Origin of the sequence: Comamonas guangdongensis (assembly GCF_041079535.1) — a bacterium.
Taxonomy (GTDB): Bacteria; Pseudomonadota; Gammaproteobacteria; order Burkholderiales; family Burkholderiaceae_C; genus Comamonas; species Comamonas guangdongensis.
The window spans coordinates 283,919-331,020 of record NZ_JBFYGN010000001.1 but is presented as its reverse complement, the minus strand read 5'-3'; the positions used below and the strand labels follow the sequence as shown (position 1 = coordinate 331,020).

39 protein-coding genes and 1 tRNA gene (1 of these 40 cut by a window edge) are annotated in these 47,102 nt (G+C 64.0%); 17 read left to right on the top strand and 23 right to left on the bottom strand.

What is annotated here, in order from left to right; all coding sequences use genetic code 11:
* Nucleotides 1-306: 306 nt before the first annotated feature.
* The 6 genes from AB6724_RS01475 to cysS all read right to left on the bottom strand — a co-directional run bounded on the left by AB6724_RS01475 (nucleotide 307) and on the right by cysS (nucleotide 6,310).
* Nucleotides 307-399, bottom strand: a tRNA-Ser gene (locus tag AB6724_RS01475).
* Between the two features lie 54 nt (nucleotides 400-453).
* A complete protein-coding gene (locus tag AB6724_RS01470) occupies nucleotides 454-1,719 on the bottom strand; it encodes an aspartate kinase (RefSeq protein WP_369336724.1) in 1,266 nt (421 codons plus the stop codon).
* Nucleotides 1,720-1,812: 93 nt separating this feature from the next.
* Nucleotides 1,813-2,829: a tRNA lysidine(34) synthetase TilS gene (gene tilS / locus AB6724_RS01465; RefSeq protein WP_369336723.1), complete on the bottom strand. Its 1,017-nt coding sequence runs from the start codon at nucleotides 2,827-2,829 to the stop codon at nucleotides 1,813-1,815.
* Nucleotides 2,830-2,992: 163 nt separating this feature from the next.
* A complete protein-coding gene (locus AB6724_RS01460; protein WP_369336722.1) occupies nucleotides 2,993-3,970 on the bottom strand; it encodes an acetyl-CoA carboxylase carboxyltransferase subunit alpha in 978 nt (325 codons plus the stop codon).
* Nucleotides 3,971-4,030: 60 nt separating this feature from the next.
* The gene (locus AB6724_RS01455) at nucleotides 4,031-4,873 is read right to left on the bottom strand and encodes a DNA-3-methyladenine glycosylase family protein (RefSeq protein ID WP_369336721.1); all 843 of its coding nucleotides are present in this window, start codon (nucleotides 4,871-4,873) and stop codon (nucleotides 4,031-4,033) included.
* A 51-nt stretch (nucleotides 4,874-4,924) separates the two neighbouring features.
* Complete coding sequence (gene cysS, locus AB6724_RS01450) at nucleotides 4,925-6,310, bottom strand: cysteine--tRNA ligase (RefSeq protein ID WP_369336720.1); 1,386 nt, start codon at nucleotides 6,308-6,310, stop codon at nucleotides 4,925-4,927.
* Between the two features lie 221 nt (nucleotides 6,311-6,531).
* Between cysS and AB6724_RS01445 the strand changes: the two genes are divergently transcribed.
* The 5 genes from AB6724_RS01445 to AB6724_RS01425 all read left to right on the top strand — a co-directional run bounded on the left by AB6724_RS01445 (nucleotide 6,532) and on the right by AB6724_RS01425 (nucleotide 10,920).
* Nucleotides 6,532-7,119, top strand: a complete 588-nt coding sequence (locus tag AB6724_RS01445; RefSeq protein WP_369336719.1) for a tetratricopeptide repeat protein — start codon at nucleotides 6,532-6,534, stop codon at nucleotides 7,117-7,119.
* Nucleotides 7,120-7,239: 120 nt separating this feature from the next.
* Nucleotides 7,240-7,824: a peptidylprolyl isomerase gene (locus AB6724_RS01440; RefSeq protein WP_369336718.1), complete on the top strand. Its 585-nt coding sequence runs from the start codon at nucleotides 7,240-7,242 to the stop codon at nucleotides 7,822-7,824.
* A 58-nt stretch (nucleotides 7,825-7,882) separates the two neighbouring features.
* Nucleotides 7,883-8,410, top strand: coding sequence for a peptidylprolyl isomerase (locus tag AB6724_RS01435; RefSeq protein WP_369336717.1), 528 nt, complete (start codon nucleotides 7,883-7,885; stop codon nucleotides 8,408-8,410).
* A 135-nt stretch (nucleotides 8,411-8,545) separates the two neighbouring features.
* On the top strand, nucleotides 8,546-9,352 hold the full coding sequence (locus tag AB6724_RS01430) for a UDP-2,3-diacylglucosamine diphosphatase (protein WP_369336716.1): 807 nt from the start codon (nucleotides 8,546-8,548) through the stop codon (nucleotides 9,350-9,352).
* A gap of 332 nt (nucleotides 9,353-9,684) precedes the next feature.
* Nucleotides 9,685-10,920 (top strand): sensor domain-containing phosphodiesterase, encoded by a 1,236-nt coding sequence (locus AB6724_RS01425; RefSeq protein WP_369336715.1) that lies wholly within the window; start codon nucleotides 9,685-9,687, stop codon nucleotides 10,918-10,920.
* Nucleotides 10,921-11,010: 90 nt separating this feature from the next.
* On the opposite strand, the gene AB6724_RS01420 is transcribed toward AB6724_RS01425, so the two are convergent.
* The gene (locus AB6724_RS01420) at nucleotides 11,011-12,657 is read right to left on the bottom strand and encodes an acyl-CoA synthetase (protein WP_369336714.1); all 1,647 of its coding nucleotides are present in this window, start codon (nucleotides 12,655-12,657) and stop codon (nucleotides 11,011-11,013) included.
* Nucleotides 12,658-13,249: 592 nt separating this feature from the next.
* On the opposite strand from AB6724_RS01420, the gene dnaG reads away from it, so the two are divergent.
* The 6 genes from dnaG (at nucleotide 13,250) to AB6724_RS01390 (ending at nucleotide 21,213) form a co-directional block, all read left to right on the top strand.
* A complete protein-coding gene (dnaG, locus tag AB6724_RS01415) occupies nucleotides 13,250-15,235 on the top strand; it encodes a DNA primase (protein ID WP_369336713.1) in 1,986 nt (661 codons plus the stop codon).
* A gap of 276 nt (nucleotides 15,236-15,511) precedes the next feature.
* The gene (gene rpoD, locus AB6724_RS01410) at nucleotides 15,512-17,953 is read left to right on the top strand and encodes an RNA polymerase sigma factor RpoD (protein WP_369336712.1); all 2,442 of its coding nucleotides are present in this window, start codon (nucleotides 15,512-15,514) and stop codon (nucleotides 17,951-17,953) included.
* A 144-nt stretch (nucleotides 17,954-18,097) separates the two neighbouring features.
* Nucleotides 18,098-19,105 (top strand): Bug family tripartite tricarboxylate transporter substrate binding protein, encoded by a 1,008-nt coding sequence (locus AB6724_RS01405; RefSeq protein ID WP_369336711.1) that lies wholly within the window; start codon nucleotides 18,098-18,100, stop codon nucleotides 19,103-19,105.
* A 22-nt stretch (nucleotides 19,106-19,127) separates the two neighbouring features.
* Complete coding sequence (locus tag AB6724_RS01400; RefSeq protein WP_369336710.1) at nucleotides 19,128-20,060, top strand: ketopantoate reductase family protein; 933 nt, start codon at nucleotides 19,128-19,130, stop codon at nucleotides 20,058-20,060.
* 367 nt (nucleotides 20,061-20,427) lie between these two features.
* Nucleotides 20,428-20,733: a winged helix-turn-helix transcriptional regulator gene (locus AB6724_RS01395; protein WP_234641001.1), complete on the top strand. Its 306-nt coding sequence runs from the start codon at nucleotides 20,428-20,430 to the stop codon at nucleotides 20,731-20,733.
* A 126-nt stretch (nucleotides 20,734-20,859) separates the two neighbouring features.
* Complete coding sequence (locus AB6724_RS01390; RefSeq protein ID WP_369336709.1) at nucleotides 20,860-21,213, top strand: FKBP-type peptidyl-prolyl cis-trans isomerase; 354 nt, start codon at nucleotides 20,860-20,862, stop codon at nucleotides 21,211-21,213.
* Between the two features lie 58 nt (nucleotides 21,214-21,271).
* Here the strand turns inward: AB6724_RS01390 and AB6724_RS01385 are convergent, their stop codons facing one another.
* The 4 genes from AB6724_RS01385 to ppsA form a co-directional block, all read right to left on the bottom strand.
* A complete protein-coding gene (locus AB6724_RS01385) occupies nucleotides 21,272-21,748 on the bottom strand; it encodes a hypothetical protein (RefSeq protein WP_369336708.1) in 477 nt (158 codons plus the stop codon).
* 220 nt (nucleotides 21,749-21,968) lie between these two features.
* A complete protein-coding gene (locus AB6724_RS01380) occupies nucleotides 21,969-24,065 on the bottom strand; it encodes a VC_2705 family sodium/solute symporter (protein WP_369336707.1) in 2,097 nt (698 codons plus the stop codon).
* A complete protein-coding gene (locus tag AB6724_RS01375; protein WP_369336706.1) occupies nucleotides 24,058-24,432 on the bottom strand; it encodes a DUF4212 domain-containing protein in 375 nt (124 codons plus the stop codon). The genes AB6724_RS01380 and AB6724_RS01375 overlap by 8 nt, the downstream gene beginning before the upstream one ends.
* A 14-nt stretch (nucleotides 24,433-24,446) precedes the next feature.
* Nucleotides 24,447-26,837 (bottom strand): phosphoenolpyruvate synthase, encoded by a 2,391-nt coding sequence (ppsA, locus tag AB6724_RS01370; protein ID WP_369336705.1) that lies wholly within the window; start codon nucleotides 26,835-26,837, stop codon nucleotides 24,447-24,449.
* Nucleotides 26,838-27,086: 249 nt separating this feature from the next.
* Between ppsA and ppsR the strand changes: the two genes are divergently transcribed.
* Complete coding sequence (ppsR, locus tag AB6724_RS01365; protein ID WP_369336704.1) at nucleotides 27,087-27,908, top strand: posphoenolpyruvate synthetase regulatory kinase/phosphorylase PpsR; 822 nt, start codon at nucleotides 27,087-27,089, stop codon at nucleotides 27,906-27,908.
* A gap of 136 nt (nucleotides 27,909-28,044) precedes the next feature.
* Here the strand turns inward: ppsR and AB6724_RS01360 are convergent, their stop codons facing one another.
* The gene (locus tag AB6724_RS01360) at nucleotides 28,045-28,974 is read right to left on the bottom strand and encodes a LysR family transcriptional regulator (protein WP_369336703.1); all 930 of its coding nucleotides are present in this window, start codon (nucleotides 28,972-28,974) and stop codon (nucleotides 28,045-28,047) included.
* Nucleotides 28,975-29,160: 186 nt separating this feature from the next.
* On the opposite strand from AB6724_RS01360, the gene AB6724_RS01355 reads away from it, so the two are divergent.
* Complete coding sequence (locus AB6724_RS01355) at nucleotides 29,161-29,412, top strand: DUF2798 domain-containing protein (protein WP_369336702.1); 252 nt, start codon at nucleotides 29,161-29,163, stop codon at nucleotides 29,410-29,412.
* Nucleotides 29,413-29,500: 88 nt separating this feature from the next.
* On the opposite strand, the gene AB6724_RS01350 is transcribed toward AB6724_RS01355, so the two are convergent.
* The 6 genes from AB6724_RS01350 to AB6724_RS01325 all read right to left on the bottom strand — a co-directional run bounded on the left by AB6724_RS01350 (nucleotide 29,501) and on the right by AB6724_RS01325 (nucleotide 36,157).
* The gene (locus AB6724_RS01350) at nucleotides 29,501-30,325 is read right to left on the bottom strand and encodes a heme ABC transporter ATP-binding protein (RefSeq protein WP_369336701.1); all 825 of its coding nucleotides are present in this window, start codon (nucleotides 30,323-30,325) and stop codon (nucleotides 29,501-29,503) included.
* Nucleotides 30,322-31,431, bottom strand: a complete 1,110-nt coding sequence (locus AB6724_RS01345) for a FecCD family ABC transporter permease (protein ID WP_369336731.1) — start codon at nucleotides 31,429-31,431, stop codon at nucleotides 30,322-30,324. The genes AB6724_RS01350 and AB6724_RS01345 overlap by 4 nt, the downstream gene beginning before the upstream one ends.
* Before the next feature lie 14 nt (nucleotides 31,432-31,445).
* Nucleotides 31,446-32,348 (bottom strand): heme/hemin ABC transporter substrate-binding protein, encoded by a 903-nt coding sequence (locus tag AB6724_RS01340; RefSeq protein WP_369336700.1) that lies wholly within the window; start codon nucleotides 32,346-32,348, stop codon nucleotides 31,446-31,448.
* Nucleotides 32,345-33,457 (bottom strand): hemin-degrading factor, encoded by a 1,113-nt coding sequence (locus AB6724_RS01335; RefSeq protein WP_369336699.1) that lies wholly within the window; start codon nucleotides 33,455-33,457, stop codon nucleotides 32,345-32,347. Before AB6724_RS01335 ends, AB6724_RS01340 begins: the two co-directional genes overlap by 4 nt.
* A complete protein-coding gene (locus AB6724_RS01330) occupies nucleotides 33,454-33,837 on the bottom strand; it encodes a hypothetical protein (protein ID WP_369336698.1) in 384 nt (127 codons plus the stop codon). The genes AB6724_RS01335 and AB6724_RS01330 overlap by 4 nt, the downstream gene beginning before the upstream one ends.
* Nucleotides 33,838-33,907: 70 nt before the next feature.
* Nucleotides 33,908-36,157 (bottom strand): TonB-dependent hemoglobin/transferrin/lactoferrin family receptor, encoded by a 2,250-nt coding sequence (locus AB6724_RS01325; protein WP_369336697.1) that lies wholly within the window; start codon nucleotides 36,155-36,157, stop codon nucleotides 33,908-33,910.
* 420 nt (nucleotides 36,158-36,577) lie between these two features.
* Here AB6724_RS01325 and AB6724_RS01320 point away from each other — a divergent pair, with 420 nt between their 5' ends.
* Nucleotides 36,578-37,891 (top strand): NRAMP family divalent metal transporter, encoded by a 1,314-nt coding sequence (locus tag AB6724_RS01320; protein ID WP_369336696.1) that lies wholly within the window; start codon nucleotides 36,578-36,580, stop codon nucleotides 37,889-37,891.
* Nucleotides 37,892-37,975: 84 nt separating this feature from the next.
* On the opposite strand, the gene ahpF is transcribed toward AB6724_RS01320, so the two are convergent.
* Both ahpF and ahpC read right to left on the bottom strand, forming a co-directional pair.
* Nucleotides 37,976-39,532 carry an alkyl hydroperoxide reductase subunit F gene (ahpF, locus tag AB6724_RS01315; protein ID WP_369336695.1) on the bottom strand — a complete coding sequence of 519 codons (1,557 nt, stop codon included), beginning with the start codon at nucleotides 39,530-39,532 and terminating at the stop codon, nucleotides 37,976-37,978.
* A 227-nt stretch (nucleotides 39,533-39,759) separates the two neighbouring features.
* Entirely contained in the window at nucleotides 39,760-40,341 is a 582-nt protein-coding gene (gene ahpC, locus AB6724_RS01310; RefSeq protein ID WP_369336694.1) for an alkyl hydroperoxide reductase subunit C, read from the bottom strand.
* 378 nt (nucleotides 40,342-40,719) lie between these two features.
* On the opposite strand from ahpC, the gene bfr reads away from it, so the two are divergent.
* Nucleotides 40,720-41,196 carry a bacterioferritin gene (gene bfr, locus AB6724_RS01305; RefSeq protein WP_369336693.1) on the top strand — a complete coding sequence of 159 codons (477 nt, stop codon included), beginning with the start codon at nucleotides 40,720-40,722 and terminating at the stop codon, nucleotides 41,194-41,196.
* Nucleotides 41,197-41,259: 63 nt separating this feature from the next.
* Here bfr and AB6724_RS01300 read toward each other — a convergent pair whose 3' ends face one another.
* The 3 genes from AB6724_RS01300 to AB6724_RS01290 form a co-directional block, all read right to left on the bottom strand.
* Nucleotides 41,260-42,216, bottom strand: a complete 957-nt coding sequence (locus tag AB6724_RS01300; RefSeq protein WP_369336692.1) for an alpha-E domain-containing protein — start codon at nucleotides 42,214-42,216, stop codon at nucleotides 41,260-41,262.
* On the bottom strand, nucleotides 42,216-43,679 hold the full coding sequence (locus AB6724_RS01295) for a circularly permuted type 2 ATP-grasp protein (protein ID WP_369336691.1): 1,464 nt from the start codon (nucleotides 43,677-43,679) through the stop codon (nucleotides 42,216-42,218). Before AB6724_RS01295 ends, AB6724_RS01300 begins: the two co-directional genes overlap by 1 nt.
* A gap of 161 nt (nucleotides 43,680-43,840) precedes the next feature.
* On the bottom strand, nucleotides 43,841-46,330 hold the full coding sequence (locus tag AB6724_RS01290) for a DNA internalization-related competence protein ComEC/Rec2 (RefSeq protein ID WP_369336690.1): 2,490 nt from the start codon (nucleotides 46,328-46,330) through the stop codon (nucleotides 43,841-43,843).
* Nucleotides 46,331-46,520: 190 nt separating this feature from the next.
* Here AB6724_RS01290 and AB6724_RS01285 point away from each other — a divergent pair, with 190 nt between their 5' ends.
* Nucleotides 46,521-46,982 (top strand): RidA family protein, encoded by a 462-nt coding sequence (locus AB6724_RS01285; RefSeq protein ID WP_369336689.1) that lies wholly within the window; start codon nucleotides 46,521-46,523, stop codon nucleotides 46,980-46,982.
* Nucleotides 46,983-47,003: 21 nt separating this feature from the next.
* Nucleotides 47,004-47,102, top strand: the 5' portion of a protein-coding gene (pdxY, locus tag AB6724_RS01280) for a pyridoxal kinase PdxY (protein ID WP_369336688.1). It continues 783 nt past the right edge of the window; the window shows 99 of its 882 coding nt (coding positions 1-99); it begins with the start codon at nucleotides 47,004-47,006; the stop codon falls past the right edge of the window.

Sequence of the window (47,102 nt, the reverse complement as noted above, 5' to 3'; positions counted from 1 at the left end):
GACGGAATCAAGAAGAAATCAATTCTTCCTCATTACTGTTTTTGTGAGCGTTTAGTAACTCCGAAGAGTTTTGTTCCGAAGAACTGGCTGCTCGCCACCAAACGCCCACGCTTATCGGCTGTATTTTTTTAAGGATCCCGACTCAAAACCGGTCAACACCAGTCTTGAATTTCGTTGCTTGCTGCGATCAGCGAATCTATGTATTGTAGCACGGTTTTTTGCGCACTCATCAAAGTTTTGCAACTTTTTGTTTGAACCCAAAGGACTCAAACAAAAAGAAAAAGCCAGAAGGCTTTTTCTTTGATTTGGCGGAAACGGAGGGATTCGAACCCTCGATGAGGCTCTACACCCCATACTCCCTTAGCAGGGGAGCACCTTCGGCCACTCGGTCACGTTTCCGGAATGACGCTATTGTAAACAGCTTTTTTGCGCGTTTTGGAAAAGTCGCGAAAATTATTCGCTCTTGTCCAAACCGAAGGCCGTGTGCAGAGCGCGCACCGCCAGCTCAAGGTACTTCTCGTCGATCACCACCGAAGTCTTGATCTCGGACGTGGAGATCATCTGGATGTTCACGCCTTCCTTGCTCAGGGCACGAAACATGGTGGAGGCCACGCCCACATGGCTGCGCATGCCGATGCCGACAATGCTGACCTTGGCGATGTTGGGATTGCCCACCACTTCAGAGGCGCCCAGGGAAGGAGCAACCTTGTCGCGCAGCAACTCGACCGCGCGCTGGTAGTCGCCCTGGCTCACGGTGAAGCTGAAGTCGGTCTTTCCGTCCTTGGAGATGTTCTGGATGATCACATCGACTTCGATGTTGGCATCGGCCACGGGACCGAGAATGCCGGCAGCGATGCCGGGAGTGTCGGGCACGCCGAGCACAGAGATCTTGGCTTCGCCGCGGTTGAAAGCGATGCCGGATACGACGGCCTTTTCCATTTTTTCGTCTTCCTCAAAAGTAATCAGCGTGCCGGACTTGGCTTCTTCTTCCAGATCGATGTCCCAGGGCGTGAAGCTGGAGAGCACGCGCATGGGCACCTTGTACTTGCCAGCGAATTCCACCGAGCGGATCTGCAGCACCTTGGAGCCCAGGCTTGCCATCTCCAGCATCTCTTCGAAGCTCACGGTATTCAGGCGCTTGGCGGCCGGCACCACACGCGGGTCGGTGGTGTAGACGCCATCCACATCGGTATAGATCAGGCATTCGGCAGCCTTGAGCGCAGCCGCCACAGCCACGGCCGAGGTATCGGAGCCGCCACGACCCAGCGTGGTGATATTGCCTTCGGGGTCGATCCCCTGAAAGCCCGTCACGATCACCACCCGGCCGGCATCGAGATCGGCGCGCACACGCTTGTCGTCAATGGACTCGATGCGCGCCTTGGTGTAGCTGCTGTCGGTGCGCACGGGCACCTGCCAGCCCGCATAGCTGACGGACTCCATGCCTTCGGCCTGCAGCGCGATGGCCAGCAACGCAGACGATGCCTGCTCGCCGGTGGAGGCCAGCATGTCGAGCTCACGGTAGTACGAGGTCTTGGCGTGACTGGGAGCCAGCTCGCTGGCCAGACCCAGCAAACGGTTGGTTTCGCCACTCATGGCGCTGGGCACGACCACCAACTGGTGACCTGCCCGAGCCCACTTGGCCACGCGCTTGGCAACGTTGCGGATGCGCTCTGTCGAGCCCATCGAGGTGCCGCCGTATTTATGAACGATCAGTGCCATTGGATACTAAAGGGTGACGAAACAGCAGCCACGGCGCAGGTCACAAAGGTTTTGGCGCGCCGGCGGTTTTCGTGCAAATAGAAAGACCAAAACCTAAGAATTGTACCAATCGAGGATTGCCCCCCGGCGCTGCACAAACCCGCACCCCACCTTGATATGGATACGGTGCCCTCGCGTAGTGCAAACGCCGATCTGCGCCACGAGCTGCGCCAGCTGCGCCGTGCTCGGAGTTGTGCCATGCACGCTGCGCAACCAATGGCGCAGAACATTGCCCAGACGAGCCTGGGGCAGCGCCTGCAGATCCTTCAGGCGCGGCGGCATGCCAACGGCTTGCAGATCCGACAGAGCCAACTCGTCCAACAGCTCCGCTGCCTGGGCGCAATGCGCGCTGCTGCGCGCAAAAGTGCTGCGAAATTGCGGGAAGACCTGCTCCAGCACCGGCAGCAGCTGTGCGCGGATGCGGTTGCGCGTATAGCCCTGATCCGTATTGGTCGGATCCTCCACCCAGTCCAGGCCGCGCTGACCCAGCCAGTCTCTGAGCGCCTGGCCCGGCACGCGCAACAAAGGCCTGAACCATTCCAGCCCCGCACGCTGCCAATGCTCGGGCATGGCCGCCAGGCCTGCCACGCCGGCACCGCGCGACAAGGCCAGCAGCAAGGTTTCCACCTGGTCGTCGGCATGCTGGGCCAGCGCCAGAGAGCGCACCGCTTCCAGCCCCCCTCCATCGGCACCCGAGAAGCCCTGCTGCGCGGCCTGAATCAAGGCCTGGTAGCGGCCCTGACGCGCAGCGTCTTCGGGACTCTGTCCCGTCTCATGGCGCGCATCGATCTCGCAGACCTGGAGCGGGATGCCGTGCCGCGCACATACCTGCTCGCAATGCCTCTGGAAGCCGTCCGCCGCCGCCTGCAAGCCGTGATGCACATGGATTGCCCGCACTTGGCCGGGCCAGCGCGCATGGCAGGCCAGCAGCAGTGCCGATGAATCGGCGCCGCCGCTGAATGCCACGGCCAGCGGCAGCGGCGGATCGAAAGCCGCGATAGCCCGGTCCACCAACTGCGCCGAGGCAGCTTCCGAAGCATTCGTCAGGCCGGCTCTGGGCAGGGCTTGCATCTCAGGTCCACTCCGCAGGTTTCAAAATACCAAAATCAATAGCACTTAACGCAGATACCCACTGGGATTGAGGCTAGATTCATCTCAATCTCCAGCACCGCGCCACAAACACCAATGGCTCCCGCAGGAGCCATTGTGTGCAAGCGGCGGGCAAGCCGGCTGATTAGCGATTGTCCGCCTTGGTATCGGCGAACTTGCCATAGCTCTGGATGCGCTCATAGCGGCGATCCTGCAGCTCCTTGGGCTTGAGATCGGCCAGCTGACGGAAGGCATCGCCCAGCGCGCGCTTGAGGAAGGCGCCCATCTGCTTGGGATCGCGGTGCGCGCCGCCCACGGGTTCGTTGACGATCTTGTCCACCAGACCCAGGGCCTTGAGACGGTGGGCCGTGATGCCCATGGCATCCGCAGCTTCCTGAGCCTTTTCGCCGGTCTTCCACAGAATCGAAGCGCAGCCCTCGGGGCTGATCACGGAGTACACCGAGTACTGCAGCATCAGCACCTGGTCCGCCACGGCAATCGCCAGCGCGCCACCCGAGCCGCCTTCACCGATGATGGTGGTGATGATGGGCGTCTGCAGCTGGGCCATCTCATAGATGTTGCGGCCGATGGCTTCGGACTGACCGCGCTCCTCGGCGTCGATGCCGGGGAAGGCGCCAGGCGTATCCACAAAGGTGAACACGGGCAGCTTGAATTTCTCGGCCGTCTTCATCAGGCGCAAGGCCTTGCGATAGCCCTCGGGGCGCGTCATGCCGAAGTTGCGCAGCGTGCGCTCCTTGGTATCGCGGCCCTTCTGGTGACCGATCACCATGCAGGGCTGGCCGTTGAAGCGCGCCAGGCCGCCGACTATGGACTGATCGTCCGCGAAGTGGCGATCGCCATGCATCTCGACAAAGTCGGTAAAGCATTCGCGCACATAGTCCAGCGTGTAGGGGCGCTCGATGTGGCGCGCAATCTTGGTGATCTGCCAGGGGGTCAGATCGCTGTAGATGTCCTTCGTCAGCTGCAGGCTCTTCTTGCTGAGCTGTTCGATCTCTTCCGAGATATCGACTGCGCTTTCGGTCTGCACATAGCGCAGCTCTTCGATTTTGGATTCAAGTTCGGCAATAGGTTGCTCGAAATCCAGAAAGTTCTTTTTCGCCAACGTAATTCTCCTTGTGCCAGCCTGTTGCAATCCTTGCAATCGGCCAGTGGACAGATGTCATCAAGCCACAGGCTGCGCCTCGAGCGAGCGCCAAATATACCAAGTTGCAACCGTGCACCACGGTTTCCAAGCCTCGGCAACCTCACGGGCATCGCTGCGACTGACAGGATCACCCGAAAAATAATTGAGAGAGATGCCCTGAATCAAACCGGCGTCATCGAGCGGCAGCACATTGGGCCGCGCCAGGTAATAGATCAGGAAATTTTCGGCCGTCCAGCGGCTCAGGCCGCGAATCGACATGAGCTCGGCGATGATGACATCGTCACTCAGCTCTGCCCATTCATCCATGCGCAGACGGTTCTCGGTGAAATGCAGCGCCAAATCGACCAGATAGTCCACCTTGCGCGCCGACAGGCCCGCCGCACGCATATCATCGACCTTGAGCTTGAGCACCAGCTCGGGCTTCATCTCGGCCGGCAGCTTGGCAAACTTGTTCCACAGCGTCTTGGCCGACTTGACCGAAATCTGCTGACCGATGATGGAACGCGCCAGCGTGGCAAAGGCCTCGCCCCGGCCACGCGGCAGCAGCGCCTGGCTGCTGAGCTGCGGAATCAGGCGCTTGAGCACGCGGTCGCGGCGCATGAGCTGGCGGCAGGCCTCGGCCCAATAGGCGGGCACGCCTTCGGGCAGCGCCAGGCTGATCTTGGGTGCCGCAGCCTTGGTCGCTACACCGGCCTTGGCGGCCGCCACAGGTTTGCCGGCCGCGGACGCCGCTTCCGCCTGAGCCGCGGAGCCCAGAGGCGCTACCGGCAGCGGCGCCTCGGGCCCGACGGGCACGGGCAGATCGACCACCAGCGGCAGCTGTTCAAACTCCATGGTGTCCAGATGCTTGGCCGCACTCATGTACGACTCCTCACATGGCACGCATGGTTGATGGGACTCTGCATAAAGCCTTCAGCCCTTGGCCGCAGCTTCCCAGGTCGTGCCCGCGGCGGAGTCCTTGAGCACAATGCCCTGCTCCAGCAGTTCCTTACGGATGCGGTCGGCCTCGGCCCAGTTCTTCGCGGCCTTGGCAGCTGCGCGTGCTGCAATCTGCGCCTCTATGGATGCACCATCCACACCCGCGGCACCCGCCTGCAGGAATTTCTGCGGGTCGTCCTGCAGCAGGCCCAGGCTCGCGCCCAAGGCTTTGAGCAGGCCCGCCACCTCGGGCGACTTGCTGCGATTGACCTCGGCGGCCAGCTCGAACAGCACGGCCACGGCTTCGGGCGTGCCGAAATCCTCGTCCATGGCCGCCTTGAAGCGCGCCGCGTAGGGACTGCTCCAGTCGATCTGCACCTCGGCGGGCGCCACCAGGCTCAGCGCCGTGTACAGACGCTTCAGGGCGCCGCGCGCATCGTCGAGATGCACATTGGAATAGTTGAGCGGACTGCGGTAGTGGCTGCGCACCACGAAGAAGCGCACGGTCTCGGCGTCGTACTCCTGAAGCACATCGCGGATGGTGAAGAAGTTGCCCAGCGACTTGGACATCTTCTCGTTGTCCACGTTGATGAAACCGTTGTGCATCCAGGTCCTGGCAAACGGCTGGCCCGTCGCGCCTTCGCTCTGGGCGATCTCGTTTTCGTGGTGCGGGAACTGCAGGTCTGCGCCGCCGCCATGGATGTCGAAGCTCTCGCCCAGCAGAGCGCAGCCCATGGCCGAGCACTCGATATGCCAGCCGGGACGGCCTTCGCCGAACGGGCTCTGCCACTTCACATCGGCCGGCTCCTCGGGCTTGGCGGATTTCCACAGCACAAAGTCCAGCGGGTCCAGCTTGCCGTCGGCCACGGCCACGCGCTCACCGGCATTGAGCTCGTCCAGCGACTTGCCCGACAGCTTGCCGTAGCCGGGGAACTTGCGCACCGCGTAGTTCACGTCGCCATTGCCGGCCTGATAGGCCAGGCCCTTGGTCTGCAGCGTGCCGATCATGGACAGCATCTGCGGCACATATTCGGTGGCGCGCGGCTCATGCGTGGGGCGCTCAATGCCCAGAGCGTCCGCATCCTGGTGCAGCGCGTCTATCATGCGATCCGTCAGGCTGCGGATGGTCTCGCCGTTTTCCACCGCGCGCTTGATGATCTTGTCGTCAATGTCGGTGATGTTGCGCACATAGGTCACGCGATAGCCGCTGGCACGCAGCCAGCGCTGCACCACGTCGAAGGCCACCATGGAGCGAGCATGGCCCAGGTGGCAGAGGTCGTACACCGTCATGCCGCAGACATACATGCGCACATGGCCGGCTTCCAGCGGCGAAAACGCTTCCAATGCACGCGACAGCGTGTTGTAGATACGCAAACTCATGAATCTTGAAATAGGGAGAGAGGGTGGCGACCAGCAGCACTCACATGCCTGCATTGCATGAACCGTGCCTGCCATACCCTGAGACTGAAAAATGCGCAAAAGCATCCGGACACATTCCCATCCGGACGGACGCCCAAGCTCCGCACACCCCTCAGCTACAATTCCCGCCAGTATAAGCCCGCGCCGCAGAGCTCTTCTGGCGGCGCACCGAAAGCACCTACATGCCTGTACGCAACTTGTTTAGTACCGCAGCGCGCGTGGCAGCCCTGGCCGCCATGCTGGCCGCGGGCAGTGCCTATGCCGACGATTACGCGGATATTGCCCAGTTGCTCAAAAGCGGCAAGGCGCAGCAGGCGCTGCAAAAAGCCGATGAGTATCTGGCCAAGAATTCGCGCGATCCGCAAATGCGCTTCCTGCGCGCCATTGCGCTGACCAACGATGGCAAGACCGAGGACGCGATAGCCGCCTTCCGCCAGCTGACCGAAGACTACCCCGAGCTGCCAGAGCCCTATAACAATCTGGCCGTGATCTATGCGCGCCAGGGCGAGCTCGACAAGGCCCGCGCCGCACTGGAAGCCGCCGTGCGCAACAACCCGAACTACGCCGTGGCCTACGAGAACCTGGGCGATATCTATGCCCGGCTCGCCTATCAGGCCTATGCACAGTCCCAGGCCAAGGGCGGCCGCGCGACCGCACTGCAGCCCAAACTCAAGCAGCTCAAGGAGCTGCTGCAGCCGGCCTCGGAAGGAGCTCCGGCCCAGTCGGTGGACCCCGTCAACGCCCCCACGCGTCAGAAGGGGCGCCGCTGAGTCGGCCTGCTTCGGCACTCACCCAATCCTGCCGGCCATACTGCGCCGGCCGGCTTTTGCCCCAGCCTCCGGACCGGCACTGCAGCCGGTCTGCCCAAGGTTTACCTCAAGGAGCATGCAATGCTGCATTTTCGTCGCCACAGCCTCAAAGCCCTTTCAGCGATTGCGCTGACAGCCAGCATCTTTACGGCTCCCAGCTTCGCGCAGGCCGAGCCCAAGGTGCAGCTCAAGACCAGCATGGGCGATATCGTGGTCGAACTCAATGAAGCCAAGGCCCCCAAGACCGTTGCCAACTTCATGCAATATGTGAACGACAAGCACTATGACGGCACCATCTTTCACCGCGTGATCGACGGCTTCATGATCCAGGGCGGCGGCATGGATGCCGAGATGAGGGAAAAGCCCACGCGCGCACCGGTTCCGCTGGAGGCCGGCAACGGCCTGAAAAACGATCGCGGCACGATTGCCATGGCGCGCACCGGCAACCCCAACTCGGCCACCTCGCAATTCTTCATCAATGTGGTGAACAACGACATGCTCAATGCACCCAAGCCCGATGGCTATGGCTATACCGTGTTCGGCAAGGTCATCAAAGGCATGGATGTGGTGGACAAAATCCGTGCTGTCGCTACGGGCAACCGCGGCATGCACCAAAATGTGCCCACGACGCCCGTGACCATTCTCTCAGCCACCGAAGTCAAGTAACAACGCGGCGCGGCCTCGCGGCGGCGCCCTTTCTGTCAAACCTCAAGAAAGCACAGACATGAGCAATCCCCAAGTCGAACTGCACGTGACCATCAACGTAGCCGATACCGCAACCCAGGGCGTGATCACCCTGGAACTGGACGCCGTGAACGCGCCCAAGTCCACCGAGAACTTCCTGAGCTATGTGAACAAGGGCTTCTACAACGGCACCGTGTTCCACCGCGTGATCAAGAACTTCATGATTCAGGGCGGCGGCTTTTCTGCCGACATGAAGCAGAAGGAAACCGACGCTCCCATCGAGAACGAAGCCAAGAACGGCCTGAAGAACGACAAGTACACCATCGCCATGGCCCGTACCAACGATCCGCACAGCGCCACGGCCCAGTTCTTCATCAACGTGGTGGACAACGGCTTCCTGAACCACACCGCACCCAATGGCCAGGGCTGGGGCTATGCCGTGTTCGGCAAGGTGGTCAAGGGCGAGGAAGTGGTGGACGCCATCAAGAAGGTGCGCACCACACGCAAGGGCTTCCACGACGATGTGCCTTTCGACGCCGTGGTGATCGACAAGGCAGTGGCCCTGTAATCACCCCCTGAGGCGCTGCGCGCCTTCCCCCTCTCTCTTCGTCGGGAGGGGGACGACGGCCTCGCTGCGGGGCGGCCCTTGCTTGCCGCCTCTCGCTCGGGGCCGTTATTGTTTTCAGGCTGCGTACTTTTTCAAATGACTGAATCCATGCTGAATTCAGATCCTCGCACTACCCTGCCTCATGTAGCGCAGTTGCAGGCTGCGCCGCACTGGCGAGCTATCGATTTTATTTCCGATCTGCACCTGCAACCGTCCGAGCCGCAGACCGTGCAGGCCTGGCGCGACTATCTGGCGCGCAGCACGGCCGATGCGGTCTTCCTGCTCGGCGATCTGTTCGAGGTCTGGGTCGGCGACGACGCTCTCGACGAACCGGACAGCTTCGAAGCCGAATGCGCTGCCGTGCTGCGCGCGGCCGCACGACAACGCCCGCTGTTCTTCATGGTCGGCAACCGCGACTTTCTGGTGGGAGCAGAGTTTTTGCGCCAAAGCGGCGTGACCGGCCTGGCCGACCCGACGGTGCTGCACTGGGCCGGCCCCAGCATCTTGCTCAGCCACGGCGATGCGCTATGCCTCGACGATGTCGAATACCAGCAGTTTCGCGCCCTCTCCCGCTCGGCCGCCTGGCAGCAGCAGCTGCTGGCCCAGCCTCTGGCCGCGCGCCGCGCCCTGGGCCGCTCCGCCAGATCCGAAAGCGAGCAGCGCAAGCAGTCCGGCGCTCCCTATGCCGATGCCGATGCGCAGATGTGCGCCACCTGGATGCAGGCCGCGCAAGCCCCGTGGCTGATCCACGGCCATACCCATCGCCCCGCCGACCATGAGCTCGCACCCGGGCAGTGGCGCATCGTGCTCAGCGACTGGCATATCGATGCCCATACCCGCCGCGCCGAGGTGCTGCGCGTGACACCGCAAGGCTGGCAGCGCCTGACTCCCGAGCAGGCCTGAGGCACTACCAAAAGCGGAGCTGGATACGCTCGATATTCATAGATTTTCCTTGGAAATCAATTCAAATTCTATGAATAGCATGCGTGAGCCGCTATCAAAATCGCTAGTCCACAAAGCCCGGCACCGCAGATGCCGGGCTTTTTCATTTCGGCCGGACTCGGCCAGCGCTCCTTGTCGGACTGCGCCGCGGCCTGCTGCGGGCCATCAACCAACAATCTCTAACAATTTTCGACATTTACATCTGATCTGCATACATTTCTTCACATTTAACTCCGTTCGCGATTAAATAAAAAACCCAAAACCGCGCAAGCTGACTGAAATCAGGAGGAAGCATGCAGTCGACGGAATTCGTTGTCGAAGGGAATCACCATCTTGCCCAGCTGATGAGCCCCGGCGTTTGCGCCGAAGGCGTGGACCGGATGCTGCGTGCGATTCGCAAGCATCTGGGCATGGATGTCGCTTTCATCTCGCACTTTCGCCCACCCGACCGCGTGCTGACACATGTGGACAGCGTTCCGAACGGCCCTCTGCAGCAGGACCAGTCGATCCCGCTCAAGGAAGGCTATTGCCTCAAGGTCGTGCAGGGCGAGCTGCCGCAGTGCATTCCGGATACGGCATGCGTACCGGCCACGCAGCACATCGCGGCCACCCACGCCATCCCCATAGGCTCCCACCTCAGCGTCCCGGTCCGGCTGGAGAACGGCCAAATCTACGGCACGCTGTGCTGCTTCAGCTACCTGCCCAACCCCTCCCTGGGCGAGCGCGATATGCAGCTGATGCGTGCGCTCGCCGACATCCTGGCCGCGCGCCTGGACGAAAGCGCGGCCGCCGAGCAAGCCAGGCAGGGACTGGCTGGCGAAGTCCGCTCGGCCATGGAGCACGGCGCGCCCAGGATTGTGTTTCAGCCGATCTGCCGTATTGCGGACCGTACGATCTGCGGTTTCGAGAGCCTTTCGCGCTTCGATATCGAGCCCCGGCGGGCGCCCGACCAATGGTTCGAACTAGCGGACCGGGCCGGCCTGGGCCTGGAGCTCGAACTGCACGCGATCACCAAGGCCCTCACCGCCCTCGAACGACTGCCGTCCAGTTGCAGCCTGAGCGTCAACAGTTCTCCGGAGCTGATACTGACAGGCCGGCTGTACCCGCTGCTGGATCGGATGACGGACCTGTCGCGCGTGGTGCTCGAGATCACCGAGCATGCCGCCGTGCAGGACTACCAGGCCCTGGCGCTCAGCCTCGAGCCTTTCCGGCGGCGCGGCGCCAGATTGGCCGTCGACGATGCGGGCGCCGGCTACTCGAGCATGCGCCACATCCTGAATCTGGCGCCGGAGATCATCAAGCTGGATATCAGCCTCACCCAGCATATCGACTCGGACGAAAAGCGCCGTGCCCTGGCCAAGGGCCTGACCAGCTTTGCGCACGAGATTGGCAGCCTGGTGATTGCCGAAGGCGTGGAGCGCCCAGAGGAGCTCGACATGCTGCAAAAGCTGGGAGTGGACTGCGCCCAGGGCTATCTGCTGTCCAAACCTCTGGAGCTTGAAGCGGCCGCGGTGTTCTCGCTGTCATAGCGCGGCAGAACCAGCCCCGGCCGCGCTCCGGCCTGCTGCTCGGCGGGAGCCCATCCCTGTCCGCCGGCAGCCATGACGGCGGACAGGGGCTTAGACGGAAATAGCCGAGGCCGAGCCCAGCTGCTTGCGCAGCTCGAACTTCTGGATCTTGCCCGTGCTGGTCTTGGGCAGCTCGCCAAACACCACGGCACGCGGCACCTTGTAGCCAGCCAGATGCTTTTTGCAATGGGCGATGATGTCCTCGGGCGTGGTCTGTGCGCCGGCCTTGAGCTCCACAAAGGCGCAGGGCGTCTCGCCCCATTTGGGGTCGGGCTTGGCGACCACGGCCGCGGCCAGCACCGCGGGATAGCGGTAGAGCACGTCCTCGACCTCGATGGAGGAAATGTTCTCGCCGCCCGAGATGATGATGTCCTTGCTGCGATCCTTGATCTGGATATAGCCATCGGGGTGCTGCACGGCCAGATCGCCGCTGTGGAACCAGCCGCCGCGGAAGGCCTCGTCCGTCGCCTGCGGGTTCTTGAGATAGCCCTTCATCGCGATATTGCCCTGGAACATGATCTCGCCCATGGTCTGGCCGTCGTGCGGCACGGGCTGCATGGTCTCGGGGTCCAGCACCGCCGCCGAGCGCTGCAGATGGTAGCGCACGCCCTGGCGCGAGTTCAGGCGCGCACGCTCGCCGATGTCCAGCCGGTTCCAGCTCTCGTGCTTGGCACAGACCGTGGCCGGCCCATAGGTTTCCGTCAGGCCGTAGACATGGGTGATGTCGAAGCCCATGGCTTCCATGCCCTCGATCATCGATGCGGGCGGCGCGGCCCCGGCCACCATGGCCTTCACACCTTCGGGCACGCCCTGCTTCATGGCGGCCGGCGCATTTACCAGCAGGCTGTGAACAATGGGTGCGCCGCAGTAATGGGTGACGCCATGGCTGCGGATGGCATCGAAGATCGCCTGGGCCTCCACGCGGCGCAGACACACGTTCACCGCCGCGCGCGCGGCCACCGTCCAGGGGAAGCACCAGCCGTTGCAGTGGAACATGGGCAGGGTCCACAGATAGACCGCATGCTTGGGCATGTCCCACTCCAGCACATTGCTGATGGCGTTGATATGTGCGCCGCGATGGTGGTAGACCACGCCCTTGGGGTTGCCCGTGGTGCCGCTGGTGTAGTTCAGCGCAATCGCATCCCATTCGTTGGCTGGCAGTTGCCAGTCGAAATCCGCATCACCCCGGGCCACAAAGCTTTCGTAGTCGATGACGCCTATCTGTTCGGCGGCTGCGCCATAAAGCTCATCCTCGACCTGGATCACATAGATGGGCTCGCTGCGCTGACGCAGCTTGAGCGCCTTGGCCATCACGCCCGCGAACTCCGGATCGACGATCAAGGCCTTGGCCTCGCCATGGTCCAGCATGAAGGCCAGGGTTTCGGCGTCGAGCCGGGTATTGAGCGTGTTGAGCACCGCACCCGACATGGGTACGCCGAAGTGGGCTTCCACCATGGGCGGCGTATTGGGCAGCATCACGGCCACGGTGTCGTTCTTGCCTATGCCGATTTTTTGCAGGCTGCTGGCCAGCTGACGGCAACGCGCATAGGTTTGTGCCCAGCTCTGGCGCAAGTCGCCATGAACAATGGCCAGGCGCTCGGGGTAGACCTCGGCCGTACGGGCAATAAAGCTCAGCGGCGTCAGCGCTGCGTAGTTGGCGGTATTCGGTGCAAGGTTCAGATCGAAAGAACTTGTCATGTTTGTCTCCTGAGCGTTTTGTACCTCAGCATGAGTCACGCCAGGCTTACAACCGAGCGCCATACAGGCCTGTTGTGATCGGGATCAAGCAGTTGCGCCCGAAATGGCCGCACCGCGCCGGCAAAACGGCATGCGACATGCACAGACAAACCAGAGCAGGACAAATGGTCATTCAGCGAGACAGTACTTTCAACAGCTTCTGAAAAACAGTAAATTCATTTGAAATCAACAACATGCAATCCCATTGAAAAATCCCCTCATTCCTCAGGCAGGGCCAACCCATGCAAGTCATCTATAAGACATCATTTATCTGACAGACCAATCACCAGGACTTCGAATCGCTTTTAGAATGCGCTCATGTTTTGAGGACATGACTGCCTGCACTGGCAGTGCAAGACCGGCATCTCTGCCCGCACGGAGCCGGTCGCAAGCCTCAAGACTGTGTGGCGGAGGAGACGTTTTAGAGGAGAGCCTGGCAATGATCCAGGCATCAGGAGACCTAAGCCTGCACCCATCGGTGCAGGCTTTTTTTTGCCCGCCCGCACATTCCTGGCGCGCCATCGGCGTTTGCCGAAAAAGGCAGAATACGCGGGTGGCCATTCCCCAATCATTCATTCAAGAGTTGCTCTCCCGCGTCGACGTCGTCGACATCGTGGGCCGCTATGTGCAGCTCAAAAAGGGCGGCGCCAACTTCATGGGCCTATGCCCTTTCCATAGCGAGAAGTCGCCCTCCTTCACGGTCAGCCCCAGCAAGCAGTTTTTCCACTGCTTTGGCTGCGGCAAGAATGGCAATGCCATCGGCTTTCTGATGGAGCATGCCGGCATGGGCTTTGTCGAAGCCGTGCAGGAGCTTGCCAACCAATGCGGCCTGCAAGTGCCGCAGGACGACATCAGCCCCGCCGAGCGCCAGCGCCAGGCCCAGCAAAAGCAGAAGGCCGAGACCTTGAGCGATTTGCTGGAAAAAGCCGGCGACTCCTACCGCAAGCAGCTCAGGGCCGCACCCAAGGCCATCGAATATCTCAAGAAGCGTGGCGTCTCGGGCGAAGTCTCCAAGCGCTTCGGCCTGGGCTACGCGCCCGCAGGCTGGCATGGGCTGGCCAGCGTGTTTGCCGAGTACGACAACCCGCAGCTCGAGGAATGCGGCCTGGTCATTGTGGGCGAGGAAGACGGCCGTCGCTACGACCGCTTCCGCGACCGGCTGATGTTCCCCATCCGCAACGTCAAGGGCGAATGCATAGGCTTTGGCGGCCGCGTCTTCGGCGACGAAAAGCCCAAATACCTGAACTCGCCCGAAACCCCGGTCTTCCACAAGGGCCGCGAGCTCTACGGCCTGTTCGAGGCGCGCCAGGCCTTGCGCGACATGGGCTATGCCCTGGTCACCGAAGGCTATATGGACGTGGTGGCCCTGGCCCAGCTGGGTTTTGCGAATGCCGTGGCCACGCTGGGCACGGCCTGCACCCCGGACCATGTGCAAAAGCTGTTTCGCTTTACCGATGCCGTGGTCTTCAGTTTCGACGGCGACGGCGCCGGCCGCCGCGCGGCGCGCAAGGCGCTGGATGCGGCCCTGCCGCTGGCCACCGACACCCGCTCCATCAAATTCCTGTTCCTGCCCTCGGAGCATGACCCCGACAGCTTCATCCGCGAATACGGCCCCGAGGCTTTTGCGCGCTATGTGGGCGACGCCACCCCGCTGAGCCGCTTTCTCATCGAGTCGGCCAGCGAAGGCTGCGACCTGGGCCAGACCGAGGGCCGTGCCCATATGGCCAGCAACGCCAGGCCGCTATGGTCGCAACTGCCCGACGGCGCGCTCAAGCGCCAGTTGCTGTCCGAAATTGCGGCCCTGGTGCAGCTGGACGCGCGCGACCTCGCCGACATCTGGGCCCAGGAAGCAGCGCGCACCGCCCCCATGGCCAGGCGCGCACCCGCACCGGCCAACAGCCAGCCCCCCGAATGGGATGCTCCACCCAGCTGGGATGCGGCTCCCGAGTGGGCCGAGGCCAGCCCTGCGGCCTACCAGCCTCAGGACAGCAGCGGCAACTGGCGTGGCCGCCGCGAACTCGGACGCCAGCGCAAGCCCTGGGGCAAAAAAGGCGAGGAGTGGAGCCCGCCGCCGCTGGGCCCGCGCCCCACGCCCGTGAGCCGCGAGGACCAGGCTGCTCGCTTGTTGATGTGCCATATGGAGTTCATGGAAGAAATGACCCATGAGGACTTCAATGCCCTGGCGCGCAAGGAAGATGCACGCAGCAGCCTGTTCCGCTGGCTGGAGGCCCAGTTCCAGGAAACCGGCCCCCGACCCTGGGCGCTGCTGCGCGAGCAATTGCGCGGCCTGCCGCATGAAATGCTGGCCGACAAGCTGATGAGCGGCCCGCATGGCCAGCCCGAGGGCGAGCTGCCCGAGCTGCGCAAGGAGCTGCGCGACGTGCTCAACCGCATCCAGATCAGCCATATCGATGAAATGACGGTGCAGGTGGTGCGCAAAGCTTCATCCGACCCCACCGCAGCCCAGAAACTGCGCGATCTCTATGCGCGCAAGCAGGTTCTCGAAGCCCAGCTGAGAAATTCCTCAACTTCCTCTTGAAATACCGTTAAGACGGTATAATTACTAGGATATAGGCAAGAGCGACAGCAGCACCTCCGGCCCGGGCCCCGTGAAGGAATCACGTGATGGCAGCAACTGCATGGCCCAATTTCCGCAAGGACTGCATACCAAATGATCGCCCCAAGATCTTGCCGGGGAGTTTTTGGCTCCCGCTGGACAGGCTAGGCCTGCCCGTGCGCCAGCCTATGTGGCGTTTGTTTGCATTTTCCGTTTCTCTTTGTGTGTTTGTGTGTGTTCGTACCGTGAGAGGTGTTCATGCCCGTTTCAAAGTCCGTGAAGTCCAAGCAGGCCCCCGAAGCTTCCGCGAAGCCAAAGACCTCTAAAACTTCCACTTCCGCAGCAGCGACTCCAAAGGCCAGTGCCGACAGACCTGTTGCGAAGAAGCGTGCCGCAGCTGCGGCCGAAGCCAAGAAAGACACCATAGTGGTTACCAAGTCACAAGCCGAACTCAAAGCCATGGCCGATGCGCTGCTGGCCCAGGCAACACCCAAGCGCGGCCGCAAGAAGGCCTCCGAGGACGAAGACACGGCTGCAGAGCCCGCAGCCAAGAAGACCGTTGCCAAGAAGGCTCCGGCCAAGAAGACCGCAGCCGCCAAGGCTCCCGCCGCCAGCGCCGATGCCGGCAAGGCTCCGGCCAAGCGTGGCCGCAAGCCCAAGGCCAAGGAAGCCGATGAGGACATGGACGACACCGACCTGTCCGACATCGACAACGACCTGGAAGGCGAGGTCGAGGAGGAAGCGGAGAGCGGAGCCGCTGCCGCTCCGGCCGAGAAGGTCAAGCCTCTGCGCATGAAGATCAGCAAGGCCAAGGAACGCGCCTTGATGAAGGAATTCGGCCTGGACGAAACCGTTCTGACCGAAGAGGAAATGAACACCCGCCGTCAGCGTCTGAAGATGCTGATCAAGCTGGGCAAGACCCGCGGCTACCTGACCCACGCCGAAATCAACGACCACCTGCCCGACAAGCTGGTCGATGCCGAAACGCTGGAAGTCGTGATCTCCATGCTCAACGACATGGGCGTGGCGGTCTACGAGCAGACTCCCGATGCGGAAACCCTGCTGCTGAACAACACCGGCCAGTCGGCCACGACCGAAGAAGAAGCGGAAGAAGAGGCGGAAGCCGCGCTGTCCACCGTGGACTCCGAATTCGGCCGCACCACCGACCCCGTGCGCATGTACATGCGCGAAATGGGCACAGTCGAGCTGCTCACGCGCGAAGGCGAAATCGAGATCGCCAAGCGTATCGAAGGCGGCCTGATGGACATGATGGAAGCCATCTCGGCTTCGCCCGCGACCATCGCCGAGATCCTGACCATGGCCGAGGAGATCCGCGAAGGCAAGGTCGTGATCTCCACCGTGGTGGACGGCTTCGTCAATGCCGACGAGAACGACGACTATGTGGCCGAGGAAGACTTCGACGAGTACGACGAAGAGGACGACGACGACGGCAAGGGCGGCTCCAAGGCGCTGACCAAGAAGCTCGAAGAGCTGAAGAACGAAGCCCTGGGCCGTTTTGACGCCATGCGCGAGCTCTTCGACAAGATGCACAAGGTGTACGACAAGGACGGCTACGGCTCCGAGACGTATATGAAGGTGCAGAAGTCCATCACCGAGCAGCTGATGACCATCCGCTTCACGGCCAAGACCATCGAGAAGCTCTGCGATCTGGTGCGCGCCCAGGTGGACGACGTGCGCAAGAAGGAGCGCGAGCTGCGCAAGATCATCGTGGACAAGTGCGGCATGACGCAGGAGCAGTTCATCAAGGACTTCCCGCCCAATCTGCTGAACCTGGAATGGGTGGTCAAGCACGCTGCGGCCGGCAAGCCCTACAGCGCCGTGCTGGAGCGCAACATCCCGCCCGTACAGGAGCTGCAACAGGCCCTGATCGACCTGCAGGCCCGCGTGGTCGTGCCTCTGGAAGAGCTCAAGCGCATCAACAAGCGCATGAACGACGGCGAGCGTGCCAGCCGCGACGCCAAGAAGGAAATGATCGAGGCCAACCTGCGTCTCGTGATCTCCATCGCCAAGAAGTACACCAACCGCGGTCTGCAGTTCCTGGATCTGATCCAGGAAGGCAATATCGGCCTGATGAAGGCCGTGGACAAGTTCGAATACCGCCGCGGCTACAAGTTCTCGACCTATGCCACCTGGTGGATCCGTCAGGCCATCACGCGCTCCATCGCCGACCAGGCCCGCACGATCCGCATCCCGGTGCACATGATCGAGACCATCAACAAGATGAACCGCATCTCGCGCCAGCATCTGCAGGAGTTCGGTTTCGAGCCCGATGCGTCCATCCTGGCGGCCAAGATGGAGATCCCCGAGGACAAGATCCGCAAGATCATGAAGATCGCCAAGGAGCCGATCTCGATGGAAACCCCCATCGGCGACGACGACGACTCCCATCTGGGCGACTTCATCGAGGACAGCAACAACACCGCGCCCGTCGATGCAGCCATGCAGGCCGGCCTGCGCGATGTGGTCAAGGACATCCTCGATGGCCTGACCCCGCGCGAAGCCAAGGTGCTGCGCATGCGCTTCGGCATCGAGATGTCCACCGACCATACGCTGGAAGAAGTGGGCAAGCAGTTCGACGTGACGCGCGAGCGCATCCGCCAGATCGAAGCCAAGGCGCTGCGCAAGCTCAAGCACCCGAGCCGCTCGGACAAGCTGCGCAGCTTCATCGACTCGCTGTAATGCCAGTCACCGGGAATCCGCCACCGGCGGGCTCCTGCCATCAGGCCCTGACCTCACCCGAGGTCGGGGCTTTTTTACATGTACCCCAGGTCAGCAAGTCTTTGCTTGTGTGCAAAGCAAAGCCAGAGACAACGGAGATCAGCCATGAACCACCCCATCCTCACTGCGCCAGGCCATGCCACCACGCGTCGCCAATGGCTGGGCTGTACCGCGGCCCTGTTGGCCGGCACCGCTCTGCCCGCGGCTCAGGCCGGCCCGGCCCAGCGCCTGGGGGCGCAGCTGCGCATCGTGATCCCCGCCAACCCGGGCGGCGGCTGGGACCAGACCGGCCGCGCGCTGGGCGCGGCGCTGACCAGCAGCGGCATGGTGGACAAGGTCGTCTATGAAAACATAGGCGGCAAGGGCGGCACCCTAGGACTTGCCGAATACACCAAGCGCTACGGCAGCGACCCGGGCAGCCTGCTGATCGGTGGCATGGTCATGGTCGGAGCCCTGGCCTTGAACAAGGCCTCCAAGGATTTGCAGCAGGTGCAGGCACTCGCGCGCCTGACCAGCGACTATCTGGTGGTGGCCGTGCCGGCCGATTCGGCGATTGCCGACCCCAAGTCCCTGGCCAAAGCCATGCGCGAGAACCTGGGCGCACTGGCGATTGCCGGCGGCTCGGCCGGCGGCGTGGATCATATGTATGCGGGCATGCTGGCCAGGGTCGCCAAGGCCAACCCCGAGCAGCTGCAGTACAAGCCGTTCCCCGGCGGCAACGATGTGGTCAAGGCCCTGCTGCAGAAACAGGTGCAGGTCGGCATTTCCGGCTACAGCGAATTCCGCGACGCCCTGCAGGCCGGCAAGCTGCGCGCCCTGGGCGTCTCGTCGCGCCGCGCGCTGTTCGGCATCGCCTCGTTGCGCGATCAGGGCGTGGATGCGGAAATGTCCAACTGGCGCGCCGTCTTTACCGGCAAGAGCCTGCCTGCGGAGCGCTCCCAGCAAATGCTTGCGGCCATCGAATACGCGGTCGCCCAGGACGGCTGGAAGCAGAGTCTGGCCAGCAATAGCTGGAGCCCGTCGTGGCAGACCGGCAAGGCGCTGCATGATTTTCTCGAGATCGAGACCTCCACCGCGCAGCTCATGACCTATCTGCTCAAGCTCAAGAGCTGAGAGCGCCTCCATGCCTGAAGCCATGAACCAGACCCAACCGCCCCAGCGCCCGCTGTCCATCGCCGTCATGGGCGCAGGCTCGGTAGGCTGCTATTTCGGCGCCCTGCTAGCGCGCGCCGGCCACAGCGTGACGCTGATCGGCCGCGAGTCCCATATGCAGGCCGTGCGCGAGCGAGGCCTGCGGCTGCAGACCGCGACCGAGGACGTCTGCATCCCCATGGCCGCCAGCACCTCGGCCCAGGCCGTGAGCGGCGCCGATGTGCTGCTGTTCTGCGTGAAATCCACGGACACGGAAGCCGCCGCCACGCAGATCCGGCCTTATCTGGCCGCCCACACCCAGGTGCTGAGCCTGCAGAACGGCGCGGACAACGACCAACGCCTGCGCCAGGTGCTGGGTGCGCAGCCCGTGGCGGCGGCCGTGGTCTATGTGGCGACGGCCATGGCCGGTCCCGGCCATGTTCGCCACTTCGGCCGCGGCGAGCTGGAGATCGCACCCTGCCCGCAAGGCGCGGAAATCGCCCGGCAGTTCAGTTCCGCCGGCATCCCGACCCAGGTGTCGGAGCATGTGCTGGCCGCCCTCTGGCAGAAACTGATCATCAACTGCGTCTACAACGCGCTCTCCGCGCTCACGCAACAGCCCTATGGCTGGTTGGTGGCCCAGGCCGATGTGCCGGCCGTGATGCAGGACATTGCGGCCGAATGCAAGGCCGTGGCCCTGGCCGACGGCGTGGCCCTGCCCGCCTCGGTGGACCAGGCCGTGGCCGCCATCGCGCGCACCATGCCCGGCCAGCTGTCCTCCACGGCCCAGGATCTGGCGCGCGGCAAGCCGACGGAGATCGACCACCTCAACGGCTATGTGGTGCGGCGCGGCCAGGCCCTGGGCATTGCCACGCCCGCCAACCGCCTGCTGCAGGTGCTGGTGCAGCTGAAGCAGGCCGCGGACCTCAAGGCCTGACTATGTTTTCCATAGCTGCCAGCGCAGTCTGACAAAAGGCTACAGTGCAATTTTTCGCCTAATGTGGCCCTCGATCGCCAGCCACTCTGTGGGCAGCCACCATGAATTCGGCGCCGGGCGCGCCCGCAGGCTCCGCCTATTGCTACAAACCCTGGAGCAGTATGTGGAGCCGTAATATTCGTGGCTGAGCTGCAACACTTGTCGCTTGTTTGTGGCGTTTATCACTTCAGGGCGTTGCAGTTGCAGATTTGGAGCTACTAAACTTGTAGCAAAACAAATTACCCGCTATAGTCAATCTGACTTGGCACTGAACGCACGGGCAGGTGCGCCCAGGCTCAATAACACCACTGCGCAAGGAGAAGCGTCCATGAGCTCCAAGGAAAACGCCGCCATCAACCAGCTGTTTGAGAAGCTCGAATGCCGCTATGCACTGCGCGTGCTGTGGGCGCTGCGGGACGGTCATCCCCAGACCTTCCGTCTGCTGCAGGACAGCGTGGGCGGCATCACTCCCAACACGCTCAACACCCGCATCAAGGAACTGCGCGAATGCGGTCTGCTGGAGCACGGCAGCGACGGCTATACCGTGACCCTTTCCGGCCAGGACCTGCTCAAGCGTCTGTCCGATGTGCAAGCCTTTGCCAACCGCTGGGTGGCGGCGCGCGCCAAGAAGTAAATCTTGCCGCGGTTGCGGCGAGACTGCCGGCTGCTGCTACCATCTTGCCTATCATCCCAGGGCCCCAAGCATGCTTGGCGGGCCCTTTTTTCCATCGCTTTTCTCCGCGCTGAAAGGAAATCCATCATGGCTTTCAACACCACTGCCTCTGGCCTGCAATACGAAGACACCGTTGTGGGCGAAGGCGCCGAAGCCCGTGCCGGCCAGAGCGTCACCGTGCATTACACCGGCTGGCTCTACAACAACGGCGTGCAGGGCGCCAAGTTCGACTCCAGCAAGGACCGCAACGATCCTTTCGTCTTCCCCCTGGGCGCCGGCATGGTGATCAAGGGCTGGGACGAAGGCGTGCAAGGTATGAAGGTCGGCGGCCAGCGCACCCTGCTGATCCCCGCAGCCCTGGGCTATGGCGCACGCGGCGCAGGCGGCGTGATCCCCCCCAATGCCACGCTGAAGTTCGACGTGGAACTGCTGGCCGTCTGATAGGCATCAGCCCATGAAAAAAGCGGCCCTCACGGCCGCTTTTTTTGCTTGCAGCGCTCTACAGCGCTTCGGCACCGAACAAGGCCTTGTGCAGCGGCCCATAGGCCCTCTCGCCCGCGGCATCGCGTATGCGCGGCGCCAGCGCGGCGAGCTGCTCGTAGCCCACGGCCGCCTCCACCGCCAGATTGAGCCTGAAGCCCTTGAGTCCCAGCCCGCCCGTGATGGCCACGGCCATGGGATAGGCCTGCTGATAGCGGCGCGAGGTGCTGGCCGGGTCCACCTCGCTCCCGTCCTCCGGCGCAGCGCAAGGCTGCTGCAGCTCTTCTCCACCGGCTTCCCGCGTTGCCAGCCAACCCCTGGTGACCAGGGGCAGAATATCGTCCTTGCCCACGCCCAGCGCCGATATGGCCTCGAGCACCTGGGCCAGGCTGCGGTTACCGTCAAACAGCAGAAAGGCCGAACGCAGACGCGGACTCAGATCGGCATGGCGTTCCTTGAAGGCCTGCTGTCCCGCAGGTGTTTTGACGAAATACATGAGCCGGCCCTCCTCCTCTCCCTCTGTGCATGATTTGCCCGGGCATCCTCCGCAATGAACCCCGGGCCATGGTCTGCAGAGTGAGGGATTTGCCTCAGACTGCAAAGCGGGTTTACCTGCAAACAAGCAGGCGGCTTGCGCAGCATCAACAGCCTGGCTCGGTCCTCGGGGAGCGGGCGTCAAAACAGGCTCAGGCCCAAGTTGCCAAAGCGCCTACAAATCAGGATTGCCCGCCGCCTGTGCCACGGCGCGACTCCCACCAGCTCACGGCAAACGTCGCAGCAAAGCCCACGGGCACGCCGAACACGCCCGCCGATATGGGCTGAATTCCCCACCACAGCACCTCGCCGCGCAAGACCTGGGGCAGCACGCCCTGCAGACCCGGCACATGGGCCACCATGTAATACACCGTCACGGCCAGCCCCAGCAGCATGCCGACCACGGCGCCGCGGCGCGTGGTGCGGCGCCAGAAGATGCCCATGACCATGGCCGGCACAAAGGCCGATGCCGCCAGCGAGAACGAGGCCGAGACCATGGGCAGGATGTCGGACGAGCGCCGCGCCGCCACAAACGCGGCCGACAGCGCCACCAGCAGCAGAGCAAACTTGGAGAGAATCACGCGCTGCTCGGGCGAGATGCGCCGCTTGGGCTTTTCCAGGCGCTGGCGCTCCTGAAAATACAGATCGCGCACCAGCGCATTGCTGATGGTCAGCAACAAGCCGTCGGCCGTGGACAGCGCGGCCGCCAGTCCCCCCGCCGCCACCAGCCCCGACACCACATAGGGCATGCCGCCGAGCTCTGGCGTGACCAGCATGATGAGGTCGGCGCCCATGCGGATCTCGCCGAACTGCAGGATGCCGTCGCCGTTGATGTCCTCCACCGACAGCAACGATCCGTCCACGCGCGACCATTGGGCGATCCAGTTCGGCAAGGCATCGAAATGCATGCCCACCAGATTGCTCATGACCTCGTACTTGACCAGCACCGCCAGCGCCGGGGCCCCCAGATACAGCAGGCCTATGAAGAACAGCGACCAGGCCACCGAGGTGCGTGCCGCCGATACCGTGGGCACCGTGTAGTAGCGCGTGAGCAGATGCGGCAGTCCGGCCGTGCCCACCATCAGGCAGAACATCAGCGCCAGAAAATTGCGCCGGCTTTCCTCATAGGCCTGCTGCTCCTTGGGCGTGCCGTGCGGGTCGCCCGCAAAAGGCAGGCTTTGCAGCGGAATGCCGCCCAGCGGCTTGACCCGCTCGTCGGTCTCGCGCAGCTCGCGCGTCCAGCGCTCGCGCGCGGCGGCCTCGTCCTTGGGCATGCTCGCGAGTTCGCGGCTGGCGGCCATGATGGCGCCGATATTGCCGCTGCTGGTGCGCAGCTCGCGGATATGCTCGCTCAGCGCCTGCCGCTCGGCCGCCAGCACATTCGGCACATCGCGCAGCTTGGCCTGCAGCACCTGGGCGCGCGTGCGATAGGCATCCAGCACGGACTGCTCGGCCTCGGAGGCCTGCAGCCGCTGCTCCATGAGCGCAATCTTGCCCAGCTGCTGGGTATAGGCCGCGGGCGCCCAGGGATTGCCCAGCTGCTTGTAGGCCAGCCAGGAGACCGGCAGCATGAAGGCCAGCAGGATCACCACATACTGCGCGACCTGGGTCCAGGTGATGGCGCGCATGCCGCCCAGAAAAGAGCACAGCAGCACCCCCCCCAGGCCCAGCATGATGCCGATCTCGAACTGCACGCCCGTGAGCCGCGCCGCAATCAGACCCACGCCATAGATCTGTGCCACCACATAGGTGAAGGAGCAGGTGATGGCCGCCAGCGCCGCAATGATGCGCGGCCAGCGGCCGCCGAACCGGACCTGGAAGAAATCAGGCACGGTATACAGGTTCATGGCGCGCAGATAGGGCGCGATCAGCATGCCCACCAGGCAAAAGCCCCCGGTCCAGCCCAGCACATAGGCCAGCCCGCCGGGCTGGCTGCCCGCGCCCGAAAAGCCCTGCAGATAAAGCGCCCCGGAGAGGCTGATGAACGAGGCCGCGCTCATCCAGTCGGCGGCGGCCGCCATGCCGTTGTAGAAGGCCGGAATGCGCCGCCCGGCCACGAAATACTCCTGGGCATCGCTGGTGCGCGAATACACGCCTATGCCCGCGTAGACCATGACGGTGCAGAACAGGAAGATCGGCCCTATCCAGTGGCGCGAGAGGCCGCGCCCCTCGGCCCAGAGCATGGCCAGCAGAAAACCGGCCACGCCCAGTACATAGAGCAAAAGAATGCGATGCAGCCGCCAGTGATAGGCGCGGCTCAGGGCTGGCCGCTCAGGCATGGAAGTCGGCGGGGGTGGAAGATGCGGCGGGAGCGGCGGCCTCTTGCCGGGCCTGGTCACGCGCCTGTTGACGCTCGAAATAGTCCATGGCCACACAATAGACCACGATGATGAGCAGGAACATCAGGACCGCCCCCTGGGCGGCCATCCAGTAGGCGGCGGGCCAGCCGGGCACCAGGGCCTGCAGATCGCGCGCGAAATAGCTGGTGCCAAATGAAAACACCACCCAGACCGTCAGCAGCAAGGCCTTGAGTCTCAGGTGGCGCATGTCGTGCAGGTCCGGCGGAATGCTCATCTCCGCCGGCTTGCCGAAAGCGTCGGTATCCGACGCGGCATCGTCATGCATGGGCGCGTGATGCGTCTGCATGCGATGCACAAGGCTTATTCGGCCAGTTTCTGCCAGGTGGAGACCACGCTGTCAGGGTTGAGCGAGATGGACGAGATGCCTTCATCGGCCAGCCACTTGGCAAAGTCGGGATGGTCCGAAGGGCCCTGACCGCAGATGCCCACGTACTTGTCCTGGTCGCGGCAGGCCTTGATGGCGCGGCTGAGCAGCTTCTTGACGGCGGGGTCGCGCTCGTCGAAGTCGGCGGCCAGTAGCTCCAGGCCCGAGTCGCGGTCCAGGCCCAGGGTCAGCTGGGTCAGGTCGTTGGAGCCCACGGAGAAGCCGTCGAAGTACTCGAGGAAGTCCTCGGCCAGGATGGCGTTGGAAGGCACTTCGCACATCATGATGAACTGCAGGCCGTTCTCGCCGCGCTTGAGGCCGTTCTCGGCCAGCAGCTCGGTCACGCGCTTGGCCTGGCCCAGGGTACGCACGAAGGGAATCATGATCTTGACGTTGGTCAGGCCCATGTCCTCGCGCACGCGGCGCAGGGCTTCGCATTCCATCTTGAAGGCTTCGCCGAAGTCCTCGGAGATGTAGCGCGCCGCACCGCGGAAACCCAGCATGGGGTTCTCTTCCTCGGGCTCGTAGCGGCTGCCGCCGATGAGCTTGCGGTACTCGTTGGACTTGAAGTCCGACATGCGCACGATCACGGGCTTGGGCCAGAAGGCCGCGGCAATCGTGGCCACGCCTTCGGCCACCTTGTCCACGTAGAAGGCACGCGGCGAGGCATGGCCGCGGGCCACGGACTCGACGGCCTTCTTCAGGTCGGCATCCACGGCGGGGTAGTCCAGGATGGCCTTGGGGTGCACGCCGATGTTGTTGTTGATGATGAATTCCAGGCGGGCCAGACCCACGCCCTCGTTGGGCAGCTGGGCAAAGTCGAAGGCCAGCTGGGGGTTGCCCACGTTCATCATGATCTTGGTCTTGATGGCCGGCATCTCGCCGCGCTTGACCTCGGTCACCTCGGTTTCGAGCAGACCGTCATAGATCTTGCCGGTGTCGCCCTCGGCGCAGGACACGGTCACCAGGGTGCCACCCTTGAGCAGTTCGGTTGCGTGGCCGCAGCCCACGACGGCGGGAATGCCCAGCTCGCGCGCAATGATGGCCGCGTGGCAGGTACGGCCGCCGCGGTTGGTGACGATGGCCGAAGCCTTCTTCATCACCGGCTCCCAGTTGGGGTCGGTCATGTCGGTCACCAGCACGTCGCCGGCCTGGACCTGGTCCATCTGCGAGATGTCGGACACCAGGCGCACGGGGCCGGTACCGATCTTCTGGCCGATGGCGCGGCCTTCGGCCAGCACGGTGCCCGTGCCCTTGAGCTTGTAGCGCAGCTCGGCCTGGCCCTTGGCCTGGCTCTTCACGGTCTCGGGACGGGCCTGCAGAATGTAGAGCTGGCCGTCGGTGCCGTCCTTGCCCCATTCGATGTCCATGGGTCGGCCGTAGTGCTGCTCGATCACCAGCGCATAGTGCGCCAGCTGCTGCACTTCCTCGTCGCTCAGCGAGTAGCGGTTGCGCAGCTCGTGAGCCACGTCCACGGTCTTGACCAGCTTGCCGTCGGCGGCCTTCTCCTCGGCCGTGGCGAAGATCATCTGGATCAGCTTGGAGCCCAGATTGCGGCGGATCAGCGCCTTCTTGCCGGCCTTGAGCATGGGCTTGTGCACATAGAACTCGTCGGGGTTCACGGCGCCCTGCACCACGGTCTCGCCCAGGCCGTAGCTGGAAGTGATGAACACCACTTCCTCGAAGCCGGATTCGGTGTCGATGGTGAACATCACGCCGGCCGCGCCCTTGTCGGAGCGCACCATGCGCTGCACGCCGGCGGACAGGGCCACCACATCGTGCTCGAAGCCCTTGTGCACGCGGTAGGAGATGGCGCGGTCGTTGTACAGCGAGGCGAACACTTCCTTCATCTTGTGCAGCACGTCTTCGATGCCCACCACATTGAGGAAGGTTTCCTGCTGGCCCGCGAACGAGGCGTCCGGCAGGTCTTCCGCAGTCGCGGAAGAACGCACAGCAAACGAGGCCTGGTCATTGCCGGCCTGCAGGCGCACGAATTCGTCGCGGATGGCTTTTTCGAGGTCGGCCGGGAAGGGCTGGCTCTCGACCAGGCCACGGATTTCAGCGCCCACGGCGGCCAGGGCCCGCACATCGTCCACGTCCAGGGCCGCCAGCTTGGCCGAGATCTTGTCGGCCAGGCCCTCGTAGGCCAGGAAGTCGCGGAAGGCATGGGCCGTGGTCGCAAAGCCCGTGGGCACGCGCACGCCCTGGGGCAGCTGCGAGATCATTTCGCCGAGCGAGGCGTTCTTGCCGCCTACGGACTCGACGTCGGTCATTCTCAGTTTTTCAAACGGAACGACCAGTGCGGTCGCCTCGAACAGTTGAGACATGGGAAGCTCCAAAGTTAAAAATCGGTACGCAGGCGGCGCTGGGCTGAATGGCCAGGGCACGCGAACCCATGCTGCATCAAGGCAGTGCTTTGCTGTTCTGGATGTCGGCCGTCAACGAGCATGGGTTGGAATTTGGGAATAATGGACGCCATTGTAGGCCGAGCCCGGACTGTTCGCGTGGCTCAAGCTTGTTTCAGAGTCCGGGGCATGGCATTGCCAACCCGCCGCCATCTAATCACCGCTCGCACCATGCATACCCATACGATTTTTGTCATTTCCGACGGCACCGGCATCACGGCCGAGACCTTTGGCACGGCCATCATGGCCCAGTTCGATACCAAGCCTCGCATCGTGCGGGTTCCGTTTGTGGACTCCATGGACAAGGTGCATCAGGTCATTCGCCAGATCAACCATGTGGCCTCCGTGGAAAGCAGGAAGCCGATTGTCTTCACCACCCTGGTCAATCAGGAACATCTGGACACCATAGAGGCCAATAGCAAGGGCAAGGTGTTCGATATGTTCGGCACTTTTGTACGCCCCCTGGAGATCGAGCTGGGCCAGAAGTCGCTGCACCGCGTGGGCCGCTTCGCCGATATCAGCGAGAGCAAGGAATATCTGGAGCGCATGGAGGCCATCAACTACACCCTGGCCCACGATGACGGCCAGACCAATACCGACCTCACGGGCGCCGATGTGATCCTGGTGGGCGTGAGCCGCTCGGGCAAGACGCCGACCAGCCTGTATCTGGCCATGCAGTTCGGCCTCAAGGTCGCCAACTACCCGCTGATCCCCGAGGACTTCGAGCGCAAGCAGCTGCCTCCGGCGCTCGAGCCCTTCCGCAAGAAGCTGTTCGGTCTGACCATCGATCCCGCGCGCCTGTCCAGCATCCGCAACGAGCGCCGTCCCGACTCCAAGTACGCCAGCCTGCAGAACTGCCGCTACGAAGTCGCCGAGGCCGAGTCCATGATGCGCCGCAGCGGCATCGAATGGCTGTCGAGCACCACCAAGTCGATCGAAGAGATTGCCACCACCATCCTGCAGGAAGTGCTGCCCCAGCATCTGGGGCATTGATCAAGACTCCCCCTGAGGCGCTTTGCGCCCTCCCCCTCTCTCGCTGCGCGGGAGGGGGACGCAGCCTTCGCTACGAGGCGGGACTTGCTCGGCTGCTCTGACTTGAGGCCCGCCGAATGCTAAGAGGACGGGTGGCTCAGCTCAGCTTTGTCTGCTGCGGCAGCTCCAGCAGCAGATAGTCGACCAGGGCTCGGACCTTGGTCGGCACATATTGCCGGTCCCTGAAGCAGGCGAAGAAGTCCAGCGGCGCGTCGTCGAACTGCAGCAGGCCCTTGCGCCCGGGCTTGAGCGTCAGCGGCAGCAGCCGCCCCTGGCGCACATGGTCGTGCACGATGAAGCTGCCGGCCCAGACTATGCCGCCGCCGGCCACTGCGAACTCGGTCAGCGCGTCGATATCGCTGCCTATGGCGGCTATGCGCTGCTGCGGGTCCGCACGCTGGCCGTCGCGCAGAAAAGGCCAGCGCATCAGCCTCCCGTCGCGCTCGCGCCGGTATAGCAGACATGCATGCCCGAGCAGATCCTGGGCCGTCTGCGGGCTGCCATGCTGCTGCAGATACTGCGGCGCGGCGTAAAGCCTGCGCGGCACGGATACCAGCTGGCGCACGGACATGCCGGGCTCCAGCACATCGCGGTAGCGCACGCTGAGGTCCACATCCTCCTTGAGCACATCCACATGGCGGTCGGTAATCAGCAGCTCCAGCTCCAGCCGCGGATGGCGGGCCGTGAACGCCGGCAGCAGCGGCGCCAGCACATGGCGGCCGAAAGCGGCCATGCAGGCGATGCGCAGACGGCCTTGCAGCTCGCCATGGATCAGCGACAGGTCGGACTGGGCTTTCTCGAGTTCGTCCAGCACCGGCGCCACGCGCGCCAGATAGCGCTCGCCGGCCTCGGTCAGCGCCATGGATCTGGTGGTGCGCGTGATCAAGCGCGTGCCCAGCTCGCGCTCCAGGCGCGCGATGTTCTGGCTGGCCGCCGCCGGCGAAATGCCCAGCTGGCGCGCGGCCGAGGCGATGGAGCCGCCCTCCAGCGCTTTGACAAAGGTTTCTATGGCTCGCAGATTCGGCATGAATACGAATGTATCGTCAAAGCATTCTGAAGTTCAACTTATGAGTGCAACAAGTTCCGGGCCTCTACCGCGATGCTGCGGACCCGCTTACAGTCCGGGTTCTTCAAACAACCTCCAATCGAGTTCCAGCCTTTTCCAGCCTGCGCAAGCTGCTATGGATAGAGTGCCAAACTCCCTGTCCGCACCATGCCCACACCCTCCGCACGCCCCAAGCTGCACAGGCGCTACACGCCTTTTGTCTTCGCCTTCTACATGGCCGGCATCATGGCCTTCCTGATGTGTTGCACCATCGTGGCGGCCAATACCGGCTTCGACAGCGGCTATGTGCGGCGCGTGTTCAGCGCCTATGCGCTGGCCATGCCGGTGGCGTTCTTCTGCGTGATGATGGTGCGGCCGCTGGTGCTCAAACTGGTTGCGCTGACGGTGCATACGCATTGACAGCCAGTGACAGCGAGGTCGTTAGCTATTGAATCTGAAACAGCCTGCGCATGACTGGCTTCAGAATTCAATGCAATCTGTTGAAATTTCAAGCAGGTAAAGCGGTATCAGCTACAAAAATATATTGCAGCGCGCCGTCGCTGCTGCGCACCGGATCGCACTGCATGCCCCAGACCTGGCGCACCAGCGCAGGCTGCAGCACATCCAGCACCGCACCGTGATGCACTCCGGCATCGCCGCCCAGAACCAGCACATCGTCGGCATAGCGCAAGGCCAGGTTCAGATCGTGAATCACCGCCACCACGCCTGCGCCCTGCTGCCCGGCCCACTGGCGCAGCAGGCGCATGGCGTGGTGCTGATGGGCCAGGTCGAGAGCAGCGGTGGGCTCGTCCAGCAGCAGCCAGCGCGCCGCGCCGTCGGCGGGCGGCTGCCAGATCTGTGCCAGCGCCCTGGCCAGATGGGTGCGCGCCCGCTCACCGCCCGATAGCGTGTTGATGCTGCGCTGCGCCAGATGATTGACCCCGGTCAACTCCATGGCCTGCGCCGGAATCTGCGCCTCCCCGGTGCCGGGCTGATGACGATACGGATAACGTCCCAGCTCCACCACCTCCTGGGCCGTGAAGTCAAAGGCCACGCTGCAATCCTGGGGCATGACGGAGCGACGACGTGCCAGCCCCTCCACCGCATGCGCGGACAGCGCCTGCCCGTCGAGCAGGACCTGCCCCGACTGCGGCGCGCGCTCGCCCACCAGCATGGACATCAGCGTGGACTTGCCGGCGCCGTTGGGGCCGAGGATGGCGGTAAAGCGCCCGGCCGGAATCCGCACATCGACCGTCGCCAGGCGCGGCCCCTTGGCTACGCCGACGCCCAGATGGCGGCATTCGAGGCTGGACACCCCTTGGTGCACACTCATACCTTGCTCCTGAACTGGCGCAGCATGGCCAGAAACAGCGGCACGCCGATAAAAGCCGTGAGCACGCCCAACGGCAGCTCGGCCGGTTTGACGAGGGTGCGGGCCACGGCATCGGCACTCACCACCAGCGCCGCACCCAGCAAGGCCGAGCCCGGCAGCACCGCGCGATGGTCGGGCCCTGCAATCAGGCGCACCCAATGCGGCGCCACCAGGCCTATGAAGCCGATGATGCCGGTGGTTGCCGTGACGGCACCCACGGCCAGCGCCGCCACCATCACCGCGCGGCGCTTGGTCTTTTCCACGGCCACGCCCAGCAGATTGGCCTGGGCCTCGCCCAGCGCAATCGCGTTCAAGGGCCTGGCCAGCGCCAGCGCGGCCGCCGCACTGATGGCCACGGCGGCAGACACCAGCGCCACGGCACTCCAGCGCGCAGCCCCCAGGCTACCCAGCAACCACATCTGCAGATTGCGCAACTGCTCGTCGGTAGAGATAAAGCTCAGAAAGCCCAGGCCCGCGCCCGCCAGGGCATTGATGGCAATGCCGGCCAGCAGCATCAGGCCGATGCGGGTAGCTCCCTGGACCTGGCCCAGCACATAGACCACGGCCGTGACCGCCAGGCCTCCGCCGAAGGCCATGGCCACCAGCGCCCAGCTGCCCAGATGACGAGGCAGCCAGGGCAGATACAGACCGCCGAGCACAATGGTCACGCCTGCGGCCAGGGCCGCGCCGCTGCTCACGCCGATCAGGCCGGGGTCGGCCAGCGGGTTGCGAAACAGCCCCTGCATCAGCGCGCCGGCCAGCCCCAGGCCTGCACCCGCGGCCACACCCAGCAGCAGGCGCGGCAGGCGGATATTGAGAAAGACCAGATGCTCGGGACCGCCGCCCGCAGCCATGCCCAAAAGACTGCGCAAGCCGTCCCAGACAATGCCGGGCAACTGGCCCGGAGCAATCGCATAGGCGCCGCTGGCCGCGCCCCAGAGCATGGCCAGCAGCACCAGCAACGCGCCCAGCAGCAGCGTCGCACCGCGGCCGAGGCGACCGGACTGCGAGCGCCAGCGCGAGGCTGGCGGCACCTCGACCGCGGGCTTGGGCACCACGCCCCCCATGCTGGCGCTCATGCTCAAGCCACCCACTGCAGAGCACGCATATGCAAGGCCTGTACCGCGCTGGGCAGGCGCGGCCCGAAGCCCAGCAGATGGCTGGCCTCCAGCGTCACCAGCGCCTTCTTCGGATAGGCGGGCGTCAGCGCCAGCTCGGGCCGCGTCCAGAAAGCCGCCTCGCCGCCCAGCGCCTCTATGCCCTGGGTGGTGTTGACGATCACCTCCGGAGCGGCGCTGGCCATGGCTTCGGCGGTCAACGGCCGGTAGCCCTCGAACTGGTCGATGGCATTCACGCAGCCCGCATACCGGATCAGGGCATTGGCGGCCGTGCCGCGCCCCGCCACCTGGGGGCTGCCGCTGTGCGCCATGACAAACAGCACGCGCGGCTTGCGCTGGGCCTTGGCCACCTGCGCCTGCACGCCGCTCCACTGCGCGTCGAGCTGGGCCAGCAGCTTGTCGGCGTCGGCGGCACGGCCTGTCTCGCGCCCCACGACCTTGACCTTTTCCTGCACCTCGGCCCAGTCATGCCTGGCCGGAACCAGCGACACGCGCACACCGGCCCGGCGGATCTGATCGAGCACCACGGGCGGCCCGGCCTCGCTGGTGCCTATCACCGCATCGGGCTTGAGCGACAGCAGGCCCTCGGCCGAGAGCTGGCGTACATAACCCACCTTGGCGGTCTTCTGCGCGGCTTCGGGAAACAGGCTGGTGGTATCCGTGCCCACCAGCAGGCTCTGGGCATTGAGCAGATAGACCACCTCGGTCAAGGCGCCGCTGAGCGAAACCAGGCGCCGCGTACCTGCCGCAGATGCAAGCGGAGAGGCCGCCAGGGCCAGACCCGGCAAGGCCAGACCCGGCAAGGCGACGACGGCAGCGCCCAGCCATTGCAAACCGCTTCTGCGCGAGATCAGCAGCTCGCTCATGCGGCCTCCGCCACCGGAGTCTGGCGCGCCAGGCCGGCCACCAGATCGCGCCAGCCCTGGAGCTCGGGCTGCCCGGGCTTGCGCTCGCCGAAGAACATGGCCATGTTGTTGCCTTGCTCGTCAAAGGCTTCCACCGAGGTCACCACGCCGTCGCTGGTGGGCTTTTGCACCAGCCAGACATCGGCAATCAGGTCGGTGCGCAGATGCAGATTGAAGCCCTTGTCCAGCACATTGATCCAGCGCACACCGTTGGCTGCATCCATGGGCTGGATATTGCTCACGGGGCCGGTGTGGATCTGGATGCAGCCGCTGCTACCCACAAACACCATGATGGACAGGCCATCCACGGCGGCATCGCCCAGCAGTTGCGCGACGGCGTCGGTGCTCAGGCGCTCGCAGTACTGCGGCACCAGGCGGAAGGCCTGCTGGCGCTCGGCTCCATGCTTGCGCAGCATCTCGAAGAACTCATGCGTGTCCTGCATATCGGTCCAGGCCTGGGTCAGCGCGGGCACGTCGATCTCGGCGTCTGGCTTGATGGTCGGCCTGGCCGCAGGCTCGCGGAACACATAGCCCGCCGAAGGCTCGGCAAAGCGCTCGACCAGCGCGTTCCAGGCCGCCATGTCCGTCGCCTCGCGCGCAAACACCTTGTGCACGGCGCGACCCGAGGCATCGTAGAACTGCAGGCTGTGCGCGGCCGGGCGATGGCCGTTGGCGGCCTCCTCGGTCACGGCGAAGCCCGCATGCCAGTGCATGAAGAACAGGCGCAGATCGATCTCGCGGCTCAGTGCCAGACCGACCGGGCCCTGGGCCGAGAGGTTCTGATAGATGCCGTCCTTCTCATGCACCGTGGATTCGTTGCGCGTGAGCGCCATCACCTGGCCGCAGGCCTCCAGGCCTTTGAGGATGTCCAGCCATTCGGCGCGCAGCGCCACGACCTTGAGCGCGCGCTCATGCTCGCCGCCGTGGGCCGCGATCACCGCGCCTTCGCTGAGCTGCAGCGCTTCGGCCGCGTCCTTGGCGCGCAGGCCTTGCTGGCGTTTTTGCGCAAACTGCTCGCGGATTTGCACCGCGGTCATGGTCTGGAATTCTGGGGTCGTGATGGCGTTCATTGCAGGGTCTCCGGGCTGTGGTGCCAGTGCGGTTGCGGGTTGGAAAATTCTTCGTCAAAGCGGGAGGCCGAAGCCACCGGCTCCGGCTCGGGCCGGGCCAGCAACTGGGCCACATGGGCCCAGCGCTGACCCAGCCGCTGCAGGAAATGGCGCATGTCGCCCGAGCGCTCGCCGCCGTCCAGGCCATCGGCCAGGCGCACCAGCTGTTCGGCAACTCGCTGGGCCATGGGCGCACGATGGACAGCGCAGCAGCCCTGGCTGAAGCCGGTCATCAGCGCCAGCACCGTGGCCAGCTGGGCCTCGCCTTCGGTCAGCAGATATTCCTCGTCGCGGCTGCCAGAGACACTTTGGGTACTGGCGGCGTTCTCATCAACAGACATGGCACACTCCCGCAGTTTTGAATCAAAAAGGCCTCGAGCGCTTTATGAGAAAGCGCTCTCAGCTATCAAATCAGAAGTCCTGAACCAGGGACACGCGCACATAGCGGCCCGGCTGGCTGTAGGCGTCAACAATCAGCGTGCTTGCCGTGAGGCCGCGCACATCGGACCAGCGCCAGTACTTTTTGTCGGTCAGGTTGTAGACGCCCACATTCAGGCGCGTGTCGGGGCGAATCCGCCATTGCGCGCTCAGGTCCAGCACCGTGGCGCCGGGGCTGAGCCAGGCATCCGCGGCCGCATCCTTGGCCTTTTTGCCGGCCCAGTGCGAGGCGCTGAACTGCACGCCCACATTCGAGGTGTCGTAGCGCACGCCCAGCACCAGTTGCTGGGGCGAGATGGTGTCCACCGGCTTGTTCGTGCTCTTGTCCGTGCCCTTGGTATAGCCGTAGGCGGCATTGGTGCGCCAGTTGCCGCCCGCGAACCGTCCCCAGTCGTAGTCGGCCTTGAGCTCGAAGCCGTGGATATTCACGCGGTTCAGGTTGACGGACTGGAAGGTGGCCGGGTTGTTGCGGTTGCCGTATTGGCCGGCCACCTGCACCTGGTCCTGGATGAAATCCTTGTAACGCCCCGTGAACACTGCGGCATCCAGACGCAGCGCGCTCATGCGGCCGCGCAGCCCCAGCTCGAAGGTATTGCTCTTCTCGGGCCTGAGATCGGGATTGGGAATGCTTTTGTAGAAGGCCAGCGGGTTCTCGAAGAAGGCATTGATCTGCCCTGCATTCGGCGCTCTGAAACCGGCGGCATAGTTGCCGTAGACGGCCCAGGCGTCGTTCATCTGGAACATCGCACCCAGCTTGGGAGAGACCGCAGAGTCCGAATTGCTGACCGCCGTGCCGCCAAAGCCGGCCTGCTTGGGCTTGATGCTGTAGTGCTCGGCCCGCAGTCCGGGCGTCAGGCTGAAAGCGCCGTAGTGCAGCTCGGCCTGGGCAAACAGCGCGGCCGAGGTTTCCGTGGTGTCGGGGAAGCGCTTGAGCGGGAAGCTCTCGCCCGCCGGAGGCGTGATGCCGTTCTGCTCGTTGACCACCTTGCCGCGCAGATAGTCCACGCCATAGCTGAACTTGCCGCCGGCATTGCTGCCCCAGCGCAGCGTCTTGCCGGCCTGGGCATGCAGCTGCAGCGCGTCTTCGTCATAGCTCACATCGCGCTCGCGATATGGCAGGCCCACGCGGGTTTCGGTCACGAACTCGCGCGAATCCGAGCTTTGGTAGCTGGCCATCAGCTTGAGTTCGTCGGCCAGCGCCGTATCGAGCTGCTGCCACTGGCCTTGCCAGCTGGCGCGCCAGCGCTTCATGGAGGTCTTGGACTGGGAATCCGTCACCGTGGCGCTGCGCGCGGTCAGCAGGTCGTAGTCGGCGCGCTTGTCCACGTTTTCCAGCGTGAACACATGTTTCTGCACGGCCGAAGGCGTATAGACCAGACGGCCGAGCAAAGAATGGCTTTTGTCTGTTTCGGGATTGGGCGTAGTGCGGCTGGCTCCCACGGCGTTGTTGCGGCCCATGTTCTCCAGCGCGCCGGAGCGGCCTATGCCTGCAGAGATCAGCCAGCTCCACTCGGGACTGGCGCGCCCGGCAAGCGTGGCACCCACGCGCTTGCCGTTGTCGGACCCGTCATAGCTGGCCGAGACGCGACCGCCAATGGTCTTGCCGTCCTTGAGCAGATCGTCGGGCTGTACGGTGATGAAGTTGACCAGGCCGCCCATACCGTCGGAGCCATAGAGAGCAGGCACGGCACCGCGCAGAATTTCCACTCGCTGCACCAGGCCCAGATCCAGATAGTCGCGGCCGAAGGCATTGGCGCTGAAGGCATAGCTGCGCGGCAGACGCACGCCGTCGACCAGCATCAGCACACGGTTGCCCTCGAGGCCGCGGATATTGAAGCCGCTGTTCTGATCGCGCCCCGTGGGGGAGCCCGCCAGCGAAAAACGCGCCGGGCTGCGCGGCACGGTCACATTGGGCAGCTTGGCTGCAAGCTCGCGGATATCGCCGATCTGCTCCTCCTCCATCTGCCTGGCGTCGATGACGTCGACGCTCATGGGCAGGCTGTCGGCATCCTGCTCGTCGCGCGAAGCACTGACCACCACATCGCGCATCACCGGTGCGCTGCGATCCGCATGGGCTGCGGCGACCTGAATTGTCTCCAGCGCTTTTTGCTGGGCCTGGGCCGAGATGGAGGCACAGGCCAGTGCGCAGGCAAAGGCAAGTGGACGGAGATTGGAGCGTGGCGCCAGCATGGCGCGGGCGTGCAAAGCGGTGGCGGATGCCATACCAGAAACCCTCTTGATTCATTGAACTGATGAGAGCTGGCTTCTGGCAGGCCGCACGGCAAGAACCCGTGGCTGGCAGCACATATGCTGGCTGAGTGCCTCTTAGTATATGCGAATAATTCTCAATACCAAATAAAACACATGACACAGATGAGTGCAAATGTCCGCAAACCAGGGATTGGCAAGCCCCGGGCCCGGGTTCATGATGCTCATTGTTTCCACAGCCGTTCATAGCACCATGACCCCTGACCGAAGTCGCGGGTCCGCCCTGCCCCCGCGCTGAAGTCACGGCCACTGGCTCTGCAGCAGACACCGGGCAGGAGGACCCAGCCTCAGCCCGGAGAGCCTGCGACGCAGAGGCGCTGCAACTCCCCGCCCAGCACCAACGCAGCCGGTTCGTGCGGCTGCAGGGAGTTACCCGTGACACGCGTCCTCGCCCAGAAGTTTAGACGCGGCTTTCTGCTGGTGCCACGCGGCATTGCCGCCGCGCGCCGCCTGGGACCGGGCCTCATCACCGGCGCCGCCGACGACGACCCCAGCGGCATCGCCACCTATTCCCAGGCCGGCGCCCAATGGCGCTTCGGCCTGGTGTGGATGGTGCTGCTGACCACGCCGCTGATGATCGGCATCCAGATGCTGTCCGCGCGCATAGGCTGGGCCACGGGCCGCGGTCTGGCCGCCAATATCGCGGCGCTGTGCCCGCGCTGGCTCACGCGCAGCCTGGTGACCCTGCTGGTGGTGGCCAACACCATCAATATCGCGGCCGACATAGGCGCCATGGCCGAGGCCGCGCGGCTCATCGTCGGCGGCTCGCCCGTGCTGTTCAGCCTGCTGTTCGGTGCGCTGTGCCTGCTGGCGCAGGTGTTTTTCTCCTACGAGCGCTCGGTGCGCCTGCTCAAATGGCTGACGCTGTCGCTGCTGTCCTATTTCGCCGTGGTGATGGTGGTCCATGTGCCGCTGCGGCAACTGGCCCATGAGTCCCTGCGGCCCTGGCAGTTCTTCCCCGCCGACACCTCGCTGCGCGACTATGCGGCCATGGTCGTGGCCGTGCTCGGCACCACCATCAGCCCCTATCTGTTCTTCTGGCAGGCAGCCCAGGAAGTGGAGGATCTGCGCCTGCGCCCCTATGCGGCGGCGCTGCACCTGCATCCGGCCTATGTGCAGGAGCACCTGGCCCGCATCCGGCTCGACACCACGGTGGGCATGATGCTGTCCAACGGCGTGGCGCTGAGCATCGTGGTGGCCACGGCCGTGACGCTGAACCTGCAGGGCATCACCCAGATCCAGACCTCGGCCCAGGCTGCCGAGGCCCTGCGCCCCGTGGCCGGCGAGCTGGCTTTCACGGTCTTCGCGCTGGGCATCATAGGCACGGGCCTGCTGGCGGTTCCGGTGCTGGCCGGCTCGGCCGCCTATGCCGTCAGCGAGGTGCTGGGCTGGAAGGCCAGCCTCTCGCATGGCTTTCACGAGGCGCGCGGCTTCTACGGCCTGATCATTGCCGCCACGGGCCTGGGCACGCTGCTGGGCATGCTCGAGGTCGATCCCATCCAGGCCCTGGTGTGGGCCGCCGTGGTCAACGGCGTGATCTCCGTGCCCATCATGGCCGTGATGCTGTGGCTGGGCCAGTCGCCGCGCATCATGGGCGATCTGACCATCTCGCTGCGCCACCGGCTGCTGGGCTGGAGCGCCACGGTCTTGATGGCGCTGGCCGTGGTGGTGATGCTGGTCACCTTGTAGGGCCGGCAACAAAAAGGACTGCCGCGGCAGTCCTCTTCAATCGCACATGGCTCACGCCCATCGAGGGCGGAACCATGTTCAGGCTCAGTGGCGGATCAGGTGATCGAAGGCCGACAAGGCCGCCGTGGCGCCGGCGCCCGCAGCGATGATGATCTGCTTGAACGGCACATTGGTGCAGTCGCCGGCCGCAAACACGCCGGGCAGGCTGGTCTCGCCCTTGGCGTTGATCGCGATCTCGCCGAAGCGCGTCAGCTCGACCGTGCCCTTGAGCCAGTCGGTATTGGGCAGCAGGCCGATCTGCACAAAGATGCCTTCGAGCGCGATCTGCTTGATCTCGTCCGTGCCGCGGTCCTTGTAGGTAATGCCGGTGACCTTCTTGCCGTCGCCGTTGACCTCGGTGGTCTGGGCGTTGAGGATCACGGTCACGTTGGGCAGCGTGGCCAGCTTCTTCTGCAGCACGGCATCGGCCTTGAGTTCGCCCGCGAACTCCAGCACGGTGACATGCCTGACCAGGCCGGCCAGGTCGATGGCCGCCTCGATGCCCGAGTTGCCGCCGCCGATCACGGCCACGTCCTTGCCCTTGAACAGCGGGCCGTCGCAGTGCGGGCAGTAGGTTACGCCCTTGGTGCGGTACTGGTCCTCGCCGGGCACATTCATGTTGCGCCAGCGCGCGCCCGTCGACAGGATCACGGTCTTGGCCTTGAGCGTGGCACCGGATTCGGTCTGCACCTCGATCAGACCGCCTTCGGTGGCCGCGGGGATCAGCTTGGCCGCGCGCTGCTGGCCCATGATGTCCACCTCGTAGTCACGAACGTGGTTCTCCATGGCCGCGGACAGCTTGGGGCCTTCGGTCTTGTTGACCGAGATGAAGTTCTCGATGTCCACGGTATCCAGCATCTGGCCGCCGATGCGGTCGGCGGCAATGCCGGTGCGAATGCCCTTGCGCGCCGCATAGATGGCTGCGGCCGCGCCGGCGGGGCCACCACCGACGATCAGCACATCGAAAGCCTGCTTGGCCGAGATCTTCTCGGCTTCGCGTGCCGCCGCACCGGTATCGACCTTGGCCACGATCTCGGCCAACTCCATGCGGCCCTGGCCGAAGCGCTCGCCGTTGATGAAGACCGTGGGCACGCCCATGATTTCGCGGTCTTCCACTTCCTTCTGAAACAGGCCGCCGTCGATCGCGGTGTGCGTAATCTTGGGGTTGAGCACCGACATCAGGTTCAGTGCCTGCACCACGTCCGGGCAGTTGTGGCAGGACAGCGAGTAATAGGTCTCGAAATTCAGCGGCGTGTCGATATTCCTGACCTGCTCCAGCAGCTCGGCCGACTCCTTGGAAGGATGGCCACCCACCTGCAGCAGAGCCAGCACCAGCGAGGTGAATTCATGGCCCAGGGGCACGCCCGCAAAGCGCAGGCCGGTGTCCACACCGGGATTGGTGATCAGGAACGAGGGCTTGCGCACGTCGAGGTCGTTGTTCTCGACGACGGTGATCTTGTCGCTGAGTTCCTTGATTTCCAGCAGCAGTTCCTTGAGCTCGGCAGCACCCTTGCTGTCATCCAGCGAAGCCACCAGCTCCACCGGACGCTGCAGACGCTCCAGATAGGCTTTCAGTTGGGCTTTCAGGTTGTTGTCAAGCATGGGTCACTCCTTCAGGAAACACGAATAACGCAAAAATTCGGGTAAAAAAAACCCGGGCGCCAGGCACCCGGGCGTCTTCAACAGTTCAACTGTGAATGGATTGGCAAGCACCGCCAGCTTCTGACAAAAACTGGCACGGCCCAACTCAGAGACGCCGAGCAAGAGCCGCCTTGTGGCGATGGCGTCGTCCCCACCAGGGGGAAGGCGCGCAGCGCCTCAGGGGGTACTTAGATCTTGCCGACCAGGTCCAGCGAGGGAGCGATGGTCTTGGCGCCTTCCTTCCACTTGGCGGGGCAGACTTCGCCGGGGTGAGCGGCAGTGTACTGGGCAGCCTTGAGCTTGCGCAGGGTTTCCGACACATCACGGGCGATTTCGTTGGAATGGATTTCCTGGGTCTTGATCACGCCATCGGGGTTGATCACGAAGGTACCGCGCAGAGCCAGGCCTTCTTCGGGGATGTGCACGCCAAAAGCGTTGGTCAGCTGGTGCGTGGGGTCGCCCACCAGAGGGAACTGGGCCTTGCCCACGGCATCGGAAGTCTCGTGCCACACCTTGTGCGAGAAGTGCGTGTCGGTGGTGACGATGTACACCTCGGCGCCGGCCTTCTGGAATTCGGCGTAGTTGTTGGCAGCGTCTTCGATTTCGGTCGGGCAGTTGAAGGTGAAGGCCGCAGGCATGAAGATCACCACGGACCACTTGCCCTTGAGGTTGGCTTCGGTCACTTCGATGAACTCGCCCTTGGCGGCGCCAGCGCGTTGCACGAAAGCGGTGGTCTTGAAGGGTTGGACTTGCGTATTGATCAGGGACATTGCTCTTTCCTCTTGGTTAGCGATGGAACACGGAACGAAGTTTAGACTTCAGTGCTTGATAAATCTAATCAATTGACTTTATATCATCGATTGATTTAATCAATATATCTTCGCTGCACGAAACTGCGTTGCCACGGCAGTGAAGATCAGCCTTCTATTGTGGGGGGTTTCCGCAGCTTTCGAGCAATGAGCCCTTCAATCGCCGCCATAGCTTTTCTTCCGTCATCAAACCGTCAGCAGTGCCAGATCCTGGGGAGAGTTAAACGAGAACGCGCATCATGTGCAGCCAATGCGCGAGGACATGGGCATTTCTTGATCTGTCGCATAAACCAACGACAATCCGAGTAACAGAACAACCGCCCCGGAAGGAGTCCCCCCATGAAAGGTGACGCACAAGTCATTTCCTGGCTGCAAGCTCAGCTCAAGAACGAACTGACCGCCATCAACCAGTACTTTCTGCACTACCGCATGTACAAGCACTGGGGCTTCGACAAGCTGGGCAAGAAGGAATACGAGGAATCCATCGGCGAGATGAAGCACGCCGACTGGCTGATGGACCGCATCTTCATGCTCGACGGCCTGCCCAATCTGCAGGATCTGGGCAAGCTGCAGATCGGCGAGGACGTGCCCGAGGCGCTGGCCTGCGACCTGCGCCTGGAGCAGGCTGCCCAGCAGACCATCAAGGACGGCATGGCCCACTGCGAGGCCGTGCGCGACTATGTCTCGCGCGATCTGCTGCAGAAGATCCTGGACGACACCGAAGAGCATATCGACTACCTCGAAACCCAGCTCGATCTGATCGACAAGGTGGGCGTGCAGAACTATCTGCAGTCGCAGATGGGCGAAGCTTCCTGAGCCTCGGCCAGTGACGAAAAAAAAGCGGACTCCGGTCCGCTTTTTTCATGGCCTCGCGGCAACTCAGCTGGGCATCAGAAAATCCCGGCTGATGCTCGAGCCCAGATCGTTGATGCGATCCAGGAACTGCGTCAGATAGGCATGCAGACCCGTGGTCAGGATCTCGTCGATGCGGCCGTACTGCAGATCGGCGAGCAGGCGCCCGGCCTTGCGTTCGGTCTCGCTCGAGTGCTCGTTGCCCACGCGCTCCAGGTTCTTGACCACCTCGCGCATGCTGGCCAGCAGCGAGCGCGGCATGTCGGCGCGCAGCATCAGCAGCTCGGCCACACGCTCCGGCGTGATCACGTCGCGGTAGACCTTGCGGTAGATCTCGAAGGCCGAGACGCTGCGCAACAGCGCGCTCCAGTGGTAGAAGTCGAAGTTCATCATGGCGCGGCCACGCGGCATGCCGTGGTAGTCGCGCTCTATGGAGTGGAACTTCACATCCAGCAGCCGGGCCGTGTTGTCGGCCCGCTCCACGAAAGTCCCCAGGCTCACGAAGTGCAGGGCCTCATCCTTGAGCATGGTGCCCAGCGACACGCCGCGCCACAGATGCGAGCGGTATTTGACCCATTCAAAGAAGTGGGCCGGGTCCTTCTTCCAGCCCTCCTTGGCGAAGTTGCGCTGCAGCGCCAGCCAGGTCTGGTTCTGGGTCTCCCAGGACTCCGTGGTCAGCGCCCCGCGCACCGCGCGGGCGTTCTCGCGCGCGGCCTTGAGGCAGGAGAAGATGGAAGACGGATTGATCTCGTCCGACACCATGAACTCGAGCACAGAGTCTCGGTCCACCGACGCATAGCGGTCCCTGAAGGCCGGTATCAGCTCGCTGATGGACAGCACGCTGTGCCAGCCGCGGTGCGCATCATGGATGGCCTGGGGCAGCATGGCGGTTTCATAGGACACGCTGAGCATGCGCGCCGTGTTCTCGGCGCGCTCGGTGTATCGGGACATCCAGTACAAATGGTCTGCGGTACGTGACAGCATCAACGGCCTCCGTCTTGATCTTCGAGCACCCAGGTGTCCTTGGTGCCTCCGCCCTGGGATGAGTTCACCACCAGCGAGCCTTTCTTGAGCGCCACGCGCGTCAGCCCGCCCGCGACCATATTGATCTCGGTGCCCGCGAGCACGAAGGGCCGCAGGTCGATATGGCGCGGCGCAATGCCTTTTTCCACCATGGTCGGGCAGGTGGACAGGCTCAGCGTGGGCTGGGCAATATAGCCGGCGGGATTGGCCAGCAGCGCACGCCGGAAGTCCTCGATCTCGGCCTTGGTCGCGGCCGGACCGATGAGCATGCCGTAGCCGCCCGCGCCGTGGACCTCCTTGACCACCAGCTCGTGCAGATGCGCGAGCACGTATTGCAGGTCTTCCTGCTTGCGGCACAGCCAGGTGGGAACATTCTGCAGGATGGGCTCCTCACCCAGATAGAAGCGGATCATCTCGGGCACATAGGGATAGACCGATTTGTCGTCGGCCAAACCCGTGCCCACGGCGTTGCAGATATTGACGTTGCCGGCCCGGTAGGCGCGCATCAGCCCCGCGCAGCCCAGCGTGGATGTGGGGCGGAACACCTCGGGATCGAGAAAGTCATCGTCGACACGGCGGTAGATCACGTCCACCCGCTGCAGGCCCTGGGTGGTGCGCATATAGACCATGTCTTTCTCGACCACCAGATCCTGGCCTTCGACCAGCTCCACCCCCATCTGCTGGGCCAGGAAAGCATGTTCGAAATAGGCGCTGTTGTGCATGCCGGGCGTGAGCACCACCACCGTGGGCTCCTGTACGCCCTGGGGCGCGCTGGCGCGCAGGGTGTCCAGCAGCATGTCCGGGTAGTGGGCCACGGGCGCCACCGCATGTTTGCTGAACAGCTCGGGGAACAGCCGCATCATCATGCGGCGGTTTTCCAGCATATAGGACACGCCCGAAGGCACACGCAGATTGTCCTCGAGCACGTAGTACACGCCCTCGCCGCTGTCGCTGCCGGGCGCCGGGGCCCGCACGATGTCTATGCCGGCGATATTCGCGTAGACATCGTTGGGCACCTGGATGCCCTCCATCTGGGGCCGGTACTGGCTGTTGCCGCGCACCAGCTCCTGCGGGATCAGGCCCGCGCGCACCATGTCCTGGCCGTGGTAGGCATCGCGGATGAAGCGGTTCAGGGCCGTGACGCGCTGCACCAGGCCCGCCTGCATGCGGCTCCATTCGTGGGCGGGAATGATGCGCGGGATCAGGTCGAAGGGAATCAGCCGCTCCGTGCCCGCACCGCTCTCGTCCTTGTCGCCATAGACGGCGAAGGTGATGCCCACGCGGCGAAACACGATCTCAGCCTCGGCGCTGCGGGTCTGCAGATAGTCCTGCGACTGCTTCGCGAGCCACTGCGCGTAGTCCCGATAGTGGTCCCGCACCGCGGCGGCGCCCGAGTTCAGATACATCTCATCGAAGGTGCGCATTCCAGTCCTCTCATTCTTGACACGGCGGATAACGGCCGTGCCCGGTTCGGTTTAGCGATGCCGCGACGCGGCGGAACCCGCCGGCCTCCGGTACCAGCCATGCCCGCACGCCATGCAACAGCATGACAACACTTTCTCCATGCAAACCTTATGCCAATTTATCAGGGCCGTGCCGTAGAAGCCGCATGCACATCCCAATAATGCGCCCGAATCTGCCGCTCGCATTGCAAACTCTGCGGCCGCTCCGAATTCCAGTAGGCTGCGCCGCAACGGTCCTGAATCACGATCCGGCTGCCCGCGCTTTCATAACGCTCCAGCACCGCCGGCACCGGATGGCCGAAACGGTTCAGATAGCCGGCCTGCACCATGGCCCACCGAGGACTCAGGCCCTGCGCCCAGGGCGCGGTCGATGAGGTCTTGCTGCCGTGGTGGGGCACCAGCAGCCAGTCCACGGGAGCGCCCAACCCGGCCTCCAGCAACTGCCGCTCCTGCGCGGCTTCTATATCTCCGGCCAGCAAAGCCACACGGCCCGTGGCCGAGCGCAGTCGTAGCACACAGCTGCCAAAGTTGGGCCTGGGCTTGCGCCCGCCCAGCCAGTCGTCGCCGGGCGGCGGATGCAGCACTTCGAACTCCACGCCATCCCATTGCCAGCGCTGGCCTCGGGTGCAGCGCTGCACGGGCGCCAGGGCCGCAAGCAGCGGATCTTCGATCACGGAATCCGATCCCCAGACCGCCAGCCCCGGCTGCGCGCCACTGACGGCCAGCGCGCCACCGGTGTGGTCGCTGTCGCGGTGGCTGAGCATCATGGCGTCCAGCCTCATGCCCTGGGCGGCCAGCAGAGGCAGAAGCACGCGCTCGCCGGCGTCGTTGCTGCGGCCGTACCGCGGTCCCGCGTCATACAACATGCGATGCGCGGCCGTGCTGATGATCACCGCATTGCCCTGGCCGATGTCGGCGGCCAGCAGCTCGAACTCGCCCCAGCGCGGCCATGCAGCGGGCCAGCACAGGGCCGGCAGCGCGAACAAGGCCGACACCAGCCTGAGCCTGGCGGGCAGGGGGGCAATCAGCAGCAGGCCCGCGCCTATGGCCAGCACGCTGGCCCACCACGGGGGCTGGGGCTGGGCCCAGACCGCCCAGGGCAAAGCCGCCAGCCATTGCAACAGTGCCATCAGGGGCAGCATGGCCGCAGCGGCCCAGGCCGCGGCCGCCGGCACCAGGGCCGCGAGCAGGGCCAGCGGCGTGACGATCAGCGTCACCCAGGGAATGGCCAGCAGATTGGCCAGCAGACCGACGATGGAGACCTGACCAAACAGCAGCAGGCCCAGCGGCGCCAGGGCCAGGGAGATCAGCCACTGCTCGCGCCAAAGCCCCTGCAGCTTGGACAGCAAACGCCGTGCAGCCTTTTCGCTTTCAGCGTGGGAAGCTCCCGCATCTGTAGCAAGCAGAACACCCACGGCCACAAAGCTGAGCCAGAAGCCGGCCTGCCATAGCGCCCAGGGATCGGCGGCCACCACCACGGCCAGAGCCAGCAGCCAGACGCAGGGCCAAGGCCAGCGCACGCCCAGCCACTGCAGCAACGCCACCACGGCCAGCATGCACACGGTGCGCTGCGCGGGCAGACCCCAGCCGCTGAACAAGGCATAGGCTGCGGCCAGCAACACGCCGGCCAGCAGCGCCACGCGCGGAGCAGGCCAGATGCGGCAAGCGCCTGCGCTCAGCCGCCAGAGCCGCCCCACCAGCAGCGCCGCAATCCACGCAAACATCGTGATATGCAAACCCGAGATGCTCATGAGATGAGCCACGCCGGTCTGGCGGAACATAGCCCAGTCGGCGCGGTCTATGGCCTGCTGGTCGCCGACCGCCAGGGCGGCCACCACACCGACGGCGGCCTGCTGCCTGTCCACGGCCATGGCGGGCCACCAAAGCTGCAGCCGCGCCGACTGGGCCAGAATGCGATCGCGCAACCATTGGCGCCAGCGCTGCAGCCGGTATTGGGGCGTGAGCTCGAGCAGCTGCGGCGCCGACTGCTCGCGCACATAGCCCGCGGCCTGCACGCCCTGCTCCCAGGCCTGGAGCTCGTAATCAAAACCATGGGGATTGCGCGAGCCATGCGGACGTTTGACGCGCACCGTGAAGCGCCAGCGCTGGCCGGGACTCAGTGCCACGCCATGGGCCCAGCCGGCAAGCCGAGGTTCGGCCGCATCCAGTTCCTGCCCGAACGGGCCGTACCAGGACAGCTCCATCACGCCCGGCACGCCTTGCGGCGCCCGTTCGACCACAAAGCGCCAGCGCTGGCCATTGGCCGTGTTCTGCAGCATGGAGGCTATCGTCCCCGTCACCTCGATGTCCACGGCCTCCAGCGACTTGGGCAAGGTCTGCTCCAGATAGGCGTGGGCACGCCAACCGCTCAGGCCCGCCACACAGCAGGCGGCGCCCGACATCAGCCACAGCCAGCGCCATACCGCCCGGCCACGCACCAGCGTGGCAAGCATGGCCAGGGCACAGCCGGCGCCCAACAGCCACAGGTAGGCGGGCAGGCTCCACAGCCCTGCCTGGCTGACCTGCCAGGCCGCGCCCAGCACGCAGCCCCACAGCGGCGCCAGCCACGAAAGGCGCTCGCGGGACCGGACAAGGCTGGAGCTGGGCGACATGACGCCATGCTAGATGCGGGTGCTAGGCCCACAGACTGCGGCTATCCCTGCCCCGCAACTCGCATGACAGCCGCCTCCGGCGTCTGCTCCATGTGCACCATCCGCTATTAATTCAAAAACCGCTGCTGTGCATGCCCGGTGGCTGTGTCAAACTTGGCAGCCTTTTATTGCCACACTTGCGGAGTCCGTCATGAGCGTCTACGACAAACTCAAAGCCCTGAACATCAGCCTGCCCGAAGTGGCGCTGCCCGCCGCAGCCTATCTGCCCTATATGCAGAGCGGCAATCTGGTGTTTCTCAGCGGCCATGTCGCCAAGAAGAACGGCCAGCCCTGGGTCGGCAAGCTGGGAGAGAACATGACGACCGAAGAGGGCAAGCAGGCGGCCCGCGCCGTGGCCATCGACCTGATGGGTACCTTGCAGCACGCCTGCGGCGGCGATCTGAGCCGTATCAAGCGCATCGTCAAGGTGATGAGTCTGGTGAACTCCTCCACCAGCTACACCGAGCAGCACCTCGTCACCAATGGCTGCAGCGAACTGCTCGGCGAAGTCTTCGGCGAGGCCGGCAAGCATGCGCGCAGCGCTTTCGGCGTGGCCCAGATCCCCATGGGCTGCTGCGTGGAAATCGAGCTGATCGCCGAGCTCGCGGCCTGATCCGCGCAGCGGTTTCAAGACATGGCAGCGCCGCCGCTGGTCCTGAGCATTCAATCCCATGTCGCCTACGGGCATGTGGGCAATGATGCGGCCGTGCTGCCGCTGCAGCTGCTGGGTATG

Coding starts and splice junctions, on each gene's coding strand:
- AB6724_RS01470 (WP_369336724.1), bottom strand. CDS start 1,719: ATGGCACTGATCGTTCATAAATACGGCGGCACCTCGATGGGCTCGACA.
- tilS (WP_369336723.1), bottom strand. CDS start 2,829: ATGCAAGCCCTGCCCAGAGCCGGCCTGACGAATGCTTCGGAAGCTGCC.
- AB6724_RS01455 (WP_369336721.1), bottom strand. CDS start 4,873: ATGAGTGCGGCCAAGCATCTGGACACCATGGAGTTTGAACAGCTGCCG.
- cysS (WP_369336720.1), bottom strand. CDS start 6,310: ATGAGTTTGCGTATCTACAACACGCTGTCGCGTGCATTGGAAGCGTTT.
- AB6724_RS01445 (WP_369336719.1), top strand. CDS start 6,532: ATGCCTGTACGCAACTTGTTTAGTACCGCAGCGCGCGTGGCAGCCCTG.
- AB6724_RS01440 (WP_369336718.1), top strand. CDS start 7,240: ATGCTGCATTTTCGTCGCCACAGCCTCAAAGCCCTTTCAGCGATTGCG.
- AB6724_RS01435 (WP_369336717.1), top strand. CDS start 7,883: ATGAGCAATCCCCAAGTCGAACTGCACGTGACCATCAACGTAGCCGAT.
- AB6724_RS01430 (WP_369336716.1), top strand. CDS start 8,546: ATGACTGAATCCATGCTGAATTCAGATCCTCGCACTACCCTGCCTCAT.
- AB6724_RS01425 (WP_369336715.1), top strand. CDS start 9,685: ATGCAGTCGACGGAATTCGTTGTCGAAGGGAATCACCATCTTGCCCAG.
- AB6724_RS01420 (WP_369336714.1), bottom strand. CDS start 12,657: ATGACAAGTTCTTTCGATCTGAACCTTGCACCGAATACCGCCAACTAC.
- rpoD (WP_369336712.1), top strand. CDS start 15,512: ATGCCCGTTTCAAAGTCCGTGAAGTCCAAGCAGGCCCCCGAAGCTTCC.
- AB6724_RS01405 (WP_369336711.1), top strand. CDS start 18,098: ATGAACCACCCCATCCTCACTGCGCCAGGCCATGCCACCACGCGTCGC.
- AB6724_RS01400 (WP_369336710.1), top strand. CDS start 19,128: ATGAACCAGACCCAACCGCCCCAGCGCCCGCTGTCCATCGCCGTCATG.
- AB6724_RS01395 (WP_234641001.1), top strand. CDS start 20,428: ATGAGCTCCAAGGAAAACGCCGCCATCAACCAGCTGTTTGAGAAGCTC.
- AB6724_RS01390 (WP_369336709.1), top strand. CDS start 20,860: ATGGCTTTCAACACCACTGCCTCTGGCCTGCAATACGAAGACACCGTT.
- AB6724_RS01385 (WP_369336708.1), bottom strand. CDS start 21,748: ATGTATTTCGTCAAAACACCTGCGGGACAGCAGGCCTTCAAGGAACGC.
- AB6724_RS01380 (WP_369336707.1), bottom strand. CDS start 24,065: ATGCCTGAGCGGCCAGCCCTGAGCCGCGCCTATCACTGGCGGCTGCAT.
- AB6724_RS01375 (WP_369336706.1), bottom strand. CDS start 24,432: ATGCAGACGCATCACGCGCCCATGCATGACGATGCCGCGTCGGATACC.
- ppsA (WP_369336705.1), bottom strand. CDS start 26,837: ATGTCTCAACTGTTCGAGGCGACCGCACTGGTCGTTCCGTTTGAAAAA.
- ppsR (WP_369336704.1), top strand. CDS start 27,087: ATGCATACCCATACGATTTTTGTCATTTCCGACGGCACCGGCATCACG.
- AB6724_RS01360 (WP_369336703.1), bottom strand. CDS start 28,974: ATGCCGAATCTGCGAGCCATAGAAACCTTTGTCAAAGCGCTGGAGGGC.
- AB6724_RS01355 (WP_369336702.1), top strand. CDS start 29,161: ATGCCCACACCCTCCGCACGCCCCAAGCTGCACAGGCGCTACACGCCT.
- AB6724_RS01350 (WP_369336701.1), bottom strand. CDS start 30,325: ATGAGTGTGCACCAAGGGGTGTCCAGCCTCGAATGCCGCCATCTGGGC.
- AB6724_RS01345 (WP_369336731.1), bottom strand. CDS start 31,431: ATGGGGGGCGTGGTGCCCAAGCCCGCGGTCGAGGTGCCGCCAGCCTCG.
- AB6724_RS01340 (WP_369336700.1), bottom strand. CDS start 32,348: ATGAGCGAGCTGCTGATCTCGCGCAGAAGCGGTTTGCAATGGCTGGGC.
- AB6724_RS01335 (WP_369336699.1), bottom strand. CDS start 33,457: ATGAACGCCATCACGACCCCAGAATTCCAGACCATGACCGCGGTGCAA.
- AB6724_RS01330 (WP_369336698.1), bottom strand. CDS start 33,837: ATGTCTGTTGATGAGAACGCCGCCAGTACCCAAAGTGTCTCTGGCAGC.
- AB6724_RS01325 (WP_369336697.1), bottom strand. CDS start 36,157: ATGGCATCCGCCACCGCTTTGCACGCCCGCGCCATGCTGGCGCCACGC.
- ahpF (WP_369336695.1), bottom strand. CDS start 39,532: ATGCTTGACAACAACCTGAAAGCCCAACTGAAAGCCTATCTGGAGCGT.
- ahpC (WP_369336694.1), bottom strand. CDS start 40,341: ATGTCCCTGATCAATACGCAAGTCCAACCCTTCAAGACCACCGCTTTC.
- bfr (WP_369336693.1), top strand. CDS start 40,720: ATGAAAGGTGACGCACAAGTCATTTCCTGGCTGCAAGCTCAGCTCAAG.
- AB6724_RS01300 (WP_369336692.1), bottom strand. CDS start 42,216: ATGCTGTCACGTACCGCAGACCATTTGTACTGGATGTCCCGATACACC.
- AB6724_RS01295 (WP_369336691.1), bottom strand. CDS start 43,679: ATGCGCACCTTCGATGAGATGTATCTGAACTCGGGCGCCGCCGCGGTG.
- AB6724_RS01290 (WP_369336690.1), bottom strand. CDS start 46,330: ATGTCGCCCAGCTCCAGCCTTGTCCGGTCCCGCGAGCGCCTTTCGTGG.
- AB6724_RS01285 (WP_369336689.1), top strand. CDS start 46,521: ATGAGCGTCTACGACAAACTCAAAGCCCTGAACATCAGCCTGCCCGAA.